A 55,762-nucleotide genomic window follows, 5' to 3' on the forward strand; every position below is an offset into this window, starting at 1 on the left:
GCGGCTGCAGATCTCGCTGGCAAGGCCGTCGTTGGAGTTGCAGGCGAAGATCTTGAGGGCGTGTTTCATCGCGAGGGCTCCGGAAAGGTGGGGGTCAGGGATAGAGGAGGAAAGGGCTTCGGGTCTCGCGCCATGCTGCCTCGTCGGCAGTCGCAAGGGCGTCTAGGTCGCAGGCGCGTGCGGCGGGGTCGTCTACCCACTGACGCAGCACCGGACTGCCATTGATCAGGTCGATGGCAAGGCGGTCGTGCTCGTATTCGTAGGCAAAGTCGCGCCACAGCGGGTAGTCGGGCTGCTGCCGGCGCAAGGCCTTGAAGGCCAGCGCCTGCGCGCGCCACGGGCGGAAGGCGGCGTGATCGTAATGCGCGGGGTCTTCGACGTGGATCTGCACGCCAGCACACAGCTTGCCGGCATGCTTGTGGAAGGTCGGCTCGAACCAGCACTCGCGCAGCACGCAGCCGGCCAGCCATTCGGGGGCGAAGCTGCGCATGTCGGCGATGAGTGCGCGGGCGTCGATGTCGGGCGCACCAAATAGCTCGAGCGGACGTGTGGTGCCGCGACCTTCGGACAGCGTCGTGCCTTCGAGCATCACCGTGCCGGCGTAGGCGCGCGCCATCGACAGGTTGGGGGCGTTGGGGCTGGGGTTGATCCAGCTGCGCTCGCCCAGCGGCCAGCCGTAGCCCGGCGCCGACGCGGGTTGCCAGCCTTGCATGGTGATGACTTCGCACTCCACGTCGAGGCCGAGCGTGGCGATAAACCAGCGCGCCATCTCACCCATGGTGAGGCCGTGGCGCATCGGCATCGGCCCGGCGCCAACAAAGCTCTCCCAGCCTTCCTGCAGCAGCGTGCCCTCTACCGGTCGCCCGGCAGGGTTGGGGCGGTCGAGCACCCACACCGCCTTGCCGTGGCGGGCGGCCGCTTCGAGCACATAGCGCAGCGTGGTGATGAAGGTGTAGATGCGGCAGCCGAGATCCTGCAGGTCGACCAGCAGCACATCGAAGCTGTCCATCATCGCCGCAGTGGGCCGGCGCACTTCGCCGTAAAGGCTGAACACCGGGATGCGATGCACCGGATCGATGAAATCCGGCGATTCGACCATGTTGTCCTGCTTGTCCCCGCGCAGCCCGTGCTGCGGGCCGAAGGCGGCGGTGATGTTCAGCTCGGGCAGGGCCGCGAGGGCGTCTAGCGAATGGGTGAGGTCACGGGTGACCGAGGCCGGGTGTGCGAGCAGTGCGACGCGGCGACCGGCGAGGGGGCGGCGCAGACCGGCATCTTCGAGCACACGGTCCAGGCCGAACTTCACTGCGCTCATGCAGCCTCCGGTGCCGCCATGTTCAGTGTCAGCACGAATCCGCCGCGGTCGTGAAAGTCGGGCGCTGGTGCCGGATGCTTCAGCGCCCAGTATTCGAGCTCGCCGGTGTCGAGTTCGATGACCGCAGCCAGGCCGATCTGCAGATCGGTGCCGGTGGTGATGCCGGGCAGGCTGGAGGCAGGCAGTTCGGCTTCGAGCGTGAGACCGTCGGCCCGCGCGGTGTACTGGATACGGGGTGCCGCCGGCGCGCTGAAGGCATTGTCGCGTTCGCGGTAGGCCGTGAAGGCGTAGTTCGCCCACTGCCGCGAAGGCGACAGGTTGAATTCGCGGTAGGCCTCTTCACCGGGCGAGGCAACGAAGACCTCGAAGCAGGTGTGTTGCCAGAGCTCGTCCGCCGGGGCGCTTTCGGCTGGCGCCGGGATGCGCACGCGTGCAGGGTCGGCATCGAGCTCGAACACGAAGCGCGCACCGCCGTCGGACGTTGCATGCATGGTGCAGAGCAGGGCTCGGACTGGCAGTGGTGTGTCGTCGTCAGCGTTTGAAGAGGCGGCGGGCGTGCCGGGGAAGGGGCGCAGGCCGACGGTGATTGTCGGGATGCGGGCAGGGCTGCTTGATTTGCTGGTCACAAGGGCGTCTGGTGCGGGGCGGTGAGGTTGCCATTCACGCGTTTAAGCGTCGAAGGCGTAATGGTATCCCGTTCGCGGACTGCCCGCGCCCTCAATGCGTGCTTGAGTTGCCGTGCGGCTGGCTTCAGACTCGGCGTCCATGCGCCCCAAACCGATCGCGATCATCGTTCTCGCCCAGTTGTTCGGCACCTCGCTGTGGTTTTCAGCCAACAGTGCGGGTGACGACCTCATGCGCGCGTGGGGCTTGAGCAGTGCGGATATCGGTCACCTGACCAATGCCGTCCAGCTCGGCTTCATCATCGGTACCCTGAGCTTCGCGCTCACCGGGTTTGCCGACCGCTTTCCTGCCAGCCGGATCTTCGCCGCCTGTGCACTGATCGGTGCGCTCGCAAACGCCGGTTTTGCCATGTTCGCCGAGGGCATGAGCAGTGGCATGGGGCTGCGTTTCGTCGTCGGCCTCGCCCTGGCCGGCGTCTACCCGCTGGGCATGAAGCTGGTGGTGAGCTGGGTGCCGCAGCAGGCCGGGGCTGCGCTGGCGTGGCTGGTTGGCATGCTGACCTTGGGCACATCCTTGCCGCACGGCGTGCGCATGCTCGATGCGGGATGGGGATGGCAGGCCACGATTCTGGTGTCGTCGGTACTCGCGGTCGTTGCCGCGGGCCTGATCCTGCGGCTGGGCGACGGTCCGCACCTGGTGCGCCGCACCGGGATGCCGGCGCTGCATCTTGGCGAAGTGCTGATGGCGCTGCGCGAGCCGGCTTTCCGCGCGTCGGCGCTGGGCTACTTCGGCCACCAGTGGGAGCTCTACGCTTTCTGGACGCTCGTGCCGCTGATGCTTGCGGCACTGCCTGCCACGGCGGGCTGGGCGCCGTCTGCGATCTCGGCCGCATCCTTTGCCGTGATCGGTATCGGTGCGCTGGGCTGCGTATTTGGCGGCTTTGTGAGCCGCCGGGTGGGGAGTGCACGGGTGGCCGCGGCAGCGCTGGCGCTGTCGGCCGCGTGCTGCGCAATCTATCCGTTCGCGGTCAACGCGTCGCCGCTGTTGCTGGCGGCACTGATGCTGCTGTGGGGAGCGAGTGTGGTGGCGGATTCGCCGCATTTTTCCGCATTGTCTGCGCGCGCCTGTCCGCAAACGATTGTCGGCAGTGCGCTGGCCTTGCAGAACGCCATCGGCTTCGCGGTGACCATGGTGTCGATCGATCTCGGCACCCGGCTGTGGCCCGCGTGGGGCGAGCATGTTGCATGGCTGCTGCTGCCGGGGCCGGTGCTCGGCCTGCTGGCGCTGCGGCCCTTGTGGCGCACCCGGCCGGCCGCGAGCTGAGCGGGGCCGGCCGGGTGGCGGATATCAGCTCACGGTGTGGGCGTGAACGTCCATCTGCGGGTAGGGAATGGAGATGCCGTTCTCGTCGAAGGCGATCTTTATCCTTTCCTTCAGTTCGCACATCGTGGCGAAGTAGTCCGGCGTATTGACCCAGGGCCGGACATGCAGGTCCACGCTGCTGGCACCGAGTTCGGCAACACCGATGAAGGGCGCCGGTTCGGCGAGCAGGCGGGTGTCTGCTGCAAGCACGCGTTCTATCACGCTGCGTGCCTTGCGGATGTCGTCGCCGTAGCCGATGCCGAACACCAGGTCGATGCGGCGCGTTCCGCGTGCCGAATAGTTGGTGATGACGTCAGCGTAGATCGAGCCGTTGGGCACGATGATCTCGCGGTTGTCGGGAGTGCGAAAGATCGAGCTGAAGATGCTGATCTTCTCCACCATGCCCTGAGTGCCCGCAGCTTCGACGAAATCGCCGGCCTTGAACGGGCGGAACACGATCAGCATCACCCCCGCGGCGAAGTTCTTCAGCGAGTCCTGCAGGGCCAGACCAATCGCGAGGCCGGCTGCGCCAATCAGTGCGATCAGCGAGGTGGTGTCCACGCCGAGACGGTCGAGCGACGCGACCACGACGACCAGCAGCAGCGCACCGTTGAGGATCGAGCCGACGAAGTTCACCAGGATTTCGTCCAGCCCGGCACGCCCGAGCAGGCGGCGGGCCAGCGACACGATGCCGTGCGCGACCCAGCGGCCGACAATGAAAATGCCGAGCGCAAACGCGATGTTGATTCCCCAGGGCAGGGCGTACTGGTTCATCCAGTCGAGCGAAGCAAACTGTTCAAGCATGAGTTCTCCTGTAAAAAGCTGGCCGCATGTCAGGCGGCAGCAGGCTCGGAATCGTCAGCGAGGACAGAGTCCGTGTCCAGTGGCTGGGTCGTTTTCTGCGCGACGACGGCGTCGAGGAAGTCCTGCCCCCAGCGCTGGATGTCATTGTGCTGAACGATATCGAAGAGTTCGCGCAGACGTGATTCGGCTTCGGCGCGGTTCATTGCGATGCCGAAGTAGAGCTTGCCGATGAGGTCGTGGATGTCGTGCGGATTGGTCAGCACCGCGCCGTGCAGTTCGGCCGCAGCGCCGGCGAACTCGGACAGCACGAGTACGCCATGACCACCGGTCAGCCCCTGAGCCGCGACGTATTCCTTGGCCACGAGGTTCAGTCCGTCGCGCAGTGGCGTGATCCACATCACGTCGGCCATTGCGTACCAGCTCACCACTTCTTCGAAGGGCAACGGGCGGAAGAAGAACTGCACCGGCGTCCAGCCGACGCGGGCGAAGCGGCCATTCACCTTGCCTACGGCCTGCTCGATGCGGGTCTGCAACTCGTCATAGACCGTCATCTCCTTGGCCGCCGGCACGCACACTGCGAGCAGAGAGACCTTGCCGTGCAGTTCCGGATGCTCTTCGAGCAGGCGTTCGTAGGCAATCAGCTTCTCCAGCGTGCCCTTGGTGTAATCGAGACGCTCCACCGACAGGATGACACGCGTGCCCGAGAGGTCGCGACGCAGGGCCGCCATGCGCGCAGCGGCGCCGGGCGCGTCGAGCGCGGATTTCACGCGACCGATGTCGAGCCCCACGGGATGGGCGCCAAGGCCGATGCGACGGCCATGGACTTCGATCTGGGTGGTGACCTCGTCGAGCCCGACCGCGCAGCCGTACGTCAGGTAGCGCGGCGCGCACGCCTTGGTTTCGAGCACCTTGAGCGGGGCCACGCCGCGGGCCACGTCGACGAAGTTCTCGACCTGGCGCGGGATGTGGAAGCCGATGTAGTCACACTGCAGCAGGCTGCCGATGATCTCCCGTCGCCACGGCAACACGTTGAAGACGTCGGCCGAGGGGAAGTAGGTGTGGTGGAAGAAGGCAATCTTCAGGTCCGGACGCAGTTCGCGCAGGTAGGCCGGCACCATCCACAGGTTGTAGTCGTGAATCCAGACCACGGCGCCCTCGGCGGCTTCGGCCGCAGTGCGCTCGGCGAACAGGCGGTTGACCTTCATGAACACGATCCAGTCTTCCTCGCGGAAAATCGCGCGCTCCCAGAACGTGTGCAGCGTCGGCCAGAAGGCTTCCTTGGAGAAGCGCTTGTAGAAGGTATCGACTTCGTCCTTGGTCAGGGCCACGCGTGCCGCGAGCAGGTCGGGGTAGCGTTCGCGGTCGACTTCGGTATGGGTTTCGAAGGGGATGCCCTTCTTCCGGTCATGAACCGACCAGGCGACCCACGAGCCCTTGCGTCCATTGAAGAAGGACAGCAGGGTGGGGATGATGCCGTTGGGCGAGGTCGGGCGGCGGCGGATGGCCTTGCCGTTCTCGAATACTTCCTCGTAGGGCAGGCGGTGATAGACCATGACCAGATCGGCCTTGCCGGGCGCGTCCATCGCGCCGACTTCGGCATCGATGCCGCCGGGGCCAAGGAAGCCAAAGTGCGCCATCGCTTCGAGAATGCCGCCACAGCCGGTGTGGTGCGCATGCATGACCCGGGCACGGTCGCGGGTGGCCTCGAGCAGGGCCGGTTCGGATTCGCCGACACACACGCCGATGAAGCCCGCTTCGTACATCGACAGGTCGTTCAGGGTGTCACCGGCGACCAGGACTTCGTCGCGGTCGATGCCGAGGTGTTGAACCAGGGAGGACAGGGTGCTGCCCTTGTTGACGCCGCGCGGCAGGATGTCGAGGTAGCGATCGGCCGAATAAAGCACCTGGCAGCCGAGCTGGGCAGCGATGCGCTGGATGTCGGCGGTGATCGCGTCGCTGTCGCAGAAGTAGGAACAGCGGCGCTGCTGCGGGACTTCCTGGCGCTCAAGCCCGTCGAAGTGCGCCATGGCCTCGGCGACCGCGCGTTCGCCCGGCCAGCGCGAATCGATGTCCGACTGAAGCGGCTGTACCGGCTGACGGGTGTGGCCATCGACGATGGTGCCGCCGACGTCGCAGATGATGTAGTCCGGCACCGGGATGGTGGGGTCGGACAGAATGGGAAGAACGACTTCCAGGCCGCGGCCGGTGACAAAGGCAAGCTTGATCTCCGGGTGCGCGGCAATCAGTTGGTACAGGCGCTGACGGTTCTCGGGATGGCCCGCGAGAAAGGTGCCATCGAGATCGGTTGCGAGCAGCATGTGCGGTTCTCCTTGTGGGTGAACGCCGACACGGGTGCCGACTGGTTGGTCTTGTTTATGTGGATTGAGTGGTTTTGTCTGTGGCCGGTGCAACATGCTCTTGCGCATCGGCCGGGGTCATCATTTCCAGTACTGTAGGCGAGGTGCGCATCATTGGCATGAAATGCGCGGCTTCTTCGACGATGACGTCCTTGCCATGACGTGCGTGCCACCAGGCGAACAGCGCCAGCGGGGCGAGCATCAGGATGAAATGCAGTGGCAAGGCGATCGGGCCGAGCCAGCCCATCAGCACACCGGCCACCGTCGGGCCCGCTGCGGCGCCGGCCCCGTGCAGCAGAAGCAGGGCCGCGTTGCCCGAGAGGATGTCGTCGTGCGAGAGGTGATCGATGAGGTGGGCAATCACGATCGGGTAGATTGCGAACGAGGCCGCGCCGAACAGAAAGCCGCCGATCAGCACCACTTCGCCAAACTGTCCCAGTGCGGCCCACAGCAGGCCGGCGGCGCTCGCCGCGGCAGCGACGAGGGCGAGGGCGATGCGACGGTCGCCACGGTCCGAGAAATGACCAATGGGCCACTGCAGCAGCGCACCACCGAGAATGGATACCGTGATCAGCAGGGCGACGCCGGAGGCATCGAGCCCGATGCGGCCGCCGTACACCGCGCTCATGCCCCAGAAGGCCCCCATGGCCAGCCCGGACTGCACTGCGCCGGCAAAGGCAACCGGTGCAGCCTTCCACAGTCGGCCAAGACCGAGTCGCGGCGTCGGCTTCAGGGCGGGCGGCGAAAAACGGGTGGAGGTGACCGGCATCAGGGACAGCACGACGAAAATCGACGCGATGGCGAACAAGCCGAACTCGGCTGGTGAACCAAGGCGCAGCAACTGCTGCGCCAGGGCGAGCGCGCCAAGGTTGACCGCCATATAGACCGCAAAGATCTTCCCGCGCAGCTCGGCGGACGACTGGCTGTTGAGCCAGCTCTCGATCACCATGTACAGACCGACCAGGGTGATGCCGGTGACGACGCGCAGCAGCATCCACACCGGTGCAGACACCAGCAGCGCGTGCAGCAGCACGCACACTGCGGTGGCCGCAGAAAAGAAGGCGAACGCCCGGATGTGTCCGAGCCGGCGGATGACGGGCGGCGCAGCAAAGGTACCGACAAAGAAGCCGACGAAGTAGGCCGAGCCAATCAGGCCGAGGGTGGCATCCGAAAAGCCTTCCAGGCTGCCACGCAGCGCAATGACCGTATTGAGAAGGCCGGTGCCGAGCAACAGCAGCGCGGTACCGGCAAGCAGTGAGCCAATCGGTAGCAGGTGTGGGAGCATCGCGGCGGGCAGTCGCGAAGCCTGTCCATGCTTCGAAGCGGAGAGGGGCGCGACTGCGCAAATATAATTCGAGCAAATATTGTACTGCACAAAACGCGCTGACCCAAATCGCGACCTTGCGCACTGGAGAACGCTTACGCCTGATTACCGTCAACATGATCGCATTGCGCTAGTCTTGAACAATACCGGCCCGACGACAGAATGGAGCGTTGAGCCGGACCTCTGTGGCGGGCGCTTCTCCATGTATGAAGCATAGATCCATTGCATGCAGATGGAGCATGAACATGATGAAACAGTGTGATGACATGAGTGTGAGAACGCGCGCAATGCACGCACTTGCGTGCGCGGCGCTGGTGCTGGCCGCCGGCAGCGTGTTCGCGACGGCGGCTGCGGCCAGCACCAGTGAAGAGGTGGGGCATGCCGTCGGATCGACGCTGCGCGAGGTGGGCCAGGATGCGCGCGAAGTCGGGCGCGAGATCGGTCATGGCGCTGCCGAGTTTGGACGCAGTGTGGGCTCCGTCGCGCGTGATGCAGCCAGCACCGTGGGCAAGGGCGCGCGCTCCGTCGGCCACGCGGCGCGCGACGGGAGCAAGGCTTTGGTGCGTGGCATCAAGGGTGAGCCCGAGGCGGATCCGGGCAAATAGTCGCGTTCCCTGATCCTGCCCCGCTGCGATTGGCACGCATGCCGTCTCCCGTCCGGGCTGCCAAGGCGCTAAACTCCCCGCCTTTGACTTGCCGGACTGCATCATGGCCGTAAAACGGATCCTTACCGGAATCACCACTTCCGGAACGCCACATCTGGGCAACTACGCGGGCGCGATTCGGCCGGCGATCGAGGCCAGCCGCCAGCCCGGCTCCGAAAGCTTCTATTTTCTGGCCGACTACCATTCGCTGATCAAGACCTCCGATCCCGAGCGCGTGCAGCGATCCACGCTCGAGATCGCGGCCACCTGGCTTGCTGCGGGGCTCGATACCGACCGTGTGTGGTTCTACCGCCAGTCGGACATCCCGGAGATTCCCGAACTGACCTGGCTCCTGACCTGCAATGCGGGCAAGGGCCTGCTCAACCGGGCGCATGCCTACAAGGCTGCGGTCGACAAGAACGTCGCCGACGGCGAGGACCCGGACGCAGGCGTCAATATGGGCCTGTTCATGTATCCGGTGCTGATGGCTGCCGACATCCTGATGTTCAAGGCCCATTCGGTGCCGGTTGGCCGTGACCAGATCCAGCACATCGAGATGGCGCGCGACATTGCCGCCCGCTTCAACCACCAGTATGGCGAGCACTTCACGCTGCCCGAGGCCGCCATCGATGAGTCGGTGGCCACGCTGCCCGGACTCGACGGGCGCAAGATGAGCAAGAGCTACGACAACACCATTCCGCTGTTCGCCTCGTCTGCGGTGATGAAGAAGGCAATCGCCTCCATCGTGACCGATTCGCGTGCGCCGGGCGAGCCGAAGGAAACCGAAGGCTCGGCACTGTTCCAGCTCTATCAGGCATTTTCCACGCCGGCCGAGGCCGCAGCCATGCGCGACGCATTTGCAGCAGGCATTGCCTGGGGCGAAGCCAAGCAGGCGCTGTTCGAGCGCATCGAAGCGGCGGTGGCGCCGATGCGCGAGCGCTACGAAACCCTCATTGCCCAGCCGGCGCTGATCGAGGAGAAACTGCATGAGGGGGCGGCCAAGGCCCGCGCCATCGCCACGCCGTTTCTTGCCGAGATCCGCCATGCGGTCGGCTTGCGCCGGCTCGATGTCGTCAGCAGTGCGGCGGCGGCCGCGCGTCCGAAAGCCCAGGCGCTGCCCCAGTTCAAGCAGTACCGCGAGGCGGATGGAAAGTTCTACTTCAAGCTGATGAGTGCCGACGGTCGGCTGCTGCTGCAGAGCCAGGGTTTCGAGTCGCCCAGGGATGCGGGGCAGTGCATTGCCGGACTCAAGCAGGGCGGTGATGCGAGCGGAGTCGCAGCGCTCGGTGAGGGCGTTTCTGCCGAAGAACTCGAACAGGCACTGGCTGCTTTCGCAGCGGAGTGAGTTGCCGCGCCTGCGCATCCCGAAGGCAGGGCTGCGCAGGACGGGGCTGACCTCACCCCGGTGCCACTGCAGGGGGGATAGGCTCGGGCGGGTTTGCAATCCGTCTGCGAGCGGCCTATCTTCCATGCCTCTTCCATAAAGGCCTCGGCGTGTCGGTATCTCCTCCAAAAATGCGCTCGTTCCGCGATCGGCTGCGGCAGATCCTGCTCTTCGAGCTCGGAGGCCTGCTGCTGGTCACCCCCCCCTTTGCGTGGGCGAGCGGTGTGCCGCTGATCGACTCGGCCGGCTTGCTGGCCGTGCTCGCGCTCGTGGCCGCACTCTGGAATGGCGGATTCAACACCACGTACGACTGGATCGAAGGGCGCCTGACCGGGCGCACCGCGGACCGCCGGCCCTTCGCCCAGCGCTGCCTGCATGCGGTGCTGTTCGAGGGGGGGCTGTTGATGCTCACCCTGCCGGTGCTCATGCTGTGGACCGGGCTGGAATGGTGGCCGGCGCTGCTTGCCGATGTCGCGGTCGCGCTGGCTTACACCGTTTATGCCTTTGTCTTCAATCTTGGCTACGACCGCCTGTTTCCGATCAGCGGTGTGCGCCCGGCCGCCGCTCTGGATAAATGAACAATCGTGAAGCCTGAGCACTGAAATGCCGAATCGCACACTCGGGGCCGATCTGTCGGCACTCAATACCTTCGGCCTGATCGCACGCGCTGCATGTCTGGTGCGCGTGCGCTCGATCGAAGATGCACGCGAACTGCTGGCAGGTCCCGCTTGGTCGCAACAGCCCCGGCTGGTGCTTGGCGGTGGCAGCAACCTGATCCTGCGTGGCGACTTTGCCGGCACGGTGATGCGAATGGAGATTGGCGGCCGTCGACTGGTGCGTGAGGACGATACGCACTGGATCGTCGAAGCCGGCGCTGGCGAGCCGTGGCACGACTTCGTGCGCTGGACGCTGGAGCAGGGCTGGCCGGGGCTGGAGAACCTGTCGCTGATTCCCGGCACGGTCGGCGCTGCACCGATCCAGAACATCGGTGCCTATGGGCTGGAAATGGCCGACCGTTTCGAGTCGCTGGATGTGATCGACCTCGACGACGGCAGTGAACGCGTATTCGCCGCGGCGGACTGCCGCTTCGGTTATCGCGACAGCGTGTTCAAGCAGCAGCCGGGGCGCTGGCTGGTGACGCGGGTCCGTTTCCGCCTGGCGCGTGACTGGGCGCCGCTGACGCGTTATGCCGATGTCGAGCGCGAGCTCGCCGACAAGGGGATAGATACGCCCACTGCAATGGATATTTCCGATGCGGTGATCGCCATCCGTCGGCGCAAGCTGCCCGACCCGGTCGAGATCGGCAATGCCGGCAGCTTTTTCAAGAATCCGGTGGTCGAGGCCGACTGCTGCGCCCGCCTGCTCGCAGCCCATCCCACGCTGCCGCACTATCCGCAGGCCGACGGCCGTATCAAGCTCGCAGCTGGCTGGCTGATCGAACAGGCCGGGTGGAAGGGGCGCGACCTCGGTCCGGTCGGCTGTTACGAGCGCCAGGCGCTGGTGCTGGTCAATCGCGGCGGTGCCAGGGGGGACGATGTGGCAAGGATCGCCGTGGCCATCCAGGCCGATGTGCAGGCGCGTTTCGGCGTCATGCTGGAGCCAGAGCCGGTTTTCGTGTGAACGATGGCGTCAGCCTGACCGGGCTGCGACTTATGCGTTTGCGAATCCGGGGCGGCGGATTGACGGGGTGCGCGGTGCGTTCTTGACGTGCAGCCGCCACAGGAAGCCGAGCAGGTTGTCGCCGTGCGAGATCGCTTTGCGCGGCAGGGTCAGCGGGTCGTCGGTCGGTGTGGCAGGGGCGCGTGCGCAAGTGGTTGCCGTCAGGTAGCCCGCTGCCGCGACGGCATTGACCGCGCGCAGGTCATGGCTGCCGTAGGGGTAGCAGAAGTGCCTCACCGGCTCGCCGAGCAGGTCTTCCAGCTTCGCCTTCGAGCGCGTGACCTCTTCCATGATGCGTTGGTCCTCGCATTTTGCGAGTTTCTGATGCGTCGCGGAATGCGAGCCGAAATCGATGCCCGCCTTGCGCAGTTGCAGGATGCGGGCGGCGCTCATCAGCGGCGGGGTGTCGCGACCATCGGCAGCAAACCACGACGAGGGCTGGCCGAGCAGGTCGGCGATCAGGTACACCATGGCCGGAAACCCGTAACGCTGCAGCACGGGAAAGGCGTATTCGTAGAAATTCTCGTAGCCGTCGTCGAAGGTCAGGGCCACCGCTCTGGGCGGGGTCGGTGTGTCGCCGCGCAGGCATGCGAGGACCTGGTCCATCGACAGCACTGTATAGCCGAAGCGCGAAAGCCAAGCCATCTGTGCGGCAAAGCGGCGGTGGTTGCAGTAGGTGGACTGATGCGCCTTCATCGGCGCAAAGTCGCCGACCTGGTGGTACATGAGGATATTGATCTGCGGCTGCATGTCAGCGATTGTCCAGCAACTGGGCGTACAGCGAACGATACTGCGTGATGACTGCAGTTTCGGAAAAGTCGTCGCGAATGCGGGCTAGTCCCTTTGCCACCATCTGCCCGCGCAGCTCTGCGTCACGCATCACGGTTTCAATGCCGCGCGCAATCGCGTCGCTGTCGTCACAGGGTACGACCCAGGCGTCTTCGCCGTGGCGGGCAATCTCGCGCGCGCCGCGGAAGGCCGTGGCCACGAGCGGTCTGGCATAGGCCCAGGCTTCGAGGATGACGTTGCCCAGGGTCTCGGCGTCGCGAGACGGGAAGGCCACCATGTCAGCGAGATGAAACCACGGCGCAGGGTCGTGCTGCCAGCCAGCCCAGATGATGCGGTCTGCGATGCCGAGTTGGCGCGCTTGCTGCTCGAGCGACCCGCGCAGGTCGCCGTCGCCCAGCATCACGAGTCGCAGGCGCCGGCCTTCGATCTGCGCTGGCAGCTTCGCCATTGCCTCCAGCAGAAAACGCTGGCCCTTGACGTCGATCAGACGTCCGGCAGTGAGCATCAGCCAGTCGTCGCTGCGCAAGTCCAGGCGCCGGCGCAGCGCGTCGAGCTCGGTGACGGGCACCGAGCGTGCAGGGTCGGCGAAGTTTGTGATGTGGAATACCCTGTTCGCCGGCAGGCCGCCCTGAATCATCCAGTCGCACAGCCCGCGGGTGTTGCCGATCCAGGCGTGGGCGTGACGGAAAGGGTCGAGTTTGTAGTAGCCGCCCAGTCGCGAAACATGAACCTTGCCTTGGCCTGGCTTGATATGGGTGAGACGGGTGGCACGGCCCATGTAGGTCTGCACGATGGGCGCGTCGCTGCGCGCGATGGCACGTGAAAGCTCAAGTTTTGACAGCGGATCCCAGACGGTTCGCAACGGTAACGTGGAGAAGGGAACGGTGTTCAGGTGGTGCTGCGCCAGTTCCGAATCTTTGCGCACGATCGCGGCAACGTCTTCGCCCTGACGGCGCATGGCGGACAGGAAGCGGGCGAACCAGCGCTCGGCGCCGCCCATCTGCTTGCTGCCGATAATGTGGAGGGATTTCATTACACGTCCGGGCTTGGGTGGGGCTGTATCGACATCAGCCCGTTGCCGCCATGGGTCAGCCTGGATGGTGGCGGGACCCGGCACCGTAGAGCTGCGGGCTGAGGACGGAACGATACACGCTCAGGTTGCCCTCGCACATCGCGTCCACCGAAAACTCCCGCAGCATCATGGCCTGCCCGGCTTCGCCCATGCGCTGCCGCAGGGTGGCGTCGTCAAGCAGACGGTTCAGCGCGACGCCCAGTGCTTGAACATCTCCTGGCGCGATCAGCAGGCCGTTCTCGCCGTCGCGCACGGCTTCGGGAATGCCGCCGGCGCGGCTGGCGACGATCGGCACCCGCGCGGCCGAGGCCTGAAGCAAAGAGACGCCGAGGCCTTCCATGTCGGCCGGGTGGGCGAGGACGTCGAGGCAGCCGAGGACGGCTGGCAGATCGTCGACGAAGCCCATCATGCGCACGTTCCGCGCCAGCCCCTGATCGGCGATCGCCTGCCGCAATTCGTTCTCCATCGGGCCGCGGCCGAAGATCAGCACCTGCAGATCGGGATGTCGGGGCAGAACGTCGTGCAGGGCCGAGAGCAGGTGGCGGTGACCCTTGCGCGGGATGAGCTGGGCAACAGTGCCGAGTACAGGTGTGTCGTGGGTGAGTCCGAGGCTGGCGCGAAAGGCGGCCTTGTCGTAGTCGCGCAGATAGGGGCGGACGTTGACTGCGCTGCGCACGCAACTGGTCTTGGCGTCGGGCAGTCCCTCTGCCAGCAGGACCTGGCGGATCCCTTCGGAGATGGTGACGACATGGTCGTACAGCGGGTAGCGCGCGGCGACCAGCCAGGGCGATTCGGGGTTGTCCACCCTACGCGAGAGTACGCAGGGCACGCCGCAGAGAAGGGCTGCGAGTCCGCCCCAGACGTCGGCCCCGCGTCGGCTGTGAATATGCACGAGGTCGGGCTTTTCGGCTGCGATCAGGCGACGGAGGCGCAGAACGAGGCCGATGTCCACGTCGCCCTTCATCGGCATCTCGAACACCTTGCCGAAGGCCCGGGCCGGTGTTGCGATGCCGGCGCCGGTTGGGCAGGCCAGCAGGCTCTCGACGCCGCGGCGTGCGAGCCCCTCCATGAGATAGAGCACCTGGGTTGCGCCGCCGTAAAGGTGACGCCCGGCTTCGATATGCAGGATTTTCATGCGGCGATCGCCTCGTGAAGGACGGAGCGGGCTTCGTGCATCACACGCTCGGGAGAGATCGCGCGCAGGCAGTCGAAGCGCGCGTTGCAGCTTGGGTTGCGCCGACACGGCGAGCACGGCAGGCCGAGCCAGATCACCCGTGAATTGCTGCGACCGGCGTCGAGGTAGGGGCGGGTGGAGCCGAACAGGGCGACCGTGGGGGTGTTGAAAGCCGGACCCATGTGGGTGAGGCCGGTGTCGACGCCGACCACCAGGCCCGCATGGGCGACGATTGCCGCCGCTTCCGGAAGGCGTGTCATGCCCGCCAGCGAAACAGCACCCGGCATGGCCGCGGCCATGCGTTGGGCGGCGTCGCGTTCGGCCGGGCCGCCGAGAATGACCGGAGTCAGGCCGAGCTCGTCACGGACCCGTGCGGCAAGCGCCAGCCAGGCATCCTCGAACCAGTGTTTCTGCGGGCGGGTAGTGAAGGGGGCGAAGACGGCGTAGCGGCCTGCATGCAGGCCATGCGTGGCGAGCAGGGTGCCAGCCTTGTCTTCGGTCTCCGTGGCGACGAACAGGCGCGGGAAGAAGTCGCGGGTGTCCAGCTTCAGGTGCTGCGCCAGATGCAGGTACTCCGAGCTCACCCGGCCTGGCGTCCCGCCAGCGGCCAGCACCTCGGTCATCAGCCATTGACTGCCTTCGCGCGAGGCCAGCCCGATACGCCGTCCGGCGCCCGACATCCACGCCAGCAGCCCGCTCTTGAGCAGGCTCTGCAGGTCGATTGCGGTATCGAACTTGCGCGCCCTGAGTGCCTTGGTGAAGGCACGCACGCGGCGAAACAGTTCGCCGAAACGACGCTCACGCCACAGCTGCTTCCACTCGGCTTTCGGCCACAGGATCAGTTCGTCGATACAGGGGTCGGCAGCGAGCAGTCCGTCCAGGCCCGGTTCGACCAGCCAGGCGATGTGTGCGGCGGGATAGCGTCGGCGCAAGGCGGCAACAAAGGGCGAGGCGAACACGATGTCGCCGATGGCCGAGCTGCGAATGAGAAGAATGCGATCCATTGAGTCCATGAACTCAATGTGCCCGCACGAATGTGAAGAAGGCGTTGAATTATCGTGGGCGGACTGTTGGTCAGTGCGCCTGGCTGGCGCGAGCGCTGTCGAGCCGGCTGTGGATCGCGTCGAACATGGCGTCGGCGCGGATCCGGGCTGATTCGAGGAAGGTCGTCAGTGCGACCTCTTCCGTGGCGCTGAAGATGTGGGCGGACGGGTCGGACACGGCTTCCAGCGTGCTCAGCGAAACGACCCGGCTGTCGTGCCCGAACACATCTTCGAGCAGGCCGGAGATCTTGGGGGTGTTGGATGCAAGCGCGAGGAAGGGGGTGTGCGTGGCCAGCGCCAGGGTCACGGCATGGAAGCGCCCGGTGCACAGCAGTTGATGGGTGGCGAGCCAGGCGACGAAGCGCTTGCGGTTGCGCGTATTGCGCCCGGTCAGCACCGCGTGCAGCCACTTTGCACCGCGGCGCAGATATTCGCGCAGGGCATGCTCGGCGCGACTCGGGAAGGCCGCGTGGGTCAGCCTGCTGTAATCCCATCCCCTGGCCTTGCTGAGGCGTTTGAGGCGGGTGGCCAGGTCGGCCTTGACCGAATCGGTGCCGAGCATGCCCGTGCGCGGGCCGGTCGGCTTCGGGCATGGGGTGAGAAGCGTCAGGTCGGGGACGATTGCGGCCTCGATGCCACTGCCCTCGAGTGCAGCGAGCGAGCGACTCTCGCGCAGATAGATGGCGTCGAAGTGACGCAGATTGTCGATGATTGCGGGCTCGAGTTCGAACAATGAACTGTTGATGAGGAAGGACGGGATATTCGCCGTCGTGCGCGCGAAGGCAGCGATCTCGGTGAGATAGTGGGCGCGATCGCGGCGCGCGCTGTGATGGATCGAGCCCTCGCCATTGACGATGACCGCATCCACCGTCCGCAGCGCGGCGGCGACCTCTTCCCGTCCGCGCCAGTCCTCGCCCATCGGCCAGAAGAACGTCGGCTCGATGCCACGCTCGCGCAGGTTTGAAATCAGTGTTTCCATGACGATCTCGCAGCCGTAATGCGAGGTGCGGCGGGTGTCATTGAAGATTGCCACGCGGTAGCTGCGGGTCATGGTTTCAGTCTGCCTGGGCGAGGTTGCGCACGCGGCCGCTGGCGATCATGTCGGCGACGACGCGTTGCTCTTCCGCGCCGTCATGCGGTTTCGACGCCTTGCGCGGATGCTTGATGAGGCCGAAAAACTTGCGGTTGTAGAAGGTCCCGCTGGCGAAGAAGTCGAAGCCGGCAAAGGCCAGTTCGGCACACTTGCAGTGCTGGAAGAGGAAGTTGAGTGCAATCAGCCCTGTCGATGGACGGGCGGGCTCGATGCGGGCGTGAAGTGCTTCCCAGATCTCCACCGGATGCAGCACCAGGCGCTCGCCCAGCGCGCTCAGGTCGGGCATCTTCTCGCGCTTTGGCGTGGCCCACACCACCCAGGACGGTTTGAACCAGTCGTCGATCATCGCCGCGCTGAGTTTCTCCGACGACGTGAACACCACATCGGTGCGACTGCCCTGATGCTCGGGGGCGCGAATCGCCCCGAGGTTCATGCGCACGACTGCGTCATAGGCGTCGATGCGCGCACCGAGGTGCTGGGAGAACTGGCTTTCGCTGTTTCCGATCACCACCACCCGTTTGCCTTCCAGGTAGTGCCTGAGGCCGGAAATCCCGTCCTGTTCGCGTGTGTTCATACGGATCCTTTCTTTGCACCCGGACGGTCTGTGCATCGGAGCTGGCGGGTGCGAAAGGCGAGTGCGCCCGCGGGTACGGCCAGCGTCATGATCAGGATGTTGGTGCCGACGATGGCGGGGAAAAACACGTTCGACAGCGAGAACAGGAATGCCGCAGAAATGCACAGCAGTCCGGTCAGCGCAAAGTAGCGCCCATGGTCATCGCCCGAGGTGACGAGTGCCCGGTGGAAATGCCGGGCCAGACCGATCACGAAATACGCCAGTGCGGCCAGCCCGAGCAGGCCTCCGCGGGCGAGGGTATCCACGATGCCTGAGTGCAGGTGAGTGAAGTGCGCGGCGGCGGGGTTGAGTGTGCCCGTCTGCGCGCTTGCTGCAAGGTAATCACCGAGGTTGGCGACGCCGATGCCGAGCACCGGCCGGGACATGAAGGCGTCGAAGCCAACACGATAGAGGTGGAGCCGGGTGCCGATCGACGACAGCGTCATCGACGCCGCGTCCTCTTTGGTTGTCGTGAGGACGGCCATGACGTTGTTGAGCTCGTCCGCGGTGCGCTCGTTCAGTACCGGTAGCAGGCCCAGACCGATGATCAGCAGCGACAGGATGCCGATCGTCACGCCTGTACGAAGGCTGCGCCGCATGTCTCTCGCACCCAGGCTCAGAATCCAGATCAGCACCGGCGCCACGACCCATCCGCCGCGGGTGCCGGACGCGTACGAGGCATAGATGCCGCAGCCGAGCGCGATCAGGGTGCAGGTCTGGAACAGCGGCGTTCTTTCGGCCGTCGGGGTCACGACCCACGCGGCAAGGGCCAGAAATCCGAGAAGGAGGGCGTCGTTGCCGAACGGGATGGCGTTCATGAAGCCGCTGACCCGCTCCAGGCCGAGTACCTGCGCCTGGTATGCGGCCAGCGCCGCAGCGGCGACGCAGCCGACGATGACCCCCCAGCGCAGTGATCGTGCATGGATGCCTGTCCGGCTGATGGCGAAGTAGACGAGGAAGCCGAGCACCAGTCTGCCCGACTTGTCGAGCATGCCGGGGTCCCAGCCGGTCAGCGCCATGTTGAGCACATCGTGCACTGGCAGCACCAGGAACAGTGCTGCCATCTTCAGATCGCTGCGGTCCGCATCCTTCCGGTACACGAGCAGCGCGAGGCCGACGATTGCCAGCAGGGCGGCCATCGTGCCCGGACTGCCTGCACCGCGCAGGCTGACGAGACCTGCAAAAGTGAGCCAGACTGCAAAATCGCAGAACACGCGCAGGGCTCGGTGCGTATCGGCAGAGCGCGGGGACGTCGGGGTCAGGACTGCGTTCATGATCGATGTTCAGGGATGCGTGGCGACGCCGAGCGCGGCGAAGGTGCGCTCCATGTTCTGCTTCTCTGCGGTGGATTTGAAGCGGATACGCGACCAGCCGAAGGCCTCGACCAGCGTTGTTGCCGGGTAGAGCTGGCGGGCGAACAGCAGTGCCGAGGAGCGCACGCCGACAACCGCATCGTAATGCGTGCCGGCCATGAACATTTCCAGGGTCTGCTCGGGGGTGATGACGCGGTAGTCGGGATGGGCGAGTTCCCGTTGTGCATCCTTGGGGTGCCCCTTGTAATCGATGGCGTCGAATCCATGGTCTGCGAGCCAGGCGCGGATCTCGCCCGTTACCGCGGCGAGATCGGCCGGCGACATGAGTTCGAAGCCGGTGAGCGGCTGCCCGATCACCAGCGCTCGTCGGCCAGTGCCGGCCGGGCCGGATTGCCCTGCGGCCGGTTCGACCAGTGGCGGCAATACATGCACCTTTTGCGCCGGGTATTCGTGCGGAAGCCCCGGCAGCACGTAGATGCGGTCACAGAAGGCCGCGTCTGAACCGATGCGGTCGCCGTCGAAGCACCAGTAGTCGAGCTCGGGGGCGATCAGTCGACGCAGTTTGCGTGCGTACTGGGCCAGCCGCTTGCCTGCGCTCAGCGGGTAGCGGCGGGTGCTGATGATGCCGTCGGGCAGGATGCGTGCGCGCATCGTCCGTGCGCCGCAGGCCCTGGGGAGCGCCCGCAGGAAGTAGTTGATGGCCTCGGTGTCGAACACCGCGCTGTGGATGTGCAGGGTGTCGCACTGGCCGACGAGCCCGGCGACGAGGCCGATGTTGGCGCGCAGCCGGCGGTGCCGTCCGAACACGCCCGGCAGGGGCTCCCAGCGCGGCCAGGACATGTAGCTTGCCGCGTCCCATTCCCCGGGTTGGATGATCGACACGACGCCGTGCTTGTACCAGATCAGCACCTGGCGGCTACCGGCTTCCGCCGTGGCAGCGATGCGGCGCGCGGCCAGGTATTGCAGCGGTGAGGCGACGAAGTAGAGTGCGGTGGTGCCCGGCATGGCGTTCTGTTCAGGGCGCCGGCTGCGGTGCCGCTGCAGGTTCGGCGGTGGTGGCGGGGGCGATGTCAGTACCGCTGGCGAGCAGGCGGGCGTAGCTTCCGTTGGCTGCGGCCAGTGCTTCGTGCGTGCCCGACTCCACGATCCTGCCGTGCTCCATCACCACGATGCGGTCCGCATCGCGAATCGTCGACAGACGGTGGGCGACGACGAGCACGGTGCGATCCTTGCGCAGCGTGTCGAGCGCGTTCTTGACCGCGCGCTCCGACGCATTGTCGAGCGCCGAGGTGGCCTCGTCGAGCAACAGGATGGGGGCGTTGCGCAGAAAGGCGCGGGCGATCGCGATGCGCTGGCGCTGGCCGCCCGAGAGCTGACTGCCGTTGGGGCCGATACGGGTGGCGAGACCTTCGGGCAGGGCCTGGATGAAGTCCCACGCATGGGCTGCGCGCGCGGCGGCCTCGATCTGAGCAATCGCGGTCTGCGGCTGGCCGTAGGCGATGTTGGCGGCGACGCTGTCGTCGAACAGCACGACATGCTGGCCGACCCAGCCCAGTTGCGCGCGCAGCCAGCCCAGCGGCAGCGTGTCGAGCGCCTCGCCGTCGAGCAGGATGCGGCCGTGTTGCGGTGAGAAGAAGCGTGCGATGAGATTGATCAGCGTGCTCTTTCCGCTGCCCGATGCGCCGACCAGCGCAATCGTTTCGCCCGGATGCACGCGCAGGTCGAAGCCGTCCAGGGCCAGCCCGTTCTGCCCCGGGTAGCCGAACCCGACCTGCTCGAAACACAGTTCACCGCGTGCGCGGGGGCGCGTGGCGCCGGTGGTGTCGATCGTGTCTGTTTCGACGGCGGTATCCAGCAGTTCGAAAATGCTCTGCGCGCCGGCGAGTCCGCGCTGGATGACCGCGTTAATGTTGGTCAGGCGCCGGATCGGCTCGAACAGCATCGACATCGCGGTGACGAAGGAGACGAACTCGCCCGGACTCAACCTGTTTTCCGCCGAGAGCGCAGACGCGGTCCAGATCACCGCCGACACGGCCGCTGCGGCGAGGACCTGCACCAGCGGCGCGTTGGCCGATGACACCCGGACGGTATGCATGGTCTGTTTGCGCAGTCGCTCGGCAAGGCTGGCGAAGCGCTCGTCCTCGTAGTCGTGGGTGCCGAACAGCTTGACCTCGCGGATACCCGACAGCGAGGCCTCCACCGCGCCGGTGACACGGCCGGTCGTGAGCTGCATGTCGCGGTTCGAGCCGCGCAGCTTGCGACTCGCTACCCGGATCAGCCACGCCACGACCGGTGCAATGGCCAGGATCAGCAAGGTGAGTTCCCAGGCGGTATAGACCAGATACGCGGTGAGGCCGAGGATCACGAAACTGTCGCGGATGACGATGATCCACGCGTTCGACAGGGCTGCACCCACCTGCGGGATGTCGTACAGGATGCGCGACAGCATGCGCCCGCCCGACTCGGCCTGGTGCACGGACAGCGGCAGGTGAAGCTGGTGGCGGAACACCGCCTGACGCAGGTCGGTGATGGCCTTGTTGGCGATCCACTGGCTCGAGACGTTGGCGACATACTCGGCGATGCCCTTGCCGAGAAAGGCCAGCATCAGGAACAGCGGGATCTGCCACTGTGCCGTGTGGTTCTTGCCGATCAGGCTCTCGTCGATCAGCGGCTTGAGCAGGGCGGGCAGCACCGGTTCGAGCGAGGCAGCCGCTACCATGGCCAGCACCGACAGCACCACAACCTTGCGATACGGGCGCAGCGTGCCGAGCAGGCGGCGGTAGAGCGAAAGCGAGTCTTTCATTCGCGGTGCAGGACCTTGTCCACGATCAGGCTGGAAAAGCCCTCATCGCGAAAGCTCACCTTTAGCGCCTGTTCGTCATACACGGTGTCAACCCAGTCGATGAAGGCGATGGGCCGGGTCGCGTTGTACGCCAGATAGGTGGCAAAGAAGAAATCCAGGATCCCGGTCTTGGCCCGTTTCGAATGGCCGTACTTCCACGACAGTTCGCTGATGGCATCGCTCACCGGGTGACCGAGGTGCAGTACGCGGTACAGCACTGCGCCGAGCCCGGCGCGGTCGGCGCCCGATTTGCAGTGGATCAGGGCCGGATACTCGAGGCCGGCGAAGATGTCGCGCATGCGGTGTATCTCGGCCACCGAGGGCGGGGTGCGGGAATACAGCTTGACGCTGATCAGCCTGATGCCGAGTTGCGTGCAGGCTTCTTCTTCATAGAAGTACGAGCCGTAGTCGTGCACGCCGCGCAGGTTGATGATGCTGCGGATGCCGTAACGGTCGCGGTACTTGCGGATCTGGCGCGGGCTGGGCTGGCTGCAGCGATACATGCCGCCGCCGAGCGGATAGAAATTGTTGTAGATCGCGCGTACGCAGCCGTGGTCGACCAGATGCATGTCCAGCCAGGTACGGAACCGGCGCGAAGGTGTTGAGAGTGCGTTGTGCATGTGCTGCTTTTCAATAGCCCTTGAAGCCCTTAAGCAGCCATATTGACACCCTCCTGTGAAAATTCTGATAAACCGCGACGTCGACGTCCGCGATTTTTTCAACTGATTCGAAACAGGCGCCGGTGTCGCCGATGTCCGGCCTGATCGAAACGAACAGCACCGGGTCGCCCGATGTGGTGCCCAGCGGCACGGTGAGGCCGTAGTGGTCGATGATGTGCGGGTCCGCCTGCCAGCGTGCGTAGCGGCTCGGGCGCAGGCCGTAGATCAGCTGCGCCAGGAGTTCGCGATCGTCGCCGACCAGCACCGCGTCGGGGTGGGCTGCGAGCTGCGGGCGCACCTGCCCGACCAGCTCATTCCAGCCGCGCGCCCGTTTGTATGGATCGTTACGGCCATTGAGCGTCTTGCCCGCGAGCTGAACGATGTCCGGCCAGTGATAGACGGCGATGCCCAGCACCGCGTTGAGTGCGACTGCAATGATCGCCAGCTTCCATCTGGCCCGCTGCGCGAGAAAGGCGATCACCAGGACGCTGGCGGAAACATACACCGGGGCCGACCAGTTGCCGTTGGCACGGCCGGTGAGCGCCTGCAGGCTGACGATCACCAGCAGTGGCAGGGAAAACAGCAGCAGGAAGCGAAAGCGCGGCTCGACCCAGCCCGGCTGCGGGCGAAGAAAGGCCCACAGCAGGCCGGCCATCAGCAGCGGCCCGAAGGAGATCAGCTGTGCGCCGACGAACTCGACGAACTCATCCATGTTCCAGCCCCGCTCGCCAACACCGATACGGGTGATTTCGGCCGTGTGGCGGAGGGTCGGGAAGTCGTGCTGCCAGTTCCACCACAGGTTGGGAGTCAGAATCGCCAGCGCGACCAGGGCGCCAATCCAGGGGCCGGGTCGCGTCAGCTGACGACGCCCGTCGGCATCGGCCAGCAGGACGAGAAAAGCCGAGCCGACGAAGGCCAGCATGGTGTATTTCGACATCAGGCCAAGGCCGCACACGACCCCGAGCCCCACCCATTGCTGCACCGTGCCCCGCTGCAGTGTGCGCCACAGCAGCAGCATGCCGAGCGCCCAGAAGAACAGCAGCGGTGCGTCGGTGCTGACGAACAGGCCCAGGGTGGCGGTGAGCGGCATGGTCAGGAAGGCAAGCCCGGACCAGAAGCCGACGCGATTGTCGAACAACGTGCAGCCGAGCTGGCGAATGACCACTGCGGTGGCCGGGTAGAGGATCAGCGACGGGGCCTTGATCGCCAGCAGGTGATCGCCGAAAAGCTGGATCGAGCCGGCGATCAGCGCGGCGATCATGGGGGGCTTGGAGTAGTAGCCCCAGTCCAGTGACTGCGCCCATCCCCAGTAGTAAGCCTCATCGACGTAGGGGTCGAGTCCGAGGTGCGCGATGACGCCAACGCGATACAGGCTGAGTGCCAGCACGATCGCAATGAATGACATCAGCGACGTCCGCTGCGGGGCTGCTCCAGCATTCCGATCGGGTTTCATGGGGCGAAGATTCTACGCGAATGCCGGGTCGTTGCAGTCGACGGGGGGCGGAATCAGGGCTCGGGATGGCGTGCATCGAAACGTCACGCGACTGCCATTTTCCTGCAATCCCGGGGCTTCAGCATCGCCGGAATGTACACCGCCCGCGATTGCCGTTCCTGCCCATGAGTGCGCCCGAGGTCCTGCCGGAAAGCCTGGTCAGTCCTGGCATGTCCCGCATCCTGCTGGTGCGCACCTCGGCCATCGGCGACATCGTCTTTGCCTCGCCCTTCGTGGCCGCCTTGCGCCAGCGCTACCCGGAAGCGCATATCGCCTGGCTGGTTGAGCCGGGTATCGATGGCCTGCTCGAAGCCGACCCCTGTATCGACGAGCTCATCCTGTGGCCCAAGGCTGCATGGAGGCAGTTGTGGCAGTCCGGGCAGTACCGTGAGCTGGCCGCATGCATCCGCGAATTCTCGCGGGCGCTGAAGGCCCGTCGCTTCGACACCGCGATCGATCTGCAGAGTCTGCTCAAGAGCGGCTGGCTGACCTGGCTCTCGGGCGCGGGCCAGCGCATCGGGCTGGGCTCGCGCGAGGGCAGTCAGCTGTTGATGACGCGAGTGGTGCCGGCCGGAGGCACGCCGGGGCAGATCAGCTCCGAGTACCGGCATCTGGCGCAGGTTCTCGGGCTCGATACCGAGCATTTTCACCCCCGCCTGCGCCTGGCGCTGACGGTGCAGCGCAAGGCGCTCGACATGCTCCGGCAGCACGGCATCGATCCCGGGCGATATGTCGTCTTTGCGCCCTTTACCACTCGACCGCAGAAGCACTGGTCCGAAGACGCCTGGCGTGCGCTCGCGTCTGGTGTGCAGCAGCAACTTGGCATGCGGGCGGTGGTGCTGGGCGGCCCCGCTGATCGTGACGCGGCGCGGCGGATTGCGCAGGCCGCGCCCGGTTCGGTTGCGCTCGCGGGCGATACCGCGCTGCCGGAAGCCGCAGCCATCGTCGAGCAGGCGGCGCTGGTGATTGGCGTCGATACCGGTCTGACGCACATGGCTGTGGCATTCAAGCGGCCGCTCGTCACCCTGTTCGGTTCCACCCGACCTTACCTCGATGGCGGGCGGCCCGATGCGCGCGTGATCTGGCTTGGCCTCGCGTGTTCCCCCTGTCGCCGCAGCCCGGGCTGCGACGGCGCCTTTCCCTGCATGCGGGACATTGAGCCCGCGCGCGTTCTCGACGAGGCGCGCAACGTCCTGAAGGTGGAGATTCCATCATGAAAGTCCTGCACGTCGAATCCGGTCGTCACCTCTATGGGGGGGCGAAACAGGTGCTGCACATCATGGAGGGCCTCAAGCGTCACGGGGTGGAGAACCTGCTGGCCTGTCCCACAGGCGCGCACATCGCAACGCTGGCACGTCCGCACGCGGAGGTGTTCGAGATGAAGATGAAGGGCGATGCCGATGTCGGCATGGGGCTGCGACTGCGGCGCCTGATCGCAGCCCAGGCGCCCGACATCGTCCATATTCACAGCCGGCGCGGAGCCGACCTGTGGGGCGGTGTCGCCGCCATGCTCGGACGAGTGCCGGCGGTGCTGTCGCGCAGGGTGGACAACCCCGAGCCGCAGTGGCTCGTCCGCCCCAAGTATGCGATGTACGAGCACGTGATTGCGATCTCGGACGGTATTCGCAAGGTCCTGCTCGATGAAGGCCTGAGCGAAGGCAGGGTGAGTTGCGTGCGCAGCGCGGTCGATCCTCGTCCCTACCTGGGCGATTACGACAAGGCGGTGTTTCGCGCGGGTCTCGGGCTGCCGGCGAACGCGCCGATCATCGGCATGGTCGCGCAGTTGATCCGGCGCAAGGGTCACCGCCACCTGTTGCAGGCGCTTGACGCAGTGCTCGTGCGTCATCCCGGCGCGCAGGTGCTGATCTACGGGCGCGGACCGCTTGAGGCTGAATTGCGCGAGGTGATCGCCGAGCGCGGGCTGCAGGGCAATGTCCGCCTGATGGGCTTCGTCAATAATCTGCCTGCGGTCATCGGCTGTTTCGACCTGCTGGTGCATCCGGCCGATCTCGAGGGGCTGGGGGTGTCGCTGCTTCAGGCTGCGGCGGCTGCGGTGCCGATCGTTGCGTGCCGTGCCGGCGGAATACCCGAGGCGGTGCGCCACTGCCTCAACGGGCTGCTGACAGCGCCCGGCGACGTTGCGGGCCTGGCTGCAGCAATCAACAGCCTGCTCGGCGATGCGGTGCTGCGCGAGCACATGGGGGCGGCCGGCCGTGCGCTGATGCTGCGCGAGTTTTCGGTCGATGCGATGTGCGAAGGCAATCTGGCGGTCTATCGCAAGGTGCTGGCCTCGCAGCAGGTGCTTCGTCCTGCAGGCATGGCGGCCTGATGAAGACGCTGCATCTCATCGGCAGCGCCGAGATGGGCGGCGCGGAGCGCTGGTTCGCACGCTTTCTCGGTGCGATGACGCGGCGCCAGGAGAAGGTGGAGGCGGTCGTGCGCACCGGTTCGGCGCTCGCCCGGCGCCATCTGACCGGGGTCCCGTTCTACGAACTGCCCTTGCGCACGGTGTGGGACCCCTTGTCCCGGGTCGAAGTCTCGCGCCTTATTGCGGGCAGCGACGCGCGCATCGTGCAGACCTACATGGGCAGGGCAACCCGGCTGACGCATATCCGGCCGGGCAGGGGCAGGGTGCATGTGGCACGGCTCGGCGGCTATTACCGGCTCGATCCGTTTCGCCATGCGCATGCCTGGATCGGCAATACCCGGGGGCTGTGCGATTGGATGGTCAAAGGCGGGCTGCCCGCGAGCCGCGTGTTTCACATCACCAACTTTGCCGAGCCGGTGAAGGCGTCGGGCGCAGCCGAGCGGATCGCGCTGCGTGAGCAGATCGGCCTGAGCGATAGCGACTGCATGATGGTGACCGCAGGACGCCTGGTCGAGGTCAAGGGCCACCGCTTCCTGATCGATGCGCTCCGGCGTGCGCCGGCGGAAGTTGCGGGGCGGCGCGTGCGCCTTGTGATCCTGGGGGACGGCGAACGTCTGCTCCCCCTGCAGCGGCAGGCGGCCGAGGCCGGGGTGGCCGGGCGGATTCACTGGGCCGGGTGGCAGCACGACCCCGCGCCCTGGTATCAGGCCGCCGATCTGGTGGTCTTTCCGTCGCGCGACGAAGAGACGCTCGGGAATGTCATTCTCGAGGCCTGGAGCCACGGCAAGCCCCTGCTCACGACGGCATTCAGGGGCGCGCGCGAGATTGCGCGCCACGGTGAGGATGCCTGGGTCGTGCCCTGCGACGACAGTGCGGCACTGGCGGTCGGCATCGAACAGTTGCTGCGTGACGCGGGGCTGCGACAGCGCCTGGTGCAGGCAGGACTTGTGCGGGTGCAGAAGGATTTCTCGGAGGCGGCGGTTATCGACCAGTACCGCGCGCTCTATGCTGGTCTGACCGGGGCGGACTGATCGTCGGCGGAGGCTAAATCGGTGTGCCGAGTTCAGTTTTGTCACATTAGTCGGGTAGACTCCTCGGCCAACCTCTTTTTCCCACACCCTCCGGGCGATGGCAACGTACGCAATAGGCGATATTCAGGGCTGCCACGACGCGCTTCAGCGCTTGCTGGCGAAGATTTCGTTCGACCCAGCGGCTGACCGCCTGTGGGTCGTGGGCGATCTGGTCAATCGCGGGCCGCAGTCGGTGCAGGTGCTGCGCGCGTTGCGCGAGATGGGCGACTCGGCAAAGGTCGTGCTCGGCAATCATGATCTCTACCTGTTGATGCTCGGCGCCGGCGACAAGCGCCGGGACAAGGACGATACGCTGTACCAGGTACTCGAGGCGCCCGACCGTGACGAATTGCTGCACTGGCTTTCAGGCCTGCCGCTGATGCACGTCGAGGGCGATCACGTGATGCTGCATGCGGGCTTGCTGCCGCAATGGACCATCTCCAGGGCGCAGGCGCTGGCAGCCGAAGTGAGTGCGGCGCTGACGGGCCCCGATGCGCGCCAGTTTCTGCTGCACCTTGCGGGTGACCGCCCTGACCGCTGGGACGAGTCACTCAAGGGATGGCCGCGCCTGCGCGTGATCGTGAATGCCATGACGCGCATGCGCTTCTGTACGCCTGACGGGCGCATGGCGTTGCGTGGCAAGGGGCCTCCGCACAAGGCACCGGCCGGTACCGTGCCGTGGTTTGCTGCACCGGACCGCTTCAATCGCACTCACACAATCGTCTGCGGTCACTGGTCGGCGCTCGGGTTCTACCGCACGGAAGGCCTGCTTGCACTCGACTCCGGCTGTGTCTGGGGTGGCAAGCTCACCGCAGTGCGACTCGACGACGACGAGGTGTTTCAGGTTCCCGCCTGAGCGCATCAGGGGGCAGGCGAAGCCTCAGGCCGTTTCCGGCTGCATCGACGAGGCCGGGCCGATCGCTGTCTTCTGCCCGTCTGGCGCATGCTGCGTGCCTGCGCCGATTCTTGCCGCAATCATCTCCCGGGTCTGATGCGCCAGTTCGCGACGGCTGCTGTCCGGCGTGGTCGCCAGGGGCATGTCGACGATGATACGTGCGACCAGGCGACGGTGGGCGAGGATATTGTCCAGACATTCGCCCAGGCTGAGGTCGCCGTCATAGGCAGGGGCGCGGCTCGGGCTGCCGTCTTCCAGGTGATAGGACAACGCGAGCGTTTGCAGCGGCTGCCCGGCTTCGATGGCCGGTTGCAGCAGCGCGGCGTGGAAGTGCAGGACATGGCTGCCATCGGTCGTCGTGCCCTCTGGAAACACCGCGACGTTGCGACCGGCGCCAAGCAGCGACGCGATCTCTGCGTTGACGATCTTCGCGTGGCCACGGCTGCCGCGGCGCAGGAAGACGGTTTCGCTTTGCGCTGCCAGCCAGCCGATGACCGGCCAGGCGCGGACTTCATGCTTGGAGATGAAGGCCGAGGGCGCAAGTGCGTTGATGACGAAGATATCGATCCACGACACGTGGTTGGCCACCAGCATGCTGCCCGGTGCGATCTCGCAGCCGCCGGGCTGAAGCGCCATGCCGAGGATGTTCAGCAGCTGCCGCGACCAGCGCTGACGCAGGCGCAAACGTGTGGCGTCGCCGCTGAGCGGATAGACCAGTGCGACCGTGAGCACGCCGCGGGCCAGATGCAGTCCCACGCGCAAACGGCGCCAGCCACGCAGCAGCGCTGGGCTGGCGGCGTGGCTGGGTGGGGTGCGCGGTGCGCTGGCGATGTTGGTGTTCAGTCTTTGCGTCCCAGGAAGTGCTTGGCGTATTTGTCCGAAACCTTGTCCATCGGAATCAGCAGTGGCAGGTCGGCCGTGTTGAAGTCCGGATCCCATGCGGGGTCACCGCACACCCATGCGCCTGCGCGCAGGTAGCCCTTGATCAGCGGGGGCGTCTCGGCAGGCAGGTCGCCGCGCAACATGTCGAGCGGCAAGGCAAGCCGCGGGAATACGCGGTATTCAAGCGGAGCCAGATGCGTTTCACGCAGGCGATTATACAGACTGGCCGCGGTGTGGCCGCCGTCGGCCATGCTGACCGATGCGCAGCCGATCAGGTAGCCGTAGCCGTTTTCCTTCATGTAGCGGGCGAGTCCGGACCACAGCAGGGTGATGACGGCGCCGCTGCGATAGTCGGGGTCAATGCAGGAGCGGCCGATCTCGACGATGCGGTTGCGCAGGTGCTGCAGTCGGGTGAGGTCGAACTCGTTTTCCGAATAGTAGCCGCCGACCTTGCATGCGGCGGACGGCGACAGGATGCGATAGGTACCGACGATGCGCCCGGCGTCTTCGTCGCGCACGATGAGGTGTTCGCAGAAGGGGTCGTAGATGTCGCGGTCAACACCCGGCGTGCGGGTGGAAAGGCGGGCGCCCATCTCTTCGGCGAATACGCGGTAGCGAAGCTTCTGTGCTTCGAGAATCTCGGTGTCGCAGGTGGCGAGTCCGACGTGGAAATTGCGGCCGGGGCGGTTTGCGACTTGCTGGCGGGTCTGGAGCATGGCGTGCGTCCCTTTCCGATTTGGGGTGTGACCATTCTCGAAACTCTGCGTTGCGACACGGTGACGTCGCGGTTACGGTGCGATGACGCTTTTCTGCCGCCGTCCGGCGGGCGTTTGTGCAGGGATGCTGGCGAACAGGCAATCGCAATGTTCCGGAGTGCCCGTTGCGGGGTTAGAATCATCGGCTTTCCTGCAGAATTTCCGGAGCGCCGTCATGCCCCAGTATCGTTCCCGTACCTCCACCGCCGGCCGCAACATGGCGGGCGCCCGCGCGCTCTGGCGCGCGACCGGCATGAAGGACGGTGACTTTGAAAAGCCGATCATCGCCATCGCCAACAGTTTCACCCAGTTTGTGCCGGGGCATGTGCACCTGAAGGACATGGGGCAGCTGGTCGCACGGGAGATCGAGAAGGCCGGCGGCGTAGCCAAGGAATTCAATACCATCGCGGTCGATGACGGCATCGCCATGGGTCATGGCGGCATGCTCTATTCGCTGCCTTCGCGCGACCTGATCGCCGACAGCGTCGAGTACATGTGCAACGCTCACACCGCAGACGCGCTGGTGTGCATCTCGAACTGCGACAAGATCACCCCGGGCATGCTGATGGCTGCCTTGCGTCTGAACATCCCGGCCATCTTCGTTTCTGGTGGCCCGATGGAAGCCGGCAAGGTGAAGTGGGAGGCAAAGGTCATCTCGCTCGATCTGGTCGACGCGATGGTGAAGGCGGCCGACAAGAACTGCTCCGACGAAGAAGTCGATGCCATCGAGCGCTCGGCATGTCCGACCTGCGGTTCGTGCTCCGGCATGTTCACCGCCAACTCGATGAACTGCCTGACCGAAGCGCTGGGCCTGTCGCTGCCGGGCAACGGCACCACGCTGGCAACCCACGCCGACCGCGAAAAGCTGTTCAAGGATGCCGGTCATCGCATCGTCGATCTGGCCCGCCGCTATTACGAGCAGGACGACGTCACTGCACTGCCGCGCTCGATCGCCAGCTTTGAGGCGTTCGAGAACGCGATCACCCTTGATGTCTCCATGGGCGGGTCGACCAATACCGTGCTCCACCTGCTGGCTGCGGCCAAGGAAGCCGGTATCGATTTCACCATGAAGGACATCGACCGCATCTCGCGCCGCGTGCCCTGCCTGTGCAAGGTGGCACCCGCGGTGCCGGACGTGCATATCGAGGATGTGCACCGCGCTGGCGGCATCATGAGCATTCTCGGCGAACTCGATCGTGCCGGCCTGCTGCATCGCGACGTACCCACTGTGCACAGCAAGACGCTTGGCGATGCCCTGGCGCGCTGGGACATCATGCAGGCTCACGACAAGGCGGTGTTCGACTTCTTCCTCGCAGCGCCTGGCGGTGTGCCGACCCAGGTCGCCTTCAGCCAGAACCGGCGCTGGAACGAGCTCGACATGGACCGCGTCAAGGGCGTGATCCGCAGCAAGGCCAATGCTTTCAGTCAGGACGGCGGACTGGCCGTGCTCTACGGCAACATTGCCGAGAAGGGCTGCATCGTGAAGACCGCCGGGGTGGACGAGTCCATCTGGAAGTTCTCGGGTCGCGCCCGCGTGTTCGAGAGCCAGGAAGCCTCGGTGGAGGCCATCCTTGGCGAAGTGGTGCAGGCCGGCGATGTGGTCATCATCCGCTACGAGGGTCCCAAGGGCGGTCCGGGCATGCAGGAAATGCTGTATCCGACCTCCTACCTGAAGAGCCGCGGGCTCGGAAAGGAATGTGCATTGCTCACCGACGGTCGCTTCTCTGGCGGCACCTCGGGTCTGTCGATTGGCCACGCGTCGCCCGAAGCAGCATGCGGCGGCGCGATTGCGCTGGTCGAGGACGGTGACGTGATCGAGATCGACATCCCGAATCGCAGCATCCGGCTGGCGATCAGCGACGAAGAACTCGCCGCCCGCCGTGCCGCCATGGAGGCGAAGGGCAGTGCGGCATGGAAGCCGGTCAGCCGCGAGCGCTACGTCTCCGCAGCCCTTCAGGCCTATGCGGCGCTCACCACCTCGGCCGACACCGGCGCGGTGCGTGACGTGACGCAGGTGCAGCGTTGAGCAATCGTTGGACCGGGCCCCTTCGGGGGCTCATCGCACCGGGTTCGCCCGGCTTATTGACCGCGTCATTCTCCCCCCGCTACCATCCAAGCCATGGACGCAGAACTCACCCGGCTCGAGACCCAACTCGAGCAACTCATCAGCCAGTACAGCGGACTCAAGGGCGAGAACCGCGAGTTGCGCACGCGTGTGGGCAAGCTGGAAGCCGAGAACCATCAATTGGCGGCAAAGGTACAGCTGGCGACCGAGAAACTCGAAGCCCTGCTGGCAAAGCTGCCGGAAGCCTGAGGAATACCGTATGGAATCCCTGGACATCACCTTGCTGGGCAAGGAATACCGCGTGGCCTGTACGGCTGAGACCAGGGACGGTCTGGTTGAAGCGGTCGCCTATGTCGATGGCAAGCTGAAGGAGCTGGTCGGCAAGACCAGTGCATCGGGTGAAAAACTGGCCGTGATGACCGCGCTCAACATCGCCCACGAGTTCATTCAGCATCAGCGTGGAAACGGGTTTGACATGCCGGCCGCGAAGCGTAGAATCGGACTCATGCAAGCACGCCTTGACGGGGTACTGGCCCAGCAGGACAAGCTCTTTTGAGCTTTGAAAAAGCGTGCAAAATCAATCCTCTGCCGTGTTCGTTGAAGTCGTAGATTCCTTGAACCAATAGTCGAGAGACTCGGTTGCTGACCATAGATGCCGCTGGTGTGCACGCCCCTTGCCGGGTGAGCCTGAAGCGGAAGGAAAGTGACCTCCCTGAACCCTAGGTTCAGGATGCCCGGCGGAAACGGCACAGGCGGGGGGCCAAACGAAAAAGCGCAGCGTAAGCTGCGCTTTTTTTGTCTGTAGATTATGACTTTCGTCAGTCATCCACTGCCGGCCATCAGTGCGCCAGCTGGCGCCGACGCCAGATCTGCAGTCCGAGCAACAGCGCAGCAGCGCCAATGCCGATCTCGTCGGTGATCGGCAGCGCGGCGACCAGACAGATCGCAGCCAGCAGCGCACCGACTCTTTCCGGCCAGCTCACCGGTTGCCACAGATAGCCCACCGAGGCGACGCCCCACAGGCCGATGGCGAGCACTGCCTTGAAGACGATCCACACCACTGCCAGCACGGTCGGGTCGCCCTGCAGCATCAGTTCAGGCGCGTAGACCGCCATGTAGGGAATGATGAAGCCGGCCATCGCGATTCGCACCGCCTGCACACCGATCTTCATGCCGGACACGCCCGCGATCGGCGCCGCTGCGAATGCGGCCAGTGCGACCGGCGGCGTCAGGTCCGCGAGAATGCCGAAGTAGAACACGAACATGTGGCTGACGATCAGCGGTACGCCGAGCTCGAGCAGGGCCGGTGCGGCCAGCGACGAGGTGATGATGTAGTTGGGGATGGTCGGGATGCCCATGCCCAGCAGCAGGCACACCAGCATGGTCAGTACCAGCGACAACAGCATGTTGTTTTCGCCGAGGGTGATGATCATGTTGGCAAACGAGGTTGCGGCGCCGGTCAGGGTCAGTACGCCGATGATCACGCCCACCAGGGCACAGGCCACGCCCACCGGCAGCGCATGACGCGCGCCGTCGGCCAGCGCATTCACCGCCAGTCGCAAGGTCTCGCGTCCGCCATGGATAAAGGCGCAGACAAGCACCAGCAGCGCGATCAGGACGAAAAAGGCGTCGATGCCCCACTTCAGAAAGCCGGAGCAGGCGATGCCGAGCGCGATCCAGAATGCCACCCGCAGGGCGTTGCCCTTGAGCCGGAGCGCGATCGCGGCACCGAAGATCAGTACGGCGGTGAGCGCCAGCCCGACGGTGCCGGAGAACAGCGGGGTGTAGCCGGAGAACAGCAGCCACACCAGAATGCCCAGCGGCAGCAGCAGATACCAGCCACGCCGGATGGCCTCCCATGCGTTCGGGCACTCGCTCTTCGCGAGCCCGTGCAGGCCGGCGCGACCGGCTTCCAGGTGCACCATCCAGAAGGCGGTGACGAAATAGAGCACCGCGGGAATGATGGCTGCCGTGACAATCTCGACATAGGCCACGCCAATGGTCTCTGCCATGATGAAGGCCACCGCGCCCATTACTGGCGGCATGATCTGCCCCCCCATGCTGGAGGTGGCCTCCACGCCGCCGGCAAACTCCGGGCGGTAGCCGAAGCGCTTCATCAACGGAATGGTGAATTGTCCGGTGGTGACGACGTTGGCCACGCCGGAGCCGTTGATCGTGCCCATCAGTCCGGAGGAAATCACCGACACCTTGGCCGGTCCGCCGCGGGTGTGACCGACGGTGCCCAGCGCAAAGTTGGTGAAGAGCTGGATCATGCCGGCCTGTTCGAGAAAGGCGCCGAACAGGATGAACAGGAAGATGTAGGTCGAGCTGACGTAGGTCGGGACGCCGTAGATGCCTTCGGTACCGAAGGTGAGGTGTTCGATCAGTTGCGAGAAATCATAGCCCCTGTGTGCGAGGTCGCCGGGCAGGTACTGGCCGAAGGCGGCGTAGGCCAGGAAGGTCGCGCAAATGAGCGGAAGTGCTGCACCCATCATGCGCCGTGCGCCTTCGAACACCATGATCAGGGTGATGGTGCCGACCACGAGATCGGTCTGCGTCGGGTCTCCCGCACGCTGGATCAGGTCGCCCTCGTAAATCCAGTGGTAGAACGCCAGCACGAATCCGGTTGCGCCGATCAGCCACGCCAGTGACGGTACGCTGCGCCTGCGGGGCAGCCACACCGGAAACGAGGCGAAGGTCATCAGCAGCAGAAAGCCGACGTGTATCGCCCGTACGACCTGGGACGACAGTGGGTGATAGGCCGCGATGACGATCTGATAGGCCGAAAAGGCTACTGCGATCAGGAACAGCGCACGTGCCTGGAGGCCCTTTTCGCGCTCCCAGCCAAAGGGTGTGAGCGAGCTGTTTTCGGACATGTGAAACTCCGGTCAGACGGATACAGTCTGCACCGCCTGGGCGGGCAGACTGCAGGGTCGGGGCTGGGTTCAGCCCGAAGACGATTACTTCAGCAGGCCGACTTCGCGGTAATAACGCTCGGCACCCGGGTGCAGCGGCAGCGGCACGGCGGCAGCGTCTTCCTTGGTGATGCCCTTTGCGGCGGCGTGCGCGTTGACGAGCTGGTCGAGGTTTTCGAACATGGTCTTCGTCATCGCATACACGGCATCGTCGGATACGCCCGAATGGGTGACCAGAATGTTGCGGATGCGCACGGTCGGTACGTCAGCGGTCTGTCCCTGGTAGGTGTTAGCCGGAATGACGCTGGCCTGATAGGCTGCATCGCCGATCTTGGCAACAACGTCGGTCGATACCGGGACCACGGTGATCTGCAGCGCATTGGCGAGGTCGCGCAGTGAGGCGACGCCAAGACCGGCTGATTGCAGCGTGGCATCGAGCTGGCGGTTCTTGATCAGCTCGACCGATTCGCCGAACGGAAGGTACTCCACCTTGCCGAGGTCGTCGTACGTCATGCCCGCGCCCTTGAAGATTGCACGTGCATTCAGTTCGGTGCCCGAGCGTGCGGCGCCGACCGAGACCCGCTTGCCCTTCAGGTCGGCCAGGGTCTTGATGCCGGAGTCGCTGGCGGCGACGATCTGGATGTAGTTGGGGTAAATCGCAGCCACGCCGCGCAGCTTGCTGAGCTTGGTCTTGAAGCCTGCCTCCTCGACGCCGTTCCATGCATCGGAAACCGCGTCGCCGAGGGCGAAGGCAATCTCGCCGCGCCCGGCCTGGAGCAGGTTGAGGTTTTCCGCGCTGGCCTTGGTGGACTGCACGCTGACCTTTGCATTCGGCAAGGCATTGCCGTAGAGCTGGGACAGGGCGACGCCGAGCGGGTAGTACACGCCACTGGTGCCGCCGGTCAGCACATTGACGAATTGCTGGGCGTGCGCAGATTGTGCGCCGACAGAGGCGCCAAGCATCATGCCGGCCGCCAGGCCGAGGGTGCGAATCAGTCTCATCGAATGTCTCCTACCTTGATTGTTGTATGTCAAAGGATGCATCGAAGTCGCCCGTTCTGGCCGCCGGGTCGAGATCAATGACCAACTGTGCCCTCTAATGCGTACGTGCGGCTATCCGTGTTTGCCCGAATACAGGTGCGGCGCGGAGCCCGCCCGTCCCGCGTCCGGCGCGGGTGCTGCGGTGCGGAATCTTTACACCATCTTTACGCCTTTCTCCCTAGCATTCGCATCCTTTTCCGGGTGATCTGGCGGGTGCAAGCGCGCGCCGGACTGATCAGATGCGCAGCTACTTTCCGGTGATCGGTGCGCTTGGCCTTGTCCTGATGCTGTTCGGGCTGGTCATGGCGTTTCCGCTTGCGGTCTCGTATTTTCTGGATGACGGCGCGGTAACGGCGTACGACGAAGCCTTGCTGGTGACCGTCGCCTGCGGTCTGCTTGCCTGGCTCACGACCCGCGCGCGGCGCCGCGATCTGCGGGTACATGACGGCTTTCTGCTGGTTGCGGCGACCTGGATCGTGGTGCCGGTGTTCGGCGCCATGCCGCTGATGCTCTACATGCCGGCGCTGTCCTTCACCGATGCCTATTTCGAGGCCGCCTCCGGCCTGACCACGACCGGTGCGACCGTGCTGACCGGGCTCGAATACCTGCCGGTCTCGATCAACCTGTGGCGCACCTTCATGCACTGGGTCGGCGGCATGGGGGTGATCGTCCTGATGGTGGCGGTGCTGCCGCTGCTGGGCATCGGCGGGCGGCAGGTGTTCAAGGCGGAAACGCCGGGACCGATGAAGGAATCGGGGCTGACGCCGCGTATTGCCGAAACGGCAAAGGGGTTGTGGACGGTGTATGCGCTGCTCACCCTGGCCTGCGGTCTATCCCTGTGGTGGGCCGGCATGAAGCCGTGGGAGGCTGTGATCCATGCATTTTCGATCATGGGCCTGGGGGGCTTCTCCGATCGTGATGCCAGTCTCGGGGGCTTCGACAGCCTGCCCATCGAACTGGTCACCATGGGCTTTGCGCTGCTGTCCGGGGTGAACTTCGCCACCCACTACCTTGCGCTGGTGCGGCGCAGTCCCGGTGCCTATCTTCAGGACCCCGAGGTGCCGTGGTTCTTCGGCACACTCGTCGTCATGATCACCGCCCTGACGCTCTATCTGATGCAGTTCAATGTCTATGCGGACATGCCCACCACCCTGCGCTATGTCGCCTTCCATGCGATTTCGCTGGCCACTTCGCTTGGGCTGGCCACCTACGACTACACCTTGTGGCCGATGTTTGCGCAGATCTGCGTCCTTTTTCTGTGCAGCTTCGCCGCCTGTTCGGGCTCGACCGGAGGCGGCATCAAGATGATGCGGGCGATCATTCTGTACAAACAGTCCTATCGAGAAATCGTGCGTTCGCTGCACCCGAGTGCGGTGCTGCCGCTCAGGCTCGGGCGCCAGGCGATCTCGGAAGGGGTTCTCCACGCGGTGCTGGCCTTCAGCTTCATGTACATGGTGACCATCGTCAGCCTCACGCTGGTGCTTGCCGCAACCGGCCTCGACCTCATCACCGCGTTTTCGGGCGTGGTCGCATGTCTCAACAATGCAGGCCCCGGACTGGGGGCGGTGGGGCCGGCGTCCAACTACCAGGGGCTGAGCGACCTGCAGACCTGGATTCTGAGTTTCTCCATGATCCTCGGACGGCTGGAGATCTTCACCCTGCTGGTGGTGATGACGCCGACCTTCTGGCGACGCTGAGCGCCCGCCTGCCTAAAGTACCAGGCGATAACCGACGCCGGACTCGGTCAGGATGTGGGCGGGGAAGCCGGGGTTCGGCTCCAGCTTGCGCCGCAACCCGCCCATGTACACCCGCAGGTAGTGGTTGTGTTCGACATGGTTCGGCCCCCATACGGCGGCCAGCAGTTGACGGTGGGTGAGGACGCGGCCTGCGTTGGCGATCAGATGGCCGAGGAGCTTGAACTCGATCGGCGTCAGGCGCACCGGTTCGCCATTGCGGGTGACGCTGCGCTGGGCGAGGTCGACCTCGATCTCGCCGAAGCTCACGGTCGACAAGCCCTCTGACGGGCGCAGCGACCGTCGGAGCAGGGCCCTGACCCTGGCCAGCAGCTCGGCGATGCCGAATGGCTTGGTGAGGTAGTCGTCCGCACCTGCGTCGAGTGCGGCAACCTTGTCGTGTTCGTCGCTGCGGGCGGACAGCACCAGCACCGGCATGCCCGACCACGCCCGCAACGCGGCGAGCACCGCAAGCCCGTCCTCGTCTGGCAGGCCGAGGTCGAGGATGAGCAGATCGGGTTTGCGCGAGTTCAGTTCGATGCGCGCACGCGCCGCGGTGCCGGCTTCGCTGACCACGCAGCCGGCCGACTCCAGCGCGGTGCGTACAAAGCGGCGAATGCCGGGCTCGTCGTCCACGATCACGACGGCGGGCGGGTGGGTGAGGGCGTCTTTCACGCTTCGCTGTCCGGGGGCTGAGGTGGGGTGGAAAGGGGCAGGCGCAGGGTGACGCGTGCGCCACCGCCGGGCGGGCTGTCGATCTCGACCCTGCCGCCATGGGCGCCGACGATCGCGCGCACGATGGCGAGGCCAAGGCCGGTGCCTGAAGGCGGGCTTCCCGCCGCCGGCAGTCCGGGCCCGTCGTCGCTTACGCTGAGGCTCAGCATGCCGGCATCGGCGCTGGCCGCGATGTCGATCCGGCCCGCCGGCGGCGTGTGGTGGGCGGCGTTCTCCAGCAGATTGCACAGCACCCGCTCCATCAGGACCGGATCAACATCGATCAGCGGCAGGGTGTCGGGCAGGTCGATGGCGATCCTGTGCGTGTTCAGCAGGCTGCTGCGGGCCTGCATCGCCGCACCGACCACTTCCTCCAGCGGCAGCCACTCGCGGCGCAGGGTGACCGCACCCGACTGCAGTCGGGCGAGGTCGAGCAGGTCGCGGGCGAGCACATGGGTGCGCAGCGCTTCGGCGCGGATCGCGTCCGCGAGCTCGGCCTGTGCCGGGGGCAGCGGCGGCCCGGCCAGCGGCAGGGCTTCGGCCAGCCCGGCCAGCGCGGTCAGCGGCGTACGCAGGTCGTGCGACAGCGTCGCCAGCAGTGCGCTGCGCATGCGCTCGGCCTCGATCTCGATCCGGTTGCGCTCGGCCTCGGCGAGGTAGTGCTCGCGCTCGATCGCGGTGGAAAAGAGCGTGGCGTAGGTCTCCCGCAGCGAGGCCGGTGTGTCGGGGCCCAGTGCGGCCATGCTGCGCGCGCGCAGGGCCCCGATCTGTTCGGCATTGACCGCAGCGGACAGGGCCTGGGCGATCTCGTAGAGCTGTCGGGATTCGCGCTCCCGCGCCTCGGCATCATCGCGCTCGCGGCCGAGGCGGGTGGCCAGGGCGGCGGTGGTCAAGGCGACAGCCAGCAGCACGGCGAAGGTCAGCAGGTACTGCAAGTCGCTCACCGCCAGGGTGAAGTGCGGGTGAACGAAGAAGAAATCGAACAAGGCCACCGAGAGAAAGGCGGCGAGCACCGCCGGGCCGCGGCCGAAGCGAACCGCGGAAAACATCACCGCCAGCGGAAACAGCATTGCGATGTTGGCCAGATCGAATGCGCCGAGCAAGGGGGCACCGATACCGGCAACCGCGCCGACCGTGATCGCGGCATAGAGATAGTCCTTCCAGCGCAGTGGTGCGGCAAGGGCGGTTGGCGGGGGCAGATCCATGTGCGAACTCTAGCGCGAAGCGGGGTCGTCCGGTGTGCATGCGGCGCGCTCGCCGATCCCCGCGTGTTTGCGACCGGCATGTGTGGCTCTTGCGTCCCGGCGCCTAACTGGCCACCATTCGGCCCTTGTCGCGACGGACGTCGTCGCGCGCAGCGAGGGCGTCTGGCGCAATGGAATTCGATCTGTGGTTGGTGGCCTACCTGGGCCTGGGTGCGATTGTCGGTTTTTTTGCCGGTCTGCTCGGCGTGGGCGGCGGCGGCATCATGGTGCCGATGCTGACGACCTTCTTCGTCGCCCAGGGCTTCCCGCATGAGCAGGTTCTGCACATGGCGCTGGGTACGTCGATGGCGACCATCGTGCTGACCTCGGTGTCCAGCCTGCGGGCCCATCATGCGCGTGGGGCAGTGCACTGGAATATCGTTCGCAGTATCACCCCTGGCATCCTGCTGGGGACCTTTGGCGGTACCTTCATCGCGTCGCGGGTGGATACGGTGCCGCTGGCGATCTTCTTCGTCTGCTTCATGGCCTACGTGTCCATCCAGATGCTGCTCAACGTCAAGCCCAAGCCCTCGCGCAATCTGCCCGGTACCGCAGGGATGACCGCGGTCGGCATGGGCATTGGCGGCGTGTCGGCGCTGGTGGCGATCGGCGGCGGATCGCTGTCGGTGCCCTTCATGACCTGGTGCAACGTCAAGGTTCAGCACGCCATCGGCACCTCGGCCGCGATCGGTCTTCCGATCGCCGTGGCCGGAACGGTGGGTTACCTGGTCAATGGCTGGTCGGTCGCCGGTACGCCGTCGCTGTCTTTCGGCTATATCTACCTGCCGGCGCTGGTGCTGGTGGGTATCGTCAGCATCTTCATGGCGCCGGTCGGCGCTTCATTTGCGCACCGTCTGCCGGTGGCGACGCTCAAGAAGATCTTCGCCGGCGTGCTGATGCTGCTGTGCGCCAAGATGCTTTATTCGCTGTTTGCCTGAGCGGAGTGTGACGGTATGAGCTGGAATCTGTGGCTGCCCTTCCTGGTGGCAAATCTCGTGATCTCGGTGTCGCCCGGGCCGGGGGCGGTGTTGTCCATGGCAACCGGCCTGCGTCACGGTTATGGCGCCGCGCTGCGGTCGATCGCCGGATTGCAGGCGGCATTGCTGCTGCAGCTTGCGGTGGTGACGCTTGGGCTCGGCGCCCTGCTGGCGACATCGGCCACGGCCTTTCTCGTCGTCAAGGTGCTGGGGGCGGTGTACCTGGTGTGGCTTGGTGTCGCCAAGTGGCGCGCCAGGGTGGAGGCGCTCGATGAGGCCGGCAGTGGAGCCGGCCGGCCTCGGGGCGGTCTGTTCATGCAGGGCATGCTGGTGAACCTGACCAATCCCAAGGCCATTGTCTTCATGGCGGCGCTGGTGCCGCAGTTCATGGTGGCCACCGCACCGCAGTGGCCTCAGATTCTGGTCATCGCCACCACCATGGTCGTGGTCGATACGGTGGTGATGTCCTGTTATGCGCTGCTGGCGACCCGCTTTCGTCCCTTGTTGCGCAACCCGAACGCGCTCAGGATCCAGAACCGTGTGTTCGGCGGGCTCTTTGTCGGTGCCGGCGCCTTTCTGGCAGCGTCCAGCCGCTAGTGCGCAGGGTGCGTTCTCAGTCCGGGGCGGAGGGCCTCGGGCTGCGGTAGGACCACCATGGCAGCACCTGGCGCATCGACAACACCTCACCTGACTGTGCCGGCTGGTAGCCGGCCAGCCTGCCAAGGCCGGCCTGCCATGCATTGCCCTTGAGCAGATCGAGCAGTGCGGCGACCGCCGGTGTATCGAGTGCCGATTTGAGGCAGGCAAGGTGGTAGCGTTCGTTGGCCAGCGGCACGAAGTCCAGCCCGCGCCCACGCGCCGTGGCCTTGATGCCGAGGCCGACGTCGGCCTGGCCGGAGGCAACGGCCTGGGCCACCGCAGCATGGGAGTGCTCGGTATGGTCGTAGCCGTTGATGTCCTGCACGGGGATACCCGCCTGTACCAGAAGCTCGTCCAGCAGCACGCGGGTGCCGGTGCCTAGCGCACGGTTGGCAAAGCGGGCCCGGCTTTGGCGCACGTCGGCCAGCGAGTGCAGATTCAGTGGATTGCCGCGGGCGACGATCAGGCCCTGGGTCCGCCGCGCAAAACCGATGATCTTGTGCAGGCCCGGGCGCAGCAGGGGCTTGTAGGTGCGGCGTGTCAGGCTATCGGTGTCGGCGCCTTCCAGCGTGTGGAAGCCGGCCATCAGGCAGCGCCCCTCATTGAGGGCGCGGATGGCATCCACACTGCCGCTGAAGCGGATGTCGAGATGCAGTCGGTGCGCGGGCTGGCGTGCCTGCTCCTGCAGTGCGGCAAGTGCCTCGTCATGGCTGGCATACATCGTCAGCACGTGGGCGCTGTCGTCAAAGGCCACGGCATAGACGCGCTCGAGATCGGCGCGCAGGGCCTCGATCTGCGGCAACAGCCTGGCCTGGGCCTGGCGCTCGGCCCACATCAGCTTGGTGCCGAATTCGGTCAGGCGCGCGGGCTGGCCCTTCTCCCACACGATCATGCTGTGTCCGAGGCTCTCCTCCCAGCGTCGGAGCTCGCCCCAGACATGCCGGTACGACAGGCCAAGACGTTTGGCCGCGCCCGAGATCGAGCCGCTTTCGGCCACGGCCTGCAAGAGGTCGATCAGCGGATTGTGGACGCGGGCGGGGCTGGCGTCATCGCCGAGGGTGTAGTGAAAGTTGATCCTATGCACAGCGCTTCATATTGATCGAAGTCATGCGGGCGCTTACGTTACCCGAAATCTCGAAGAGTCGCCGGTTCCGGTGATCCAACACCCACTCAGAGGAGTTTGTATGAACGTATCAGTCGAGAACTTTCGCGCTACCCGCAAGGCATGTGTCCTGGTTGCGCTGCTGTCCGTATTCTCGACCGCTTCGGCGGAGTCGATGGTGATGGCCTCCACGACCTCGACCGAGCAGTCCGGCCTTTTCTCCCACCTGCTGCCGGCCTTCACCAAGGCCAGCGGCATTGAGGTCAAGGTTGTCGCCCAGGGCACGGGTCAGGCGCTCGATACCGGGCGCCGTGGCGATGCCGACGTGTTGTTCGTGCATAACCAGATCGCTGAGGAAAAATTCGTTGCCGAAGGCTATGGCGTAAAGCGTTATCCGGTGATGTACAACGACTTCGTGCTGATCGGGCCGGAGGCTGATCCGGCGGGCGTGCGCGGCAAGGACATCGTCGCCGCGCTGAAGAAGCTGGCTGCCGCCAACGGCAGCTTTGTGTCACGAGGTGACAAGAGCGGTACCCATGCGGCCGAACTGCGCTACTGGAAGGACGCCGACAGCGATTCGAACAAGGGCACCGGCTACAAGGAGTGTGGCTGTGGCATGGGCCCGGCACTGAACATGGCGGCTTCGTCCGGCGCTTATGTGCTGGCCGACCGTGGCACCTGGCTCAATTTCAAGAACCGCGCCGATCTCAAGGTGCTGGTCGAAGGTGACACCCGCCTGTTTAACCAGTACGGGGTGATGGTGATCAACCCGGCCAAGCATCCACACGTGAAGGCTGCCGAAGCACAGCAGTTCGTGGACTGGGTGGTGTCGCCGGCGGGTCAGGCCGAGATCGCAGCCTACAAGATCGGGGGTGAGCAGCTGTTCTTCCCCAACGCCGATCAATAAGCACGCATTCTGCTCAGGGCCGCGCCCGCCATGGCGGCCCCTGCGGAGTGGACGGGTTATCATTGGGCCCCGGTTTCTTACTGATGTTCCAGCCCACATGATCGACGTCCGCATTGTTCCCGTAACGCCCTTCGAGCAGAACTGCAGCATTATCTGGTGCGACAAGACGCGCAAGGCAGCGGTGGTCGACCCCGGTGGCGATCTCGACCGCATCCATGCTGCTGCCGACGCACTTGGCGTCACCATCGAGAAGATCCTGATCACGCACGGGCATATCGATCATGCCGGCGGTACCGCAAAACTGGCGCGCGAACTGGGTGTGCCCATCGAAGGGCCGCAGGAGGAAGACCGCTTCTGGATCGACGGCATGGCTCAGCAGAGCAAGATGTTCGGCTTTCCCGATGTTGAAACCTTCACGCCTGATCGCTGGCTGCACGATGGCGACACCGTGACCGTGGGGGAGCAGACGCTGCAGGTGATCCACACGCCGGGCCACACGCCGGGCCACGTGGTGTTCGTGCATCCGGAATCAAAACTCGCGCTGGTCGGCGATGTGCTGTTCGCGGGTTCGATCGGGCGCACAGACTTTCCGCGCGGCGACCATCAGACGCTGGTCAGCTCCATCCGCAACAAGCTCTTCCCGCTCGGTGACGACATCACTTTCGTTCCGGGGCACGGGCCAACCTCGACCTTTGGCGAAGAGCGCGAAAGCAACCCGTTCGTCGGTGCCTACGGCTGAACGACTGAACTGAACGCAAGAAGCCCTTTTTGGCGCCGTCCTGCATGGCGCCACAAAGGGCTTCTTTCATGTTGCAGCGATCAGCTGCGTTGCTTGAGCGAGTCGCGGATCTCGCGCAGCAGCTTGATGTCTTCCGGCTCGGGTGCGGGCTCGGCGGGCGGTGCCGGCGGCTCTGCACGCTTAAGCTTGTTGATGGCCTTGATCGCCATGAAGATGGCGAAGGCGATGATCAGGAAGTCGATTGCGGTGTTGATGAAGTTACCGTACTTGATCAGCGGTGCCCCCGCCTTTTCGGCCGCTTCCAGGGTCTCGAAAACGTCACTGCCAAGGTTGATGTACAACTGGCGGAAATCGACGCCGCCGACGATGCGGCCAACGACCGGCATCACGATGTCCTTGACCAGCGAATCGACGATCTTGCCGAAGGCGCCGCCAATGATCACGCCAACGGCGAGATCGATGACGTTGCCGCGCATGGCGAATTCCTTGAATTCCTTCATCATGCTCATGGATGAACTCCTGTCAGGTCGAGCCTCTCGCAGCCAGGCTCTGTTGCTTGATGTACCGGGTGGTCCCGGCTTGGCCGCATAGATTATTGGGATCGACCTGCATACGCCAGAGGGGTATCTACTGATGCGCGGCGGATGTCACGCTGGACGTCAGCTTCGGGCAATGAACACCGGCAACCGCCATTTGAAGCGGATGGCACCCAGGCGAATCACCAGCACCAGCGTCGCGCCGGCCAGCGCAGCCCACCCGGGGCTGACGCCGGCTTCGAGCAGGGCGAGCAGCAGCAGGGCGCCGGCCCATGATGCGGTGGCATACAGTTCGGCGGTAAATACCAGGGGAACTTCGTTGCACAGCACGTCGCGCACGATGCCCCCGAAAACGCCCGTGATCACGCCCATCAGGCTGGCCACCAGCCACGGTGCCCCCATTGCGATGGCGGCCTGGGTGCCTGAGACGGTGAAGAGTGCGAGTCCAAGGGCGTCCGGTAACAGGAACAGGCGTGGCGGCAGGCGCACCACGCGCACCACGAGAAATGTCGCGAGGCCGGCGACGATGGCCGCGATCAGATTGCTCTGGTCGGCAATCCAGAACACCGTGCGATCGAGCAGCACATCGCGCAAGGTGCCGCCACCCAGGGAGGCGGCGAGTGCCACCACGACCATGCCGAAAAGGTCGAAGGGCTTGCGCCCGGCATCGAGCACACCGGCGGCCGCGTTGACCGCCACGCCGGCAATGCCGATGCCGTAGAGAAGGGATTCAATACCTTGCATGGCGCCGAGGATAGCACCTGATCCTGTCGGCGGATGCCATCGGACGCCGGATGGCAGGCATATTCAAACGGTCGTTTGAAATGTGCGCTTCACATGCTAGAGTGCGCTTCACGCAAGGGCATTGATTGCCCGCTCGCAACAACAATGAGGAGACAGCATGACACTTCCCGCATCCTTCCGCGGCACCATGAGTGTGCCCGCGATTGCCGCGCCGATGTTTCTCGTATCCGGCCCTGAGCTGGTCATCGCGACCTGCAAGGCCGGGGTGGCCGGCACTTTCCCCGCACTCAACGCTCGGCCGGCCGCGCAGCTTGAAGCCTGGCTGACTGAGATCGATGCGGCGCTTGCCGGGCATCGTGCGGACAATCCCGGCGCGCCATGCGCGCCCTATGGGGTGAATCTGATCCTGCATGCGTCCAACAAGCGCCTGGAGGAGGATCTGGCGACCATCGTGCGTCACCGTGTGCCCTTTGTGATCACCAGCCTGGGCCATCCCGGCGAGGTGGTGAAGGCGGTTCATGCCTATGGCGGGCTGGTGTTTTCCGACATCGTGCATGCCTACCATGCGAAGAAGGCTGCGGCGGCAGGTGTCGACGGCATCATCGCGGTGGCCGGCGGGGCAGGCGGTCACGCCGGCACCCAGAGCGTGGTGAGCCTGATCCGCGAGATCCGCGAATTCTGGGATGGCGTGCTGATCGCGGCCGGCAGCATTTCGGACGGTGCCTCGATCCGTGCTGTCGAGGTGCTGGGAGCCGATTTCGCCTACATGGGGACGCGTTTCATCGCGACCCGCGAGGCGCTGGCACAGGAGGCTTACAAGCAGATGGTGGTGGATTGCGGGCCGTCGGAGGTGGTGTACACCGATGTGATTTCGGGCACCAATGCCAACTTCCTGTGGCCAAGTCTGGAGCAGGCGGGTTTCGAGCGCAGCGAGCTGGTGCCGGGGCACGGGAAGGGCAAGCTGCACGATCTGTCGGACGAGGCGCGTGCCTGGCGCGACGTCTGGAGTGCGGGCCACGGGGTGGCCAACATTCACGACATTCCGACTGTGGCGGAGCTGGTTGAGCGTCTGACCGCAGAGTACCGCGAGGCCTGCAGCAAGCCACCGAGCGACGCACTCTGCAGCAGGTAACAGGTTCCCGGGCCTGGTGGTGCGTCGGGGTGGCCCCTCGGCGGGCAGACGTTCGCGGCCTTCGGCTCCCCGTCGGATAAGGCACTGTGGCGGCGTCGGCGCAAACTCGGTCGCTGCGCGCCCTCAGACATGCGCCGCCGTGTTTCCGCCCCAGTACCTTATCCGACGGCGCTCTCGACAGCCCGCCAAGGGGCCACCCCGACGCCTGCCATATTCTCGGCTTTGGGTGAGCGAACGCGTACGGCCTCACCCCCAATAGTCTATCCTTCGCGCCCATGCTTTCCCTGATCCAGGTTCTCACCAGCGGAATTGCCATCGGTTGCGTGTATGGACTGGTGGCGCTGTCCTTCGTCCTCATCTACAAGGCCACCGAAACGGTGAGCTTCATGCAGGGCGAACTGCTCATGGTGGGGGCGTTTGCTGCCGTAGCACTGAACACCGGTGCCGGCTGGCCCCTGTGGATTGCTGCGCCGGTTGCAGTGGCGGGGCTCGCGCTGCTGGGTGCGGTGCTGGAGCGTTTCGCCCTGCGCCGCGCGATCGGCCAGCCGCATCTGGTTGCGGTGCTGCTGACCTTTGGCCTCGGCATGATGCTGCGCGGCGGGGTCACGTCGGTGCCGGCGGCAAGTCACGACATCTACCGTCTTCCGTTCGCTGACAGCGTGCTGCAGATCGGGGCGCTCGCGCTGTCCCTGAGCCATGTGCTGGTGATTGTGGCTACCGTGGTGCTGGCAGGGGTGCTGGCAGTCTTCTTTCGCTACACGCGAGCGGGACTCGCGCTGCGTGCATGCTCCGAAAACGCGCGGGTCGCTGCGTTGATGGGCGTGCCGGTCGCTTCGATGCACACCCTGGCGTGGGCGCTTGGCGCTGCGCTTGCTGCCGTTGCGGGCCTGCTGCTGGCGCCGATTACCTTCATCCATCTGAACATGGGGCTGATTGCACTCAAGGCCTTTCCAGCCGCGGTGCTCGGCGGGCTGACCAGCTTGCCGGGGGCCTTGGTGGGGGGCGTCTTTCTCGGCGTGGCCGAGTCGCTCGCCGGTCTGGTGCTCCCTGAGGGCGTCAAGGATGTCGTGCCCTATGTGCTGCTGATGCTCGCCCTGCTGCTTTTCCCCGATGGCATGGCCGCAGGATGGCGGAGGCGCCGGTGAGCATGCTGCGTCCGCTGCTGCTGATCGCAGCCATTCTTGTGCTCGGGCTCAGCGTGCTCGGTGCTGACTACGCCGCCGGGCAGGCCACGCTGGTTGCAACCTATGCGATTGCCGGTCTCGGGTTGGTCATCATCGTCGGTCAGGCGGGGCAGATCACGCTGGGGCAGGGAGCCCTGGTGGCGCTCGGTGCCTACGCGGAGACCCTGCTCGCCATGCGTGGCGTGCCGCCAGTGCTCTCGGTGCCGGCCGCAGTGGCGCTTGGCGCGGCTGGCGGGGCGCTGGCCAGCCTTCCCGCCCGGCGCCTCGGCGGCTTGTACTTTGCGATGAGCACGCTGGCCTTTGCGCTCATCGTGGAAGAGATGCTCGTGCGCTGGACCTCGCTCACGCGCGGCGGCGCCGGACTCAGCGTGCCGACCCTGAGCTGGGGCGGGATGAGGGTGGATACGCCGCTGGAGCAGATGCTGGTCAGCCTTGCTGCGCTGATGCTGGCCTGGCTGGCGTGCAGGCGTCTGCTGGCAGGGCGCAGCGGTCGCGCCTGGCGTGCGGTGCGCGAGGACGAGGTTGCGGCGGCCGAGGCCTGTGGCGTCGATGTGGCTGCGACCAAGTTGCGCGCCTTCGTGCTCGGCGGCGCGCTGGCCGGACTGGCCGGTGCGCTCTACGCGCACTGGATCGGCTTCATCAGTCCCGAGCAGTTCGGGCTGATGTTCTCCTTCGAACTGCTGATGCTGGTGTTCATCGGCGGCGCCCGCCACCTGTCCGGTGCGTTGTGGGGGGCGCTCGTCATCGTCAGTCTGCCGCAGCTGATTGCCTTGCTGCGCGACGTGCTGCCGGGCGAATGGAGCCGCAGTGCCGGGCTTGAAACCGTGCTCTTTGGCGCGGTGATCGTGGCAATGGTGCTGCTGCGGCCGCAGGGTCTGGCATCGGCTTCCGGCGGCGCCCAGGCGTCTGTGCGCAAGGGCACTGAAGACTGACGGCTGCGGTTATCGCCGGCTTGAAGGATAATCGCGGTCCGACTTCTTCGTTCAGGGTCCGCCCATGTCTGTTTCCCGTTTCGTTCTCGGTTGTGCGCTGGCCTTGTCCACCGCGTTTGCAGTGGCTGCCACGCCTGGCGTCAGTGATCGCGAGATCGTTCTTGGCAGCATCCAGGATCTGTCCGGCCCTGCCGCAATGCTCGGTTCGCCAGTGCGCGACGGCATGCTGCTGCGCCTCGAAGAGGCCAACGCGGCGGGCGGTGTGCATGGGCGCAAGCTGCGGATGGTGGTCGAGGACACCGGCTACGATCCCAAGCGCGCCGTGCTGGCGACGCGCAAGCTGCTCGACCGCGATCAGGCCTTCGCCTTTCTCGCCAACTTCGGTACGCCGGTCGTGATGGCCACCATGCCGCTGATCGTCGATGCCGGTCGCCCGCACCTGTTCCCGTTCTCGCCCCATGAGGCAACCTACAGCCCGCTGCATCCGCTCAAGTTCCAGATCTTCGCGCCGTATCAGAGCTACATGGATGCGGCCACGCGTCACATGGTGCAAAGCCGCGGCTACAAGCGAACCTGCCTGCTCTATCAGGACGACGACTACGGCCTTGAGGTGCTCAAGGGCGTGGAAGGCGGTTTGACGCGCATCGGCCAGAGCCTGGTTGAGAAGACCAGCTACAAGCGCGGTGCCACCGATTTCTCCAGCCAGATCGCCCGCCTGCGCGGTGCAGATTGCGACTTCGTGGTGCTTGCAACCGTCGTGCGCGAGACCATCGCGGCGATGACTGAGGCACGCAAGACCGGCTGGATGGTCGACATGCTGGTGACCGCATCCGGCTATTCGGCACAGACGCACGAACTCGGCGGCGCGGCCGTCGATGGCTTGTACGGTGTGAGCGTGCTGCCGCATCCCTATGCCGAGGGTGCCAACAGTGCGCTGGCGGACTGGATCACGCGCTATCGCAAGCGTTTTGGCGTCGATCCGAACGTGTGGAGCGCGATGGGTTACAGCATCGCCGATCTCTTCGTGCAGGGCGCAAATGCGGCCGGGCGGGAACTCACGGTCGAAGGCTTCGTCTCTGCTCTGGAGCAACTCAAGACCACGCGCGATTTCTTCGGTAGCCCCGAGTATCGCTTCAGCCACGACGACCACCTTGGCAACCGTTACGGCCGCCTGGCCCAGATTCGCGACGGACGCTGGGTCATCCTGAGCGACTACCTGAAGTGATTTTCCGGCGTGCGCGCAGCAGTGGCCCAATGATGGCCTGATAAGGAAGCACAATCGATGAGCACCCCGCGCACCATCACCGTCGCCCTCACCGGCGCCTCCGGCATGCCGTACGGCCTGCGTCTGGTGGAGTGCCTGCTGCAATCGGGCTGCCGGGTGTGGCTGCTGTATTCCCAGGTGGCGCAGATCGTTGCGCGCCAGGAAATGGACTGGCACCTGCCCGGCCGCGCGGCCGAGGTCGAAGCCGAACTCTCCGCGCGCTTCGGCGCTGCACCCGGGCAGTTGCGGGTGTTTGGCAGGGAAGAGTGGTTTGCGCCGCCAGCCTCGGGTTCCAACCCGCCGGATGCGATGGTGGTCTGTCCGTGCACCATGGCGACGCTGGCATCGATTGCTGCAGGGCTCAGCCAGAGCCTGATCGAGCGCGCGGCCGATGTGGTCATCAAGGAGCAGCGCAAGCTGGTGCTGGTGCCGCGCGAGACGCCGTACTCGGCAATCCATCTCGAGAACATGCTCAAGCTGGCAAGGCTGGGTGTGTGCATCCTGCCGCCCAATCCGGGCTTCTATCATCACCCCAGGACGGTGGAGGATCTGGTCGATTTCGTTGTGGCGCGGGTGCTTGATCAGCTTGGCGTCGCCCACACCCTGATGGCGCGCTGGGGGGAAGAGGAGGAAGGCCGATGAGTGAGCGTCTGCCGCTGTTTCCGCTCAATACGGTGCTCTTCCCCGATGGTCGGCTGCCATTGCGGATCTTCGAAGCGCGCTACATGGACATGGTGACCCGGTGCATGCGCGAGGGCAGCAGCTTCGGCGTCTGTCTGATCGCAGCGGGGCAGGAGGTCGGCGAGGCCGCGCTGCCGCACGAGGTCGGCACCGAGGCGCGTATTGAAAGCTGGGACATGGCCGAACCGGGCGTGCTGTCGATCATGGTGCGCGGCGCGCGGCGGTTTCGGGTGGTCGATCACGAGGTCGAGCACGACGGTCTGCTCAATGGCGAGGTGGTGTGGCTGGACGAACCGCCGGTGCAGCCGGTGCCCGAGGCTCAGGCCGAAATACTGCCGCTGCTCAGGGTGCTGGCAGCGGAAGCGGGTGACCGCATGCCGCCACCGCACCACTTCGAAGACGCGGCCTGGGTGGGGGCGCGTTATGCCGAGTTGCTCCCCATTCCTGCGCTTGCGCGCCAGCGCCTGCTTGAACTCGACGATGTGCAGAGCCGGCTCGAGATCATGCAGCAGTTCTTGCGGCAGCATGGCTTGCTGGGCAAGGCTTGAGCGTGGTTCGGGTTTTCGGGGCTGGGTTCTGGGGCACGCGGAGACGCGGAGGGCGCGGAGGAGTCGCCTGACTGAGGCGATCCCTTGCGCCTGGATAGGGCATCCTGCGTGGGTACATGTCAACAGCGTGATGTCGGCGGCGCTCATGGCCTGACTTGCCCCGGCAGAGTGCTTTGCGGATGGCAGGTCTTGAGGCTTGCGGCGGCGCGCAGGATGGAGCGGGCTGGCGGCTCTTGAAGTTTGGGAGAGCTGGCTCCACCTTGAAATCATTGCCAGTCACCGGGTCATCGCCATGTCAGATTCCATGCACCTCGTCTGTCCCCATTGCAACGCTGTAAACCGTGTCCCTGCTGCGCGGCTGACCGAGCAGCCGAGTTGTGGGCAGTGCCACAAGCCGATGTTTGTTGCTGCACCTCTGGAGCTCAACGCGTCGAGCTTTTCCCGCCATATCCAGCGCAACGACGTTCCGGTGCTGGTGGATTTCTGGGCGCCGTGGTGCGGGCCATGTCGTTCGATGGCGCCGGCCTACGCGGAGGCGGCGCGAACGCTGGAACCGGATTTCCGCGTAGCGAAGCTCGATACCGAGGCCAATCAGGCCATCGGCGCCCAATACAATATCCGCAGCATTCCCACGCTCGCACTGTTCAGAAACGGCAAGGAAATCGCCCGGCAGGCAGGCGCCATGGGCGCCGCCGACATCGTGCGCTGGGCACGCACCCAGGCAGGATGACCCACAGGCCAGGTGCGAGGCGTTTCCTCATTCAGGCAACGCCTCCGCGCCTCCGCGTGCCCCAGACCCTCGCATCGGAACAGCGCCACACCCCGAGCCCAGCGCAGCCTTCCTAAGCAAACAGGTCTGGCGCTGCCATCTGCATCAGGATGCTGCGCACCGGTGTTGGCAAGGCCGCATCGGAAGTGTCTGCAAGCGGTAGCCACTGCGTGCTGCCGCCTTCTTCAGCACGGACGCCTTGTGCGGCGAGATCGAACCGCCACGGCTGAATGTCGAGCACGAAGTGGGTAAACGTGTGTGTCAGCGGCGCAAGCAGAACGCCAGTGCCGGCGTCGATGCCAAGCCGGTCGCGTACCCAGCAGTCGACCTCTGTTTCGTGCTCGGGCACTTCCGGCAGGCTCAGCAGACCACCCCAGATTCCGGCGGGCGGACGGCGTTCGAGCAGGACCGCGCCACGGTCGACAATCACCGCCACGCGCACGCTGCGTCGCGGGATCTGCTTTCTGGGTCTCGGTGTTGGCAGCGACGCAACCCGGTTGCCGAGGCGCGCGATGCATTCGTCAGCGAGCGGACAGCGCGTGCAGGCGGGTTTGCCTCGAGTGCAAACGGTGGCGCCGAGGTCCATCTGAGCCTGGATGTAGCTGCCGATGCCGTCCTGCGGCAGCAGCGATTCGGCCAGTGCCCACAGGCGCGATTCGACCGCTTTCTCGCCGGGGAAACCCTCGATGCCGAACACTCGGCACAGCACCCGCTTGACGTTGCCGTCGAGAATCGGAGCGCGCTCGTCGCTTGAGAACGCAGCAATGGCCGCCGCGGTGGAACGACCGATGCCGGGCAGGGTGACGATCTGTGCTGCGGTCCGCGGGAACACGCCACCGTGATCGCTAATGACCAGCTGCGCCGCCCGGTGCAGGTTGAGCGCGCGGGCGTAGTAGCCGAGGCCGCTCCACAGTGCCATGACGTCGTCCACCGGTGCCGCAGCCAGCGCGGCCACATCGGGAAAGCGCTCGACGAATCGGGTGTAGTACGGAATCACGGTGCTGACCTGGGTCTGTTGCAGCATGATTTCCGACAGCCAGATGCGGTACGGGTCGCGTCCGCCCTGCCAGGGCAGGTCATGGCGGCCGTGGTGGCGCTGCCACTCGATCAGGCGACGGGCAAAATCACTCATGTGGGGTGCAAATTCCGGTTTTAATGTTGTAATCGAGTTTCATGTCGCGCTGCAGTACTCGACGTATACCGCTTGCGCGGCCATAATCCGCCGCCTGAATACTATCTTTCGGGTGTGGCTGGCGCCGCGCCAGAGGCTGTCCCATGTCCCAGAACGCTCCCGTCGCCGAGGATTTCTCGCGCAGTTTCCGCAACGCCCTCGGCCGCTTCGCTACCGGCATCACCGTGGTGACCATGCGCACGCCGACGGGTGAGTTGATCGGGCTTACGGTCAACTCGTTCAATTCGGTGTCCCTGGATCCGCCGCTGGTGGTCTGGAGTCTGTCCAGCAATCTGCCGAGTCTGAAGCTGTTTGAAGACTGCGAATACTACGCGATCAACGTGCTGGCCGCCGACCAGGAGGCCGTGTCTCAGCGTTTTGCCAGCCGCATGGCGGATCGCTTCGCCGGACTGGGCTTCGATCATGGTCTGGGTGGTGCACCGCTGTTGCATGGCTGCTGCGCCCGTTTCGTCTGCCGCAACACCACCCGGTACGCAGGTGGGGATCATGTGATCTTCGTCAGCGAGGTGGTGAGCTTCGATCGCAGCGACGCCGACCCGCTGGTCTACTTCGGTGGCGCCTATCGCCACCTTACCCCCTGATCATTCGCTGCTGTTTGTCAGTCGATCGCTGACGAGGCGGTCGCGTCCTTCCTGCTTGGCACGGTACAGCGCGGTGTCTGCGCGATGAAGCAGGGCCTCGAGGTCGGTATCGCCGGGCACAAGCTCGGCCAGTCCGATGGAGACGGTGAAATGCAGGTGTTCCCCGGCGTGTTCGGTGACACTGTTGCGGAACGCATCCAGTAGCCGCTCTCCCACTTCAAGCGCGCCCTCGTGTCCGGTTTCCGGCAGCAGGACGGCGAACTCTTCGCCGCCCAGTCTTGCAAAGATGTCGGAGCTGCGCAGCACATCCGAGGGGGCTGCGCCAAGGGTGCGGAGTACGGCATCGCCCGCGGCATGACCATGACGGTCGTTGATCAGCTTGAAGTGGTCCGCATCCAGAATCATCAGTGAGAGCGGGTGATGGTGGCGGCGGGCGAGGGCAAGCAGGCGGGTGCCTTCGCTCATGAACAGCCTGCGGTTGGGCAGGCCGGTCAGCACGTCGGTATTGGCCATGCGTGCAAGCGCCTCAGTACGCTCACGGACCCGGTCTTCCAGTACCAGATTGCTGTGGGCAAGTTCGGCCATTGCGCGCTGGCGGTGCGTGACCTGGCGCCAGGCGTACAGGCCGATCGCGATCAGCGCCAGGTTGCCCCCCAGACCGAGTGCAAGAAACGCCGGCAGGTTATGTCGCCAGGCGGCGAGCAGGACCTCGGCCGGATAATCGGTAACCACAAAGAACTCGTAGCGCTGCGAGGCGTGCAAGGCACTGACGCCGGCATCGCTGCCAATCAGGCGGGTATTGAGGACGCGCGCGCTGTCTGCCTGCTCGTCGTCCGCGTGGTCGATCACGCCCAGCGGCGCGTCGGGGCAGGCGCTTCGCGATGGCAGGCAGGCCAGGGCGTGGCCGTCGCTGCGAAAAATGCCGATGACCAGGCCTTCGGGCGGACCAGGGTCGTCCACCAGGCTTTGCAGAAACTCGCTTCTGAGGCCGGCAGCGACAATGCCGATGAAGCGCCCGCCGTCGGTTTCCAGCCGGCGGCTGATCGGAACGACCGGCGTGCCGATCCCGCGGGAGACCACGGGCAGCCCGATGTACATTCCGAGCGACCAGTCCTCGCGTTGAGCGCGGATGTACTCCCGATCGGAAATCTGAAGCGGCGGGGCGGGAAAGCTGCGCGAGCTTGCGACCGTCAGGCCGTCGGTGTCCGTGATCAGCAGCCAGTTCAGTGCGGGGGTAATGGCGTGACGGCGGACCAGCAATCGATGGATGTACAGGTTATCCCGCGCCGGGGGCAAATCGCGCGCGGTCATGACTTCGGCGACCCCCGACAGGGTGCGATCAAGCGAATCGAACAGGCCCTCGGCGCGACGCAGGATGATCGAGGCCGATGTTCGCGCGGTTTCCCGCCCCCTGTTCAGGGCCTGCTCGCGGTCGCTCAGCACCACGGACACCAGCAGCAGGTCGGCAAGCAGCAGGAGTGCCGCACCGCCCAGTAACCAGCGCACCGTGTTCGAACGCAAAAGACCGACTGCCAAGTGTTTACTCCTGAATTCCGCGCCGACGACAGGCGGCCGCCGAGATTACAGGCAGCTTGAAAGCCCGCCAAGGTGATCGGTCACGATCAATCGTGCTCCGCACGATTGATCCGGGACGCAGACAGTCAGCTGCTGCAGTGATGCAGGATGTGGCGGGCGACGTGGGCCTGGCCGAGTGCGAGGCCGCCGTCGTTGGGCGGCACCTGTCGGGCTTCCAGTACATCCAGTCCGCGCGCCGAAAGCCGACGGGAAAGATCACGCGACAGCAGACGGTTGAGAAAGCATCCGCCCGACAAGGCCACGCTGCGAATGCCCGTTGCGTCGACTGCCTGCAACACCCAGGACTCGAGCGCGGTTGCGAGGGTTGCATGGAACAGCGCCGCGCCCCGTGGCGGGTTGCGTTCGTCGGCCAGCGCGGACAGCAGCGGCAGCAGGTCGAGATCGCCGCTGTCGGTCAGCTGCCAGCCCCGGTGCAAGGGCAGTACCCCGCCGAAACGGGTGGCAAGGCTTTCCAGCCGCATCGCGGCCTCGCCTTCATAGCCCATGCGCTCGCACACGCCGAGCAGGCCTGCTGCGGCGTCGAACCAGCGCCCGAGGCTGGTCGTCGGCGGGCAGCCTGTGCCGGACTCAAGCAGATCGCGCATGCGCCACGCGGCCGCTTCATGGTGAAAACGACTGGCTATTTCGTCGCCTCGTCCCAGTCTGTGCAGCACGGACGAGGCCATGCGCCAGGGTTCGCGCTCCGATTTTCCTGCATCGGGCTGACGCAGCGCGGCGAGGTGGCCGAGACGATTGAAGTGTGCGCCATCGACCTGAAGGAGTTCGCCGCCCCAGGCCTTGCCGTCGGTGCCGAGGCCGGTTCCGTCCAGGGCGAGTCCGAGAATGGGGCCCTGGTGGTGGTGTTCCGCCTGGACCGCAGCGATATGTGCATGGTGGTGCTGCACCGGGAAGGCCGGAATTCCCAGGCGCTCAGCCAGGGCTTCGGCGGCCAGCGTCGACGGGAAGTCCGGGTTCAGGTCGTGCGCGACCGCCAGCGGTGTGAGCGTGAGGATGCGCT

General features: G+C 65.4%; 54 protein-coding genes and 1 other RNA gene (2 of these 55 cut by a window edge). 26 read left to right on the forward strand and 29 right to left on the reverse strand.

Annotated elements, in window-relative coordinates; all coding sequences use genetic code 11:
- The 3 genes in view from CEW83_RS17510 to CEW83_RS17520 are tightly spaced (at most 25 nt apart) and all read right to left on the reverse strand, a layout consistent with a single transcriptional unit that may run on beyond the window.
- Positions 1-69, reverse strand: the 5' portion of a protein-coding gene (locus CEW83_RS17510; protein ID WP_108950490.1) for a ribose-phosphate diphosphokinase. Its footprint begins 873 nt before the window's first position; 69 of the gene's 942 nt are visible here — the first part of the coding sequence; the start codon lies at positions 67-69; its stop codon lies beyond the left edge, outside the window.
- A 25-nt stretch (positions 70-94) separates the two neighbouring features.
- The gene (locus CEW83_RS17515; RefSeq protein ID WP_108950491.1) at positions 95-1,312 is read right to left on the reverse strand and encodes an exo-beta-N-acetylmuramidase NamZ domain-containing protein; all 1,218 of its coding nucleotides are present in this window, start codon (positions 1,310-1,312) and stop codon (positions 95-97) included.
- Positions 1,309-1,938, reverse strand: a complete 630-nt coding sequence (locus CEW83_RS17520; protein ID WP_234418889.1) for a DOMON-like domain-containing protein — start codon at positions 1,936-1,938, stop codon at positions 1,309-1,311. The genes CEW83_RS17515 and CEW83_RS17520 overlap by 4 nt, the downstream gene beginning before the upstream one ends.
- 139 nt (positions 1,939-2,077) lie before the next feature.
- On the opposite strand from CEW83_RS17520, the gene CEW83_RS17525 reads away from it, so the two are divergent.
- A complete protein-coding gene (locus CEW83_RS17525) occupies positions 2,078-3,259 on the forward strand; it encodes an MFS transporter (RefSeq protein WP_108950492.1) in 1,182 nt (393 codons plus the stop codon).
- A gap of 24 nt (positions 3,260-3,283) precedes the next feature.
- Here CEW83_RS17525 and CEW83_RS17530 read toward each other — a convergent pair whose 3' ends face one another.
- The 3 genes from CEW83_RS17530 to CEW83_RS17540 are packed head-to-tail and all read right to left on the reverse strand — an operon-like array spanning position 3,284 to position 7,744.
- A complete protein-coding gene (locus tag CEW83_RS17530; RefSeq protein ID WP_108950493.1) occupies positions 3,284-4,102 on the reverse strand; it encodes a mechanosensitive ion channel family protein in 819 nt (272 codons plus the stop codon).
- A gap of 29 nt (positions 4,103-4,131) precedes the next feature.
- The gene (ggpS, locus tag CEW83_RS17535) at positions 4,132-6,420 is read right to left on the reverse strand and encodes a glucosylglycerol-phosphate synthase (protein WP_108950494.1); all 2,289 of its coding nucleotides are present in this window, start codon (positions 6,418-6,420) and stop codon (positions 4,132-4,134) included.
- Between the two features lie 55 nt (positions 6,421-6,475).
- A complete protein-coding gene (locus CEW83_RS17540) occupies positions 6,476-7,744 on the reverse strand; it encodes an MFS transporter (protein ID WP_108950495.1) in 1,269 nt (422 codons plus the stop codon).
- Positions 7,745-8,028: 284 nt separating this feature from the next.
- On the opposite strand from CEW83_RS17540, the gene CEW83_RS17545 reads away from it, so the two are divergent.
- From CEW83_RS17545 to murB, 4 genes are all read left to right on the forward strand, one after another.
- Complete coding sequence (locus tag CEW83_RS17545) at positions 8,029-8,388, forward strand: hypothetical protein (protein ID WP_234418890.1); 360 nt, start codon at positions 8,029-8,031, stop codon at positions 8,386-8,388.
- 103 nt (positions 8,389-8,491) lie between these two features.
- Positions 8,492-9,772, forward strand: a complete 1,281-nt coding sequence (locus CEW83_RS17550; protein WP_108950497.1) for a tryptophan--tRNA ligase — start codon at positions 8,492-8,494, stop codon at positions 9,770-9,772.
- A 170-nt stretch (positions 9,773-9,942) separates the two neighbouring features.
- Positions 9,943-10,389 carry a PACE efflux transporter gene (locus CEW83_RS17555; RefSeq protein ID WP_108950498.1) on the forward strand — a complete coding sequence of 149 codons (447 nt, stop codon included), beginning with the start codon at positions 9,943-9,945 and terminating at the stop codon, positions 10,387-10,389.
- Between the two features lie 25 nt (positions 10,390-10,414).
- The gene (gene murB / locus CEW83_RS17560; RefSeq protein WP_108950499.1) at positions 10,415-11,431 is read left to right on the forward strand and encodes a UDP-N-acetylmuramate dehydrogenase; all 1,017 of its coding nucleotides are present in this window, start codon (positions 10,415-10,417) and stop codon (positions 11,429-11,431) included.
- A 30-nt stretch (positions 11,432-11,461) separates the two neighbouring features.
- On the opposite strand, the gene CEW83_RS17565 is transcribed toward murB, so the two are convergent.
- From CEW83_RS17565 to CEW83_RS17615, 11 genes are all read right to left on the reverse strand, one after another.
- The gene (locus CEW83_RS17565) at positions 11,462-12,220 is read right to left on the reverse strand and encodes a polysaccharide deacetylase family protein (protein ID WP_108950500.1); all 759 of its coding nucleotides are present in this window, start codon (positions 12,218-12,220) and stop codon (positions 11,462-11,464) included.
- Position 12,221: 1 nt separating this feature from the next.
- On the reverse strand, positions 12,222-13,292 hold the full coding sequence (locus tag CEW83_RS17570) for a glycosyltransferase (RefSeq protein WP_108950501.1): 1,071 nt from the start codon (positions 13,290-13,292) through the stop codon (positions 12,222-12,224).
- Positions 13,293-13,347: 55 nt separating this feature from the next.
- Positions 13,348-14,466: a glycosyltransferase family 4 protein gene (locus CEW83_RS17575; protein ID WP_108950502.1), complete on the reverse strand. Its 1,119-nt coding sequence runs from the start codon at positions 14,464-14,466 to the stop codon at positions 13,348-13,350.
- Positions 14,463-15,509 (reverse strand): glycosyltransferase family 9 protein, encoded by a 1,047-nt coding sequence (locus tag CEW83_RS17580; RefSeq protein ID WP_108950503.1) that lies wholly within the window; start codon positions 15,507-15,509, stop codon positions 14,463-14,465. The genes CEW83_RS17575 and CEW83_RS17580 overlap by 4 nt, the downstream gene beginning before the upstream one ends.
- 70 nt (positions 15,510-15,579) lie before the next feature.
- A complete protein-coding gene (locus CEW83_RS17585) occupies positions 15,580-16,599 on the reverse strand; it encodes a polysaccharide pyruvyl transferase family protein (RefSeq protein WP_108950504.1) in 1,020 nt (339 codons plus the stop codon).
- Between the two features lie 4 nt (positions 16,600-16,603).
- Positions 16,604-17,215 carry a glycosyltransferase family 29 protein gene (locus tag CEW83_RS17590; RefSeq protein WP_159099490.1) on the reverse strand — a complete coding sequence of 204 codons (612 nt, stop codon included), beginning with the start codon at positions 17,213-17,215 and terminating at the stop codon, positions 16,604-16,606.
- The gene (locus tag CEW83_RS17595) at positions 17,212-18,528 is read right to left on the reverse strand and encodes an O-antigen ligase family protein (RefSeq protein WP_108950506.1); all 1,317 of its coding nucleotides are present in this window, start codon (positions 18,526-18,528) and stop codon (positions 17,212-17,214) included. The genes CEW83_RS17590 and CEW83_RS17595 overlap by 4 nt, the downstream gene beginning before the upstream one ends.
- Before the next feature lie 9 nt (positions 18,529-18,537).
- Positions 18,538-19,572, reverse strand: coding sequence for a polysialyltransferase family glycosyltransferase (locus CEW83_RS17600; RefSeq protein WP_108950507.1), 1,035 nt, complete (start codon positions 19,570-19,572; stop codon positions 18,538-18,540).
- Between the two features lie 10 nt (positions 19,573-19,582).
- The gene (gene msbA, locus CEW83_RS17605; RefSeq protein WP_108950508.1) at positions 19,583-21,370 is read right to left on the reverse strand and encodes a lipid A export permease/ATP-binding protein MsbA; all 1,788 of its coding nucleotides are present in this window, start codon (positions 21,368-21,370) and stop codon (positions 19,583-19,585) included.
- Positions 21,367-22,029, reverse strand: coding sequence for a tyrosine-protein phosphatase (locus CEW83_RS17610; RefSeq protein ID WP_108950509.1), 663 nt, complete (start codon positions 22,027-22,029; stop codon positions 21,367-21,369). The genes msbA and CEW83_RS17610 overlap by 4 nt, the downstream gene beginning before the upstream one ends.
- 10 nt (positions 22,030-22,039) lie before the next feature.
- Positions 22,040-23,473, reverse strand: coding sequence for an ArnT family glycosyltransferase (locus CEW83_RS17615; RefSeq protein WP_159099491.1), 1,434 nt, complete (start codon positions 23,471-23,473; stop codon positions 22,040-22,042).
- Between the two features lie 212 nt (positions 23,474-23,685).
- On the opposite strand from CEW83_RS17615, the gene CEW83_RS17620 reads away from it, so the two are divergent.
- The 4 genes from CEW83_RS17620 (at position 23,686) to CEW83_RS17635 (ending at position 27,854) form a co-directional block, all read left to right on the forward strand.
- On the forward strand, positions 23,686-24,777 hold the full coding sequence (locus CEW83_RS17620; RefSeq protein WP_234418891.1) for a glycosyltransferase family 9 protein: 1,092 nt from the start codon (positions 23,686-23,688) through the stop codon (positions 24,775-24,777).
- Entirely contained in the window at positions 24,774-25,889 is a 1,116-nt protein-coding gene (locus tag CEW83_RS17625; protein ID WP_108950511.1) for a glycosyltransferase family 4 protein, read from the forward strand. Before CEW83_RS17620 ends, CEW83_RS17625 begins: the two co-directional genes overlap by 4 nt.
- Positions 25,889-26,959 (forward strand): glycosyltransferase, encoded by a 1,071-nt coding sequence (locus CEW83_RS17630; RefSeq protein WP_108950512.1) that lies wholly within the window; start codon positions 25,889-25,891, stop codon positions 26,957-26,959. Before CEW83_RS17625 ends, CEW83_RS17630 begins: the two co-directional genes overlap by 1 nt.
- Before the next feature lie 97 nt (positions 26,960-27,056).
- Positions 27,057-27,854 (forward strand): symmetrical bis(5'-nucleosyl)-tetraphosphatase, encoded by a 798-nt coding sequence (locus tag CEW83_RS17635; RefSeq protein WP_108950513.1) that lies wholly within the window; start codon positions 27,057-27,059, stop codon positions 27,852-27,854.
- Positions 27,855-27,878: 24 nt separating this feature from the next.
- Here CEW83_RS17635 and CEW83_RS17640 read toward each other — a convergent pair whose 3' ends face one another.
- Together CEW83_RS17640 and CEW83_RS17645 are read right to left on the reverse strand one after the other, a co-directional pair.
- On the reverse strand, positions 27,879-28,649 hold the full coding sequence (locus CEW83_RS17640) for a lysophospholipid acyltransferase family protein (protein WP_420094083.1): 771 nt from the start codon (positions 28,647-28,649) through the stop codon (positions 27,879-27,881).
- 83 nt (positions 28,650-28,732) lie between these two features.
- Positions 28,733-29,491 carry a GNAT family N-acetyltransferase gene (locus CEW83_RS17645; RefSeq protein WP_108950515.1) on the reverse strand — a complete coding sequence of 253 codons (759 nt, stop codon included), beginning with the start codon at positions 29,489-29,491 and terminating at the stop codon, positions 28,733-28,735.
- A gap of 214 nt (positions 29,492-29,705) precedes the next feature.
- Here CEW83_RS17645 and ilvD point away from each other — a divergent pair, with 214 nt between their 5' ends.
- From ilvD to ssrS, 4 genes are all read left to right on the forward strand, one after another.
- Positions 29,706-31,556 (forward strand): dihydroxy-acid dehydratase, encoded by a 1,851-nt coding sequence (gene ilvD / locus CEW83_RS17650; protein WP_108950516.1) that lies wholly within the window; start codon positions 29,706-29,708, stop codon positions 31,554-31,556.
- A 93-nt stretch (positions 31,557-31,649) separates the two neighbouring features.
- Complete coding sequence (gene zapB / locus CEW83_RS17655; RefSeq protein ID WP_108950517.1) at positions 31,650-31,844, forward strand: cell division protein ZapB; 195 nt, start codon at positions 31,650-31,652, stop codon at positions 31,842-31,844.
- Between the two features lie 10 nt (positions 31,845-31,854).
- Positions 31,855-32,151, forward strand: coding sequence for a cell division protein ZapA (locus CEW83_RS17660; protein ID WP_108950518.1), 297 nt, complete (start codon positions 31,855-31,857; stop codon positions 32,149-32,151).
- A 23-nt stretch (positions 32,152-32,174) separates the two neighbouring features.
- A non-coding RNA gene (ssrS, locus tag CEW83_RS17665) (6S RNA) lies at positions 32,175-32,358 on the forward strand.
- Between the two features lie 76 nt (positions 32,359-32,434).
- On the opposite strand, the gene CEW83_RS17670 is transcribed toward ssrS, so the two are convergent.
- Positions 32,435-34,471 (reverse strand): TRAP transporter permease, encoded by a 2,037-nt coding sequence (locus CEW83_RS17670; RefSeq protein WP_108950519.1) that lies wholly within the window; start codon positions 34,469-34,471, stop codon positions 32,435-32,437.
- A gap of 84 nt (positions 34,472-34,555) precedes the next feature.
- Positions 34,556-35,512 (reverse strand): TAXI family TRAP transporter solute-binding subunit, encoded by a 957-nt coding sequence (locus CEW83_RS17675; protein ID WP_108950520.1) that lies wholly within the window; start codon positions 35,510-35,512, stop codon positions 34,556-34,558.
- A gap of 278 nt (positions 35,513-35,790) precedes the next feature.
- Here CEW83_RS17675 and CEW83_RS17680 point away from each other — a divergent pair, with 278 nt between their 5' ends.
- Entirely contained in the window at positions 35,791-37,248 is a 1,458-nt protein-coding gene (locus CEW83_RS17680; RefSeq protein ID WP_108950521.1) for a TrkH family potassium uptake protein, read from the forward strand.
- 12 nt (positions 37,249-37,260) lie between these two features.
- On the opposite strand, the gene CEW83_RS17685 is transcribed toward CEW83_RS17680, so the two are convergent.
- Both CEW83_RS17685 and CEW83_RS17690 read right to left on the reverse strand, forming a co-directional pair.
- On the reverse strand, positions 37,261-37,959 hold the full coding sequence (locus CEW83_RS17685; protein WP_108950522.1) for a response regulator: 699 nt from the start codon (positions 37,957-37,959) through the stop codon (positions 37,261-37,263).
- Positions 37,956-39,203 carry a DUF4118 domain-containing protein gene (locus CEW83_RS17690; protein ID WP_108950523.1) on the reverse strand — a complete coding sequence of 416 codons (1,248 nt, stop codon included), beginning with the start codon at positions 39,201-39,203 and terminating at the stop codon, positions 37,956-37,958. Before CEW83_RS17690 ends, CEW83_RS17685 begins: the two co-directional genes overlap by 4 nt.
- A gap of 170 nt (positions 39,204-39,373) precedes the next feature.
- Between CEW83_RS17690 and CEW83_RS17695 the strand changes: the two genes are divergently transcribed.
- Both CEW83_RS17695 and rhtB read left to right on the forward strand, forming a co-directional pair.
- Positions 39,374-40,180: a sulfite exporter TauE/SafE family protein gene (locus CEW83_RS17695; RefSeq protein ID WP_108950524.1), complete on the forward strand. Its 807-nt coding sequence runs from the start codon at positions 39,374-39,376 to the stop codon at positions 40,178-40,180.
- Positions 40,181-40,195: 15 nt separating this feature from the next.
- Positions 40,196-40,816 carry a homoserine/homoserine lactone efflux protein gene (gene rhtB / locus CEW83_RS17700; RefSeq protein WP_108950525.1) on the forward strand — a complete coding sequence of 207 codons (621 nt, stop codon included), beginning with the start codon at positions 40,196-40,198 and terminating at the stop codon, positions 40,814-40,816.
- Positions 40,817-40,832: 16 nt separating this feature from the next.
- On the opposite strand, the gene CEW83_RS17705 is transcribed toward rhtB, so the two are convergent.
- A complete protein-coding gene (locus tag CEW83_RS17705) occupies positions 40,833-41,942 on the reverse strand; it encodes a substrate-binding domain-containing protein (protein ID WP_108950526.1) in 1,110 nt (369 codons plus the stop codon).
- Positions 41,943-42,042: 100 nt separating this feature from the next.
- Here CEW83_RS17705 and CEW83_RS17710 point away from each other — a divergent pair, with 100 nt between their 5' ends.
- Complete coding sequence (locus tag CEW83_RS17710) at positions 42,043-42,867, forward strand: extracellular solute-binding protein (protein WP_108950527.1); 825 nt, start codon at positions 42,043-42,045, stop codon at positions 42,865-42,867.
- A gap of 97 nt (positions 42,868-42,964) precedes the next feature.
- Complete coding sequence (locus CEW83_RS17715; RefSeq protein WP_108950528.1) at positions 42,965-43,606, forward strand: MBL fold metallo-hydrolase; 642 nt, start codon at positions 42,965-42,967, stop codon at positions 43,604-43,606.
- 80 nt (positions 43,607-43,686) lie between these two features.
- Here CEW83_RS17715 and mscL read toward each other — a convergent pair whose 3' ends face one another.
- Both mscL and CEW83_RS17725 read right to left on the reverse strand, forming a co-directional pair.
- The gene (mscL, locus tag CEW83_RS17720) at positions 43,687-44,115 is read right to left on the reverse strand and encodes a large conductance mechanosensitive channel protein MscL (RefSeq protein ID WP_108950529.1); all 429 of its coding nucleotides are present in this window, start codon (positions 44,113-44,115) and stop codon (positions 43,687-43,689) included.
- 150 nt (positions 44,116-44,265) lie between these two features.
- Positions 44,266-44,886 carry a trimeric intracellular cation channel family protein gene (locus CEW83_RS17725; RefSeq protein WP_108950530.1) on the reverse strand — a complete coding sequence of 207 codons (621 nt, stop codon included), beginning with the start codon at positions 44,884-44,886 and terminating at the stop codon, positions 44,266-44,268.
- Positions 44,887-45,043: 157 nt separating this feature from the next.
- Between CEW83_RS17725 and CEW83_RS17730 the strand changes: the two genes are divergently transcribed.
- The 7 genes from CEW83_RS17730 to trxC all read left to right on the forward strand — a co-directional run bounded on the left by CEW83_RS17730 (position 45,044) and on the right by trxC (position 51,357).
- Positions 45,044-46,018, forward strand: coding sequence for an NAD(P)H-dependent flavin oxidoreductase (locus CEW83_RS17730; RefSeq protein WP_108950531.1), 975 nt, complete (start codon positions 45,044-45,046; stop codon positions 46,016-46,018).
- A gap of 275 nt (positions 46,019-46,293) precedes the next feature.
- Complete coding sequence (locus CEW83_RS17735; RefSeq protein WP_108950532.1) at positions 46,294-47,163, forward strand: branched-chain amino acid ABC transporter permease; 870 nt, start codon at positions 46,294-46,296, stop codon at positions 47,161-47,163.
- 2 nt (positions 47,164-47,165) lie between these two features.
- Positions 47,166-48,134, forward strand: coding sequence for a branched-chain amino acid ABC transporter permease (locus tag CEW83_RS17740; protein ID WP_234419099.1), 969 nt, complete (start codon positions 47,166-47,168; stop codon positions 48,132-48,134).
- A gap of 64 nt (positions 48,135-48,198) precedes the next feature.
- Positions 48,199-49,359 carry an ABC transporter substrate-binding protein gene (locus CEW83_RS17745; RefSeq protein ID WP_108950534.1) on the forward strand — a complete coding sequence of 387 codons (1,161 nt, stop codon included), beginning with the start codon at positions 48,199-48,201 and terminating at the stop codon, positions 49,357-49,359.
- 57 nt (positions 49,360-49,416) lie between these two features.
- Complete coding sequence (locus tag CEW83_RS17750) at positions 49,417-50,040, forward strand: flavin prenyltransferase UbiX (protein WP_108950535.1); 624 nt, start codon at positions 49,417-49,419, stop codon at positions 50,038-50,040.
- On the forward strand, positions 50,037-50,627 hold the full coding sequence (locus CEW83_RS17755; protein ID WP_108950536.1) for an LON peptidase substrate-binding domain-containing protein: 591 nt from the start codon (positions 50,037-50,039) through the stop codon (positions 50,625-50,627). The genes CEW83_RS17750 and CEW83_RS17755 overlap by 4 nt, the downstream gene beginning before the upstream one ends.
- Before the next feature lie 292 nt (positions 50,628-50,919).
- The gene (trxC, locus tag CEW83_RS17760) at positions 50,920-51,357 is read left to right on the forward strand and encodes a thioredoxin TrxC (protein ID WP_108950537.1); all 438 of its coding nucleotides are present in this window, start codon (positions 50,920-50,922) and stop codon (positions 51,355-51,357) included.
- 112 nt (positions 51,358-51,469) lie between these two features.
- On the opposite strand, the gene mutY is transcribed toward trxC, so the two are convergent.
- Positions 51,470-52,528, reverse strand: a complete 1,059-nt coding sequence (mutY, locus tag CEW83_RS17765) for an A/G-specific adenine glycosylase (RefSeq protein WP_108950538.1) — start codon at positions 52,526-52,528, stop codon at positions 51,470-51,472.
- Between the two features lie 143 nt (positions 52,529-52,671).
- On the opposite strand from mutY, the gene CEW83_RS17770 reads away from it, so the two are divergent.
- Entirely contained in the window at positions 52,672-53,169 is a 498-nt protein-coding gene (locus CEW83_RS17770) for a flavin reductase family protein (protein WP_108950539.1), read from the forward strand.
- Here CEW83_RS17770 and CEW83_RS17775 read toward each other — a convergent pair whose 3' ends face one another.
- Complete coding sequence (locus CEW83_RS17775) at positions 53,170-54,705, reverse strand: sensor domain-containing diguanylate cyclase (RefSeq protein WP_159099492.1); 1,536 nt, start codon at positions 54,703-54,705, stop codon at positions 53,170-53,172.
- Between the two features lie 125 nt (positions 54,706-54,830).
- Positions 54,831-55,762: the final stretch of a carbamoyltransferase HypF gene (gene hypF, locus CEW83_RS17780; protein ID WP_108950541.1), read on the reverse strand. It continues 1,435 nt past the right edge of the window; 932 of the gene's 2,367 nt are visible here — the last part of the coding sequence; its start codon lies beyond the right edge, outside the window — the gene reads right to left on this strand; the stop codon is at positions 54,831-54,833.

The sequence above is a fragment of the Parazoarcus communis genome (genome assembly GCF_003111645.1).
GTDB classification, from domain to species: domain Bacteria; phylum Pseudomonadota; class Gammaproteobacteria; order Burkholderiales; family Rhodocyclaceae; genus Parazoarcus; species Parazoarcus communis_A.

Bases quoted from the DNA above. Each gene is read 5' to 3' on its own strand.
- trxC (WP_108950537.1), top strand. From the start codon at position 50,920: ATGTCAGATTCCATGCACCTCGTCTGTCCCCATTGCAACGCTGTAAAC.
- CEW83_RS17595 (WP_108950506.1), bottom strand. From the start codon at position 18,528: ATGAACGCAGTCCTGACCCCGACGTCCCCGCGCTCTGCCGATACGCAC.
- CEW83_RS17550 (WP_108950497.1), top strand. From the start codon at position 8,492: ATGGCCGTAAAACGGATCCTTACCGGAATCACCACTTCCGGAACGCCA.
- CEW83_RS17730 (WP_108950531.1), top strand. From the start codon at position 45,044: ATGACACTTCCCGCATCCTTCCGCGGCACCATGAGTGTGCCCGCGATT.
- CEW83_RS17580 (WP_108950503.1), bottom strand. From the start codon at position 15,509: ATGGATCGCATTCTTCTCATTCGCAGCTCGGCCATCGGCGACATCGTG.
- CEW83_RS17625 (WP_108950511.1), top strand. From the start codon at position 24,774: ATGAAAGTCCTGCACGTCGAATCCGGTCGTCACCTCTATGGGGGGGCG.
- mscL (WP_108950529.1), bottom strand. From the start codon at position 44,115: ATGAGCATGATGAAGGAATTCAAGGAATTCGCCATGCGCGGCAACGTC.
- CEW83_RS17695 (WP_108950524.1), top strand. From the start codon at position 39,374: ATGGAATTCGATCTGTGGTTGGTGGCCTACCTGGGCCTGGGTGCGATT.
- CEW83_RS17660 (WP_108950518.1), top strand. From the start codon at position 31,855: ATGGAATCCCTGGACATCACCTTGCTGGGCAAGGAATACCGCGTGGCC.
- CEW83_RS17565 (WP_108950500.1), bottom strand. From the start codon at position 12,220: ATGCAGCCGCAGATCAATATCCTCATGTACCACCAGGTCGGCGACTTT.
- murB (WP_108950499.1), top strand. From the start codon at position 10,415: ATGCCGAATCGCACACTCGGGGCCGATCTGTCGGCACTCAATACCTTC.
- CEW83_RS17740 (WP_234419099.1), top strand. From the start codon at position 47,166: ATGCTGCGTCCGCTGCTGCTGATCGCAGCCATTCTTGTGCTCGGGCTC.
- CEW83_RS17620 (WP_234418891.1), top strand. From the start codon at position 23,686: ATGAGTGCGCCCGAGGTCCTGCCGGAAAGCCTGGTCAGTCCTGGCATG.
- CEW83_RS17635 (WP_108950513.1), top strand. From the start codon at position 27,057: ATGGCAACGTACGCAATAGGCGATATTCAGGGCTGCCACGACGCGCTT.
- CEW83_RS17585 (WP_108950504.1), bottom strand. From the start codon at position 16,599: ATGACCCGCAGCTACCGCGTGGCAATCTTCAATGACACCCGCCGCACC.
- CEW83_RS17715 (WP_108950528.1), top strand. From the start codon at position 42,965: ATGATCGACGTCCGCATTGTTCCCGTAACGCCCTTCGAGCAGAACTGC.
- msbA (WP_108950508.1), bottom strand. From the start codon at position 21,370: ATGAAAGACTCGCTTTCGCTCTACCGCCGCCTGCTCGGCACGCTGCGC.
- CEW83_RS17710 (WP_108950527.1), top strand. From the start codon at position 42,043: ATGAACGTATCAGTCGAGAACTTTCGCGCTACCCGCAAGGCATGTGTC.
- CEW83_RS17630 (WP_108950512.1), top strand. From the start codon at position 25,889: ATGAAGACGCTGCATCTCATCGGCAGCGCCGAGATGGGCGGCGCGGAG.
- CEW83_RS17590 (WP_159099490.1), bottom strand. From the start codon at position 17,215: ATGAACACACGCGAACAGGACGGGATTTCCGGCCTCAGGCACTACCTG.
- zapB (WP_108950517.1), top strand. From the start codon at position 31,650: ATGGACGCAGAACTCACCCGGCTCGAGACCCAACTCGAGCAACTCATC.
- CEW83_RS17645 (WP_108950515.1), bottom strand. From the start codon at position 29,491: ATGCTCCAGACCCGCCAGCAAGTCGCAAACCGCCCCGGCCGCAATTTC.
- CEW83_RS17530 (WP_108950493.1), bottom strand. From the start codon at position 4,102: ATGCTTGAACAGTTTGCTTCGCTCGACTGGATGAACCAGTACGCCCTG.
- mutY (WP_108950538.1), bottom strand. From the start codon at position 52,528: ATGAGTGATTTTGCCCGTCGCCTGATCGAGTGGCAGCGCCACCACGGC.
- CEW83_RS17525 (WP_108950492.1), top strand. From the start codon at position 2,078: ATGCGCCCCAAACCGATCGCGATCATCGTTCTCGCCCAGTTGTTCGGC.
- CEW83_RS17680 (WP_108950521.1), top strand. From the start codon at position 35,791: ATGCGCAGCTACTTTCCGGTGATCGGTGCGCTTGGCCTTGTCCTGATG.
- rhtB (WP_108950525.1), top strand. From the start codon at position 40,196: ATGAGCTGGAATCTGTGGCTGCCCTTCCTGGTGGCAAATCTCGTGATC.
- CEW83_RS17515 (WP_108950491.1), bottom strand. From the start codon at position 1,312: ATGAGCGCAGTGAAGTTCGGCCTGGACCGTGTGCTCGAAGATGCCGGT.
- CEW83_RS17570 (WP_108950501.1), bottom strand. From the start codon at position 13,292: ATGAAATCCCTCCACATTATCGGCAGCAAGCAGATGGGCGGCGCCGAG.
- CEW83_RS17545 (WP_234418890.1), top strand. From the start codon at position 8,029: ATGATGAAACAGTGTGATGACATGAGTGTGAGAACGCGCGCAATGCAC.
- ilvD (WP_108950516.1), top strand. From the start codon at position 29,706: ATGCCCCAGTATCGTTCCCGTACCTCCACCGCCGGCCGCAACATGGCG.
- CEW83_RS17690 (WP_108950523.1), bottom strand. From the start codon at position 39,203: ATGGATCTGCCCCCGCCAACCGCCCTTGCCGCACCACTGCGCTGGAAG.
- CEW83_RS17725 (WP_108950530.1), bottom strand. From the start codon at position 44,886: ATGCAAGGTATTGAATCCCTTCTCTACGGCATCGGCATTGCCGGCGTG.
- CEW83_RS17745 (WP_108950534.1), top strand. From the start codon at position 48,199: ATGTCTGTTTCCCGTTTCGTTCTCGGTTGTGCGCTGGCCTTGTCCACC.
- CEW83_RS17575 (WP_108950502.1), bottom strand. From the start codon at position 14,466: ATGAAAATCCTGCATATCGAAGCCGGGCGTCACCTTTACGGCGGCGCA.
- ggpS (WP_108950494.1), bottom strand. From the start codon at position 6,420: ATGCTGCTCGCAACCGATCTCGATGGCACCTTTCTCGCGGGCCATCCC.
- CEW83_RS17615 (WP_159099491.1), bottom strand. From the start codon at position 23,473: ATGTCATTCATTGCGATCGTGCTGGCACTCAGCCTGTATCGCGTTGGC.
- CEW83_RS17755 (WP_108950536.1), top strand. From the start codon at position 50,037: ATGAGTGAGCGTCTGCCGCTGTTTCCGCTCAATACGGTGCTCTTCCCC.
- CEW83_RS17735 (WP_108950532.1), top strand. From the start codon at position 46,294: ATGCTTTCCCTGATCCAGGTTCTCACCAGCGGAATTGCCATCGGTTGC.
- CEW83_RS17540 (WP_108950495.1), bottom strand. From the start codon at position 7,744: ATGCTCCCACACCTGCTACCGATTGGCTCACTGCTTGCCGGTACCGCG.
- CEW83_RS17555 (WP_108950498.1), top strand. From the start codon at position 9,943: ATGCGCTCGTTCCGCGATCGGCTGCGGCAGATCCTGCTCTTCGAGCTC.
- CEW83_RS17670 (WP_108950519.1), bottom strand. From the start codon at position 34,471: ATGTCCGAAAACAGCTCGCTCACACCCTTTGGCTGGGAGCGCGAAAAG.
- CEW83_RS17770 (WP_108950539.1), top strand. From the start codon at position 52,672: ATGTCCCAGAACGCTCCCGTCGCCGAGGATTTCTCGCGCAGTTTCCGC.
- CEW83_RS17610 (WP_108950509.1), bottom strand. From the start codon at position 22,029: ATGCACAACGCACTCTCAACACCTTCGCGCCGGTTCCGTACCTGGCTG.
- CEW83_RS17600 (WP_108950507.1), bottom strand. From the start codon at position 19,572: ATGCCGGGCACCACCGCACTCTACTTCGTCGCCTCACCGCTGCAATAC.
- CEW83_RS17675 (WP_108950520.1), bottom strand. From the start codon at position 35,512: ATGAGACTGATTCGCACCCTCGGCCTGGCGGCCGGCATGATGCTTGGC.
- CEW83_RS17750 (WP_108950535.1), top strand. From the start codon at position 49,417: ATGAGCACCCCGCGCACCATCACCGTCGCCCTCACCGGCGCCTCCGGC.